This is a genomic window from Glutamicibacter sp. NPDC087344, from assembly GCF_044744225.1.
Classification (GTDB): domain Bacteria; phylum Actinomycetota; class Actinomycetes; order Actinomycetales; family Micrococcaceae; genus Glutamicibacter.
This window is the reverse complement of sequence record NZ_JBIUXY010000005.1, coordinates 22,126-79,796: the sequence shown is the minus strand read 5'-3', so window position 1 is coordinate 79,796 and position 57,671 is coordinate 22,126. Positions and strand designations below refer to the sequence as shown.

Genomic DNA, 57,671 nt, shown 5'->3' with positions numbered 1-57,671 from the left:
CCACCGGAGAGGAAGTTGCATGTGCCGGCGGCCGCGGACTTGTGCAAGGCATCGTCTGATTTGTTGTTCAACGAGCCACCAACCGTAGTTGTGGAGCATGAGGCCACGCAGAAGCGTGTGGAGGATTTGACCGGCCCAGACTTCCATTCTGCTTTGGCGAACGCCGCGGAGACTACCGCCGCGCTCGGTGGTTGCTTCCTCCGCGTCACCTGGGAAATAGGCCTAGAGGATCATCCGTTCCTGACACACGTGGACTACGACGCCGCCTTACCTGAGTTCCTGTTTGGTCGGCTCGTCGCAGTGACGTTCTGGCGCGTAGTAAAGACCGACAATCAACTGGTCTACCGGCATCTTGAACGGCACGAAACCCTGAACGGTGAAGGCGTTATTTTCCACGGCCTCTACCAAGGCACCACAACCAACCTTGGCCGCCCGGTCCCGCTCGCAGAGCACCACTCCACCGCAGGGTTGGAAGTGGACGAGGAAGGGAAGATCAGCACGGGCTCCGAGGGTTTGGCCGTGTTCCACTGGCCCAACATGGGGCCGAATCGGACGTGGCGTAAAGACCCACTAGGTCAGTACCTTGGCCGGTCGGATCTGGACGGTATCGAAAGCCTGTTTGATGCGTTGGATGAGGCGTACACGTCGCTGATGCGTGACGTCCGCTTAGGCAAGGCCATGCTGGTTGTACCTAACTCGCTGTTGAACAACAACGGGCCCGGCGCCGGCGCATCATTCGGACAGGACGAAATTTACTCCGGTGTGAACGCGCCCCCAGGCTCCGCAGCCGACGCGAAACTGTCCATCGAGCAGATCCAGTTCGCGATCCGTGTGCAGGAGCATGAGCAGACGATCATGCTGGTCTGGAATCAGATCATCAAATCTGCTGGCTACTCCGCCCAAACCTTCGGTGACGGCGGGGACGTTGCTGTGACAGCTACTGAGGTGTTCGCGAAGGAACGCCGGTCAGGACTGACACAGGGCCGTAAAGCACGGGCTGTGCGTCCGGTGTTGGAATGTATCGTTCGGAAGCTCATGGCTGTGGACAACATGGTGTTCAACAAGGGCAACGCCCTGAACGCCAAGGTGAGCGTTGAGCTTGCCGACGGTGTGAAGGACGACCCCGAAGCGCTGGCACGCACCGCGCAGTTGCTCAGCACCGCCCTAGCAGCGTCCATCGAGACTCGTGTCCGCATGGTCAACCCTGACAAGGATGACAACTGGATCACCGCTGAAGTGGAACGCATCAAGGCTGAGAACAGTCTCGAAGTGTTGGCTGACCCCGATATGATCGGCAGCGACAGCAACGGTTTGTCTGATCAGTTTGGGGTAGAGAATGGCGATGCGACCGAATGAAGCACGTGACCTAGCGGAGCGTATCCGTGACATTTACGTGGGTGCTGAGTCGCTGATCCTGCAACGACTGGCCCGGGCTGTCGCCAATACTGGTGATGCTCCGGACTGGTTGACTACTCGCCTGATGGAACAACGCAACCTGCTCCGACAGTTGGATAAGATCCTCGCTGATCTTGACCGGCAAGTACCTGGCGCTGTCGAACAGGTCATCGGACTGGCTTACAACCGTGGTGTCGCTTTCGCGGTGCATGACGCGGAGAAGGCCGGTATCGAGACGGACCTTTTCGGCAGGGTCGCGAACACCGGTGCTGAGGCGGTCATTGCGCGCGCTGCTACAGAACCTCTCGGGGCGATGCGGTTGAATGTGCGCCGGTGGGCACTGGACGTGTTCAACCGGGTCACTCAGCAGGCCGCGGCGGTGACTATCTCTGGTGTGGTGACGCGTCGTGAAGCGTCCGCCCGGCTGTTGCAGAAGCTTGCTGGGCAGGGCGTGAAGGGTTTCACGGATCGTTCTGGCCGGCAGTGGGAGATGGCCAGTTACGCTGAGATGGCGACCCGCACGGCAACTTCCCAAGCATTGCGCGAGGGCCACGGCGACCGGCTCCTGCATTACGGTGTGGATACGGTGATCGTGTCCGACAGCCCGGAGGAGTGCAAGCTGTGCCGGCCATTCGAGGGCAAAGTGCTTTCTTTGACCGGTAACACTACGGGGCGACTCAAAGATGGCAAGACCGTTGTTGCGTCACTCCGCGAAGCCAATGGGAAGGGCTTGTTTCACCCGGGGTGCACTCATTCGTACTCGGTGTACCTGCCGGGAATCACGCGTGGTCCTGGGCGAGTCACCGCGAACCCTGAGGGTGACCGACTCCGGCAAACCCAGCGTGCGTATGAACGGCGTGTACGCGAGTTGAAGCGTGAGAAGATCCTCATGCAGGATTTGGACCCGGCAGCTGCGAAGCAGGCTGGGGTGAAGCTTCGCGCCAAGCAGGATGAATTTGCGGCTTGGCGCGAAGCGAACGACCGGAAGAACCTCAGCTACCGGACGAACCTCAAAGCGCGGTAGGGCCGCCTATCCCACTCCAATCTAGTTTGTGTCCTTCTGGGCAAACTGGAAAACCCTGTCTGACCCAGTCCAAATTGCCGTTCTGGCTACCGTCCTCTTCGTAACGCACTCGTTCTTTTAGTGCAACCCCACACTTTGGGCAATTGTCATCGGTATCTCGCATCTGCACTTGTGCCACTACACAGTCTCCTTGCCACTTAACCGACTGCGAGTCAGCCGGTAACTGAACCATATCCAAGAACCAGACAATCTGAACCCACGAAAGGGGTTATTTGTCATGCCTCGACGCACTATTCACGGTATCGATCCCTACGCACCAGGCGGTATCGAAGAACTCCTGAACTTCCACCGCCAGCGCTGGGGCGACGCACAGATGAACGCCAACGCCGGAGACGGTGGAGAAGGCAGCGAAGATGGGGTCGAGCAGGGGAACCAGCAGACCGGTGAACAGCCCGGATCGCAAGGACAGCCATCACCCAAGCCTGCCGAGGCCCAGAAGGGCGACGAATGGGACGGCAAAGTAGAATCCCTCCCACAGGGCGCGCAGAAGATCATCAACGACCTGCGCAAAGCCGAAGGCGACGAACGCGTATCCAAGAAGGTACTCGACCAGATCGCCAAGGTACTCAACCCCGACGCGAAGGGCGATGAAAAGCCCACCGCTGAACAGCTCACCAAGCAGCTCGCTGAACGCGACACCGCCACCAATCAAGCCCAGACCGAACTCGCGGTCTACCGCCTCGCTGGCAAGGCAGGCGCCGACGCTGACGCGCTCCTAGACTCCCGCGCCTTCCTGGCGAAGCTCGCGGACATCGATCACACCGACACTGCCAAGGTAACCAAGGCAATCACGGATGCGATCACTGAAAACCCCAAGCTCAAGTCCGGCCGGGTGCCGGGATCGAGTGCAGCTGATGGCGCCGGCGGGTCTGGCGAACAGCGAACCAAGAAAAGCATGAGCCTCACCGAGGCAACCGCTTCACACTACGGCACCAAGTAAAGGACTGAACCCAAATGCCAGTAACCCTCGCACAGGCGTCTCAGAACGCCCAGACCGACCTCGACACCGCCGTCATTGACGAGTTCCGTACGAACTCAATCCTTGACCTGATGACCTTTGACGACGCGGTCAACCCGTCCGGTGGAGGTAACACTCTAACGTACGGTTACCGCCGTCTGATTACCGCACCAACCGCTGCGTTCCGTGCGATCAACTCTGAGTACGTGCCGCAGGAAGTCACTACCCAGCAGTTCACCACCGAGCTGAAGCCCCTGGGTGGTTCGTTCCAGATCGACCGTGTTCTGGCGAATGTTGGTACTGCCGCTTCTGGTGAGGTCGCGTTGCAGACCGCACAGAAGATCAAGGCCGCACAGGCCAAGTTCGGTGAAGCGGTGATCCTTGGCGACTCCGCTGTTGACGAGGACAGCTTCGACGGCCTTTCCAAGGCGCTCACCGGTTCCTCCACGGAGGACTCGACTGCACGCAACTGGTCCGGCCTGATGACTCAGGCTCTCGCGTTCCAGATCCTCACCGACGTGGACGACCTCCTGTCCACCCTGGACGGTGAAGCTGGTGCACTGATCGGTAACCGTCGCACGATCCAGCTGATCAAGGCTGCATCGCGTTTCGCCAACCAGAACGTGCAGATCGTCGGACCGCGTGACACCACCATCGACACCTACGCCGGCGCACGCCTGGTGGACGCTGGTTTCAAGGCTGGTTCGGCTGCTCCGATCATCCCGATCACTGCGAAGAAGTCCGACTTGTACGCTGTCCGGTTCGCGTTGGACGGCTGCCACGGTGTTTCGGTTGCTGGCGGCTCCGTGGTTTCGTACTACGCCCCGGATTTCAGCACTCCTGGTGCTGTCAAGACCGGCGAGGTCGAGCTGGGCCCGGTGGGCGTGGCTTTGAAGAAAACCAAGGCGGCGGGCGTGTTCCGCGGCATTCAGGTTGAGGTCTAACCATGGCTGATCCACGTGATTTCGTGGAGCCAACTCTGATCGGGTCACCGTTGCGTGATGCAGCGGTGACCCCTTCGGATGTTGACTTCTTGGCCCCGTCGAATGCTGGCGCTGAGGGTGAGCTTGGCAATCCTCACGGCCCCAACGTTATCTCTCCGGGCCTGCACGGCGACGAGAGCGTACGCACTATTGCCACTGGTGTTGTCAGTGGTGATAAAGCAACTCAGGACGCTGCTGAACTTGCCAGCCTTGTGGCTTCGCAACCTACGGCCGCTAATCCTGAGCCACCAGAAGAGGAAGGGTAACCAATCATGGCTTCAATTATCGAAGCGCCTGTGAAGGACTTCAACGGCAGTGTTGGCGGTGTGCAGTTCGCCAATGGCAAGGCTGAAACTGACAATCCTGCGGTGATCGCGTATTGCCGGGCTGCAGGGTACGAGGTTAGCGAGTCTGAGAAGGTTCCGGTCGAGTACAAGCAGGGTGACGAGCCGCCTGCTGGCAACGCGTCTACTGACGAGTGGAAAGCCTGGGCTGTTGCTCAGGGTAAGACCGACGAGGAGCTGGCTGGGCTGGGACGCGGCGAAATCCGGGCCCTGCTGATTCCAGCAGAGTAAGAGAGGAGGGGCACATGCGTGTTTACGCTACACCCGCAGATTTGCAGGAGTGGACGGGACAAGCGCCACCTGATAACGCTGTGCCCCTTCTCCGCTCGGCCTCCGCTCTTGTGGAGGAAGCGACGATGTTGGTTGTTTATGCGGTGGATTCCGACGGGATGCCGCGACACGCCGACCGCGCCGCGGCCTTCAAAGAGGCGACTTGCGAGCAGGCTGCGTTCTGGGCCGCCAACGGGCTGGACCCGTCCGCCGGGGAACTGGTGGAGGTCGGCAAGCGTGTGGCTTCTTCCAAGAGCATCAAGGGCGCTACGGTGTCCTATGATGCGGCGGACGCTGCATCGGCCAAGCAAGCCCGAGTGAACGCGTTGCGGGTGTTGTGTACTTCGGCGTTTCAGATCCTCCGGAATGCTGGTCTGATCAGCGCGGTGGTGAACCGATGAACTGCGTATTCTGCGAAATCCTGTACGGCTCTGAACCTGCCACCGTTGTCTATGACGGTATCGGGGTACTCGGTATTGTCCCTTTGAACCCTGTGGTTGAAGGACACGTAATCTTCATGCCTCGTAAGCACGTGCGCGACGCGTCCGAAGAACCACGCGTGACCGGCTACGTCATGGAAGCAGCTTCCGAGTACATCAAGCAGCTGCACCGGCGCGACCCTGAGGACAAGCCGCAGGCGTTCAACATCATCACCAGTATCGGGGCTGAAGCGACTCAGAGCGTGTTCCACTTGCACGTGCATGTTGTGCCAAGGGCTGCCAATGATGGGCTGGCATTGCCTTGGTACAGCGGAAAGAAGGGGAAGCATTGAGCGACTGGGAAAAACTGCTGACCGTCATCGCGGATGTATTCACGGTGCCATTCCAAGAGCAGCCAGAACGGAAATCTGACTACGCGCTCGTTGGGCCCGGTGGCTCAGAATGACCGCGGCCGATGAACTAGAGGACTTCTACGACAAGACAGTCACCGTCCGGACCCTCACTGGCACCGACTCATGGGGCGATCAATGGGAAACCCACGAGGATGTCAGATGTTTTGCGGATGAAACCCGTACCTTGGTGCGTGACGGACAAGGAGCCGAGGTTATCTCGGAGACCACACTGACCGCGCCGCACGAGTACGCCGGGATCTTCACACCCGGTTCCGAAGTGGTCCTGCCATCCCGGACCGCGATCGTTATCAAAGCCGCGGTCGCTGATCCCGGCCTGCTGGATCTGCCGGCACACGTCGAAGTGAACCTGACCTAGGAGGCGTTTGTGGCCACGTCGTCATTCAAGTTCAAGCCACCCACACGCAACCCGCTGGCCATACTCGGCGGTGGGTTGGAGCGCGGCTTGGTGCTTGCTGCTGAACACGTGCTCGGCGAAGCAAACAAACGGGTGCCGCATGAAGAAGGCACATTGGAGAACTCTGGCAGTGTTTCCTACGACGGAGGCAAGCTACGCGCCGCTATCTCTTACGACACCCCATATGCCGCGGTCCAGCACGAGGACATGACACTTCGGCATAACGGTGGCCGGGAAGCGAAGTTTCTTGAGAACGCGCTCAACGCCGAAAAGGACGCAATCCTTGAAATCGTCGCGCAAGTGACACGAGGTGAACTCTGATGGGTTTCCAAACCGACTTCATGACAGGTCTCGCAGAACTGCTAGATACTCTCAGCATCGGCAAGTACCTACCCACTGGCAAGTACTCCACCACTGATACCGCAGTCACTATGGACCAAGCGCCCATAGGATCTGAGGGGCAATCACCAGGACCTGACAGGGCAATCACAATCAACCTGTACCCCGTCTCTGATGATGGCACCACGGACAGTGTGCAAGGCATTCAGTTCCGTATCCGAGGCCCCCGCAATGACCGACGATTCGTTAAAGATACCAGCGACGCGTTGTTCGACCAGCTGCACGACCTGCAACGCGTCACCATTGGCGGAACCCCCATAGTCCGTATGTGGCGCAACAGCGGGGCCAACCTCCCCAACGACAGTAATAACCGTCAAGAATCCACGCAGAACTACTACGCCCAGATCACACGGTCTGGCGCTCACCGAAAGGACTAACCATGACGATCACTCCCGGCGTGCTTGGTGACTGGGCCATGGAAGTGGCTGCCTACACCGACGGCACCGCACCCACCATTTGGACGCGCGTCTACGGCATTACCGAGTTCACCCCACCACAGACTGAGAAGAACCTCGAAGATGACAGCGAGTTCGACGGCACCCACTGGGGTTCGCAGATCGCCACCGGCATCAGCTGGACCGGCGAAGCAACCCTGAAAACCCCGCGCGCCGGCATGGCTGCCGATCCTGGACAGGAAATCCTCAAGAGCGCATCACGCGAAGTGCTCGAAGGTGGTCTTGTGCATACCCGGTTCTGGCAAGAAGGCGCCACCACCGGCGACCAGGGCATCGCTGACGTTACGTTCGTGGCCAACGGCGGACCCAAAACCGACCTCACCACCGCCGCACTCACCCTCACCGGCCGCGGCGCACTGAACGATTTCACCGTCCCAACCGGCGGCTAACCACAAATCTCCGGTAGGCGTGTCGCGTCGAGGTGCACGCCTACCGGTCAACCTCGACAAGGAGCAAACCATGGGCAAGCTCAAAGACCTCTCCCAAATCATCAAGCCCGGCCACGACCTGCCAATCAACGGCAAGACCTACCATGTGCCGGCAGTGACCGCCGAAGTCGGTCTAGCATTCAATAGCTTCGTATCCGTGGCATTCCGTGCACAGCAAGCGAAGCAGAAGGAACAAGAATTCGTCCCCGACGATGACGACATGCAGATCCTCAACGACCAGCAGGAACACGACATGGTTCGTGACGTTCTCACGGGCGGACTGTGGGAAGAAATGGTTGAGGATGGTCTCACGTTCGAGCACATGCGCATCGCGTCCATGTATGCGCTCCTGCACGCCACCCAGGGCGAGGAAATCGCGGACAGGTTCTGGACTTCCGGGGGAAAAGCACAAGCGCCGAACAGGTCGGCGCGCCGAACGGCGACCCGGACCCGTACGGCCGCGGCCGGTACAACCCGGAAACGGGCCTAAGCGAACGATACGAGTACCCGGACGGCAAGCCACCAAACTCCGGGTTGCAATGGGTTGACCTGTTCACGCATTGGGCTCTGATCGAGTCGGATCTGCACCAGTTCTACAGCATCGACATTGAGTCAGGCATACTCCGGCAACGCTCATACCGATGGTTGATCGTTCGCGTTGCTGGCCTGTTCATGATCGAGCATTCAAGACTCAGGGTGAAAATCTACCCTCCGGAGAAGAACAAACAGCCAGGTAGGTCTCGCGGCCGATAGAGTCTAGGAGGCCAAATGGCACTGTCGATTGGTGAACTTGTCGGATACGTCGGTTTGGACACCGGGCCAGCCGACAAAGCGTTGGACGGCCTGCAAAACAAGATGAAGTCACCGAAGCTTGCCAAAGCGGCCATGGCAGGCGGTGCGATCGTTGGTGCCGCATTGGCCGCTGGCATGGCAAACGCGATCAGTGAAGATACTGCGGTGCGCGCCGTCCGCGCTACCCTAGACCCGGCGTCGGAAGAAGCTCAGAAGGCCGGAAACGTGGCCGGGGCACTATTCGCCAAGGGCTACGGAGAAAGCGCGGCAGACACGGGCGCCGCGGCTGCTGGTGTCATCACCTCCATCAAGGGGATGCGCACTGCCACCGAGGACGAGATAGCGAAAATGACCGGCACTGTCATGGACATGGCCAGCGTTTTTGAACTTGAATCAGACCGCGTCTCACAGGTCATCGGTCAGATGATCACCACCGGGCTGGCCAAGGACGGCGCCGAAGCTGCCGACCTTCTGACTGCGACTCTGCAAAAAGTGCCAAAGAACGTCCGCGAAGAAATCATTGATGCCACGGACGAATACGGGCCGTTTTTCCAGCAGCTCGGTATCAGCGGCGAGACAGCAATGACGATGCTGGCCGACGCGTCAGCTAAGGGCATGTACGGCATCGACAAGACCGGTGACGCCTTGAAAGAATTCACGATCCGGTCAACCGACATGTCGAAGTCATCCGGCGAAGCGTACAAGGCTTTGGGGCTGAGTCAAGAGCAGATGACTAAAGACCTGCTTGCTGGCGGGGATCAGGCAGAGCAAGCCTTTGCGAAGATCATTCTTGGATTGCAGGACATGAAAGACCCGGCCGCACAGTCACAAGCCGCCCTGGCATTATTTGGCACCCCACTGGAAGATCTGTCCACCGGTGAAATCCCGGGGTTCATCGATCAGCTGGCAAACCTTGACGGAGGCCTTGGCGACGTGGCCGGTGCCGCGCAGCGAGTCACTGACGAAATCCACTCCGGGCCGGGTGCTGCACTGACTGAGTTCAAAAACAGCATCATGACCGAGTTGGGCGATTCGCTGGCTCAGGTCTTACCGTATATTCAGCCAGTCCTTGATTTGCTGATCCAATTCGCACCTGTACTGATACCCCTTGTGGGTATCATTGGCCTACTTGCCGGTTCGATCATGCTGTGGGCGGGTGTGCAGTGGCTCTTGAACGCTGCCCTACTCGCTAATCCGATCACGTGGATTATTCTGGGCATCGTCGCGCTCATCGCTGCAATCGTTTTGCTGGTCGCCAACTGGGATTCAGTGGTTGCTTGGATCACCCAAATTTGGGGTGGATTCATCAACTGGTGCACTGGTGTGATCAACGGTTTCATGGGCTGGTGGAACGGTGTCTGGCAAGGTTTCCTCGACTTCCTTTCAGGGATCTGGACTTCGGCATCCGAAGGAATCTCAAGCTTCATTGACGGCGCCTTGCAGTGGTTCCGTGACCTGCCCGGGAACATCATGACCGCCCTAGGCGACATGGGTAGCCTGCTGCTTGACGCTGGTAAGCAAATCCTTCGGGGATTCCTTGACGGACTGACTGCAGGTTTTGAGAGCGTCAAGGATTTCGTTGGCGGTATCGGTTCGTGGATCGCGGATCACAAGGGACCGAAACAGTACGACCTTGGCCTGTTGGTTCCTGCTGGCGGATGGATCATGGACGGACTTGAATCCGGTATCGAAGCGTCCATGCCGTCACTCGGTACCACTTTGGGTGATGTGTCGTGGATGATCGCGAACGGCATTGACCCGCAAGTTGGTGTTCCTACTGGGGCCGGCGCAACTGTGCCTATGGAATCTGGTGGGTATACGTTCAACGTGACGATCGAGGGCCAAGAAGATCCCGAAACAACATGGCAGATCTTCAAATCCCGGGCCAACGACCAGCTGCGCGCGCAAGGCTCCGACATTCTGTTCGACTAAGGAGAACATGTGAGCAAGTCAGTAACCCTGGACGGGCAGATCCTCCACGGCCGGGACCGCTACGGTTCGTGGCGGATCAACTCGATGGAAGGCTGGTCTGAAACACCGGAACCCAAAACGAATGGGGAGCCCCGGCCATCGGCCAACGGCGACTACGACGCCGAGGTCTATTACGGGCCTCGGCTGGTCACCATCAACGGCCGGCTCATTGCCAAGACACCGGGCGACGCGTTCATGGCCCGGCAACATTTGACCTCGCTCCTGCGCAAGCCGGGCAAGTTCTCAGTTGACCAGTTCAACCAGATCCAGCATGCTGTGGCCCGCCGAGGACGGATTCAGCCCGGGAACATCGTAGGCCGTTGGCTGACCTTCCAGATGGAAATTCGGTTCATCGGGCCACAGAAGTTCGGCGAAGAGCGCATCTTCGTAGCAAAACCGAATGAATCTGTTGCGGCATTCCATCAGGGTAATCATCCAGCCAGTCCAGTAGCGACGGTCGCAGGGTCTTTCCCGGGCGGGTACACGCTGACATTGGCCGGTCTGAGTGTGGTCGTCACTGAACCGCTGACTTCCAGCGCCCCACACACCGTGGACTTCGCCAAAGGCCGGCTGTATAAGAACGGTGCCGTTGTCCGAGGTGGGATGTCCACCGCCATGCTTGGCAAGGTGGAACCATTTCAGCGGGATGCGTTCAGCATCTCACCGAACACCACCGGAAATGGTACAGCTACCCTGAGCATTTTCGACACTTTCATGTAGGAGGCCACGTGTATAAGGTCTGGTCAGTTTCTACGAAAACCTGGGGTGACCGGGTCTTGCTCCCAGTCAACGATGCGGGTTGGGGAGGGTCGATGAACGGTGGAACGTCAGCCCAAGCGACTCTGAAGCTTTCAGATCCGACAGTGGCGGAAGTCGCCGGCCTGAATGACTTGTACCCCGGCACCCGAGCGGTGCTGATCGAGTACGACGGTGTGATCGTGGACGATGGGATCATCTGGGATGCGGATTACAGTGAAGATTCTAAGACGCTCACGCTCTCCTACGAGTCGGCGGTTTGGTCGCTCATCGCCTTGCGCCTAATTAGCGAGACCCGAAACGAGACCATTGCGAAGTGGAAAAAAACTTATTCCAGCGTTGGATACACAACTCTGATCAAACGTCTTGTGCAGTTGGCTACTACTGGATCTGCCCGAGACATTCCGATCGTGTTCCCCGCGGACGCTTCGGGCACAAAGTCTCGCACCTACTACGGGTACAACCTTGACACGGCCATGGAGGCAATTCAGGAACTAACTGACCTGTCCGATGGACCCGACCTCGACTTCAGGCCTCGATGGACCAGCAACGGCACAGTCGAATGGGTCATGCGATGTGGCGACCTGACAGCTTCCACCGTGGAGATCAACTACTCAGCAGATGACTCCGGAGCCCGCGGGCTGGGAATCAAGACATCGGCCCGCGACATGGCCACTCAGGTTTTCGCCGTCGGCGAGGGGTCCGGTGTGGACATGCTGGTGCGCGAGTCCCAATCATCTGTCATTTCGGAGTATCCGCAGATGGAACGGATCGAGCAGTTCAAGAACATCAAGGCCGGCTCGCAACTGTATGACGCTGCAGCGTCCGAACTTGTCCAGCGCAATGGGACGACCAGGGCATTGAGGTGTCAGCTCGATCTGTCGTCAGATGCCATGTCCGTTTCGCAGTTGCGACCTGGCATGGTCTTGCGCTGGTACATCCGCAATAGCCCATATTTTGTTGCGGGCTGGCGCGAATGGGTGGTTTTGAAATACTCGGGAAGTATTGCTGGTCCGTGGGTGACGCTGGAATTCTTTGAGAAGGGCGGGTAGCTGTGGCACGTCGGGATTACTTGACTCGTAACAGGGTTGCTCGGGAGAAGTCGCAGAAGGCCACCTACGGGACTCAGACGCCACTATCGTCCGCAGCTGTGGAGCGTGGTCGTACACGGTGGCTTGACGGCTCTCAGGTCGTTATCGAGGGGCTGCTGAGTGTCTCTGGAACGGCCAGTATCTCGGGCACGTTGAATGCTTCAGGGACGATCAACTTGAGCGGGTCAACCGGCATCACAGGTCCACTGGTGGTCACCGGAACCACAACGATCAGCGGAAACACGTCGATCACGGGGGAGCTGGTCGTGACTGGCCCCACCACTCTCGATGGCGAAACTGAAATTGGTGGAGACACAACGATCACCGGAACCCTTGATATTGAAGGAAACACCACAGTGTCTGGGAAGCTTGACGTCACTGGCGCCATGTCAACGAAAGGAACCCTTTCGGTTGAGGGTGTGACAACGATCAAGAACGACTTGAACATCACTAGCGGTGGAAAGATCAAAGCTGGAAACTTGGAAATTGAGCCAGCAAACGGTGGCCAGATCAATTTCTCCAATGGATCAATCGCCGCGTCGAACACGTTCGGGCTGCTCATAACGCACAGCGAAGGGATTCAGCTCAACGGAGCTAGCGTCACTATTGCCGCGGCCACGAAGGCAGGCGCAACCGCCAACGTGCACATCGACAGCGCCGGCCGGTTGTGGCGGATTTAGTTATCTGACTCAAGGCAAAGAATCTTGAGCGCATAGGCACATATTAATTCAAGGAACCGACACATGGCAGACCTAGAAGAAGTCGCGGATCTTCGACGGCAAAATTTCATCCTCATGCATCAACTCAAAGAGTTCCGACAAGCGTTAGCTGACAGTCAATTCGCGCTCTCCCAGGCGAATGCAGAGCTCGCATTAGCAACCCAACCCACCGAATAACCCGGTGGGTTTTTTCATGCCTAAATAGATGGGGGCAGAATGCCACTAGTAACTGGTCGTCTCAGTGACCTCACGTCTTTGTCTCTGGCTCACAAGGAGCCCGAGCTGATTTTCACGCTCAACGCGGCGAACACCTCCGGTGGCGGGCTATATCCGTCTTACCCAACCGTGATTACGCCTGATGCTACGGGGTACTTTCAAGCGAACCTGGCTGCAACCGAGGACATGGTGGACGCTGGATGGTACACATTGCAGATCCGCATGCTTGGGCCATCTTCAGACGCACGCACAATCGTTGATTTTCCAAACTGGCGGGTATCTGTTCCGCGAGGTGGCGGGATCATTTCCAAGCTGATTGCCAACCGAGGAACTAACCCTTCACTGGTCTGGCAGTCCACCGAACCACCGCTGATGCCTCATGTTGGAATGAAGTGGTTGGACACAAACACTGGCCGTCTTTACGCGTTCCGTGCAGGATCGTGGAACGCCGCCACCGCCAACAGTGACTGGGTTCTTGTTCAGGATCTAACGGGCCCCTCAGGATACAACGCATTAGGCACTGAGCCACAACAGCAGACCATCGCAGACTGGCTATTGGGCACCGCAGGTGGAAACCCTCTCAAGGACGCGTTTGATGAAGCGGTAACCAAAGCTTCGGTGAATTCCGAAACGTTCATGCCTACCGCCAACATCACCTATAAGTACGATGCGGCGAAGAACAGCCGATACGAGGTAATCCGCGTACGCTGCAACGGCCGATTCCGCCCGGGGATTCTGCACAAAGAATATGCGAAAGATTTCCATCTCACTTCACCCGGCGGCGACAACTTCAAAGCTGGCCCTGATGTGGCGGAAGCACCCCAGGTTTTCGCAGCTAAACATGGCGCTGACATTCTCTTCAACGCGTCTGGCTGGGACACACTAGACCGGCCAACGAAGTACATGCTGCGTGGGCTGCAGATCAAAGACGGCGTCATGTACCGGGACTTTGAGCTGACCCAACGAGGCATGCACGCCTTAGGTGTGCGATCAGACGGAACCATGGCCGGGTACAAGGTCGAGGAAGGATGGACCGGCGCAAGCGTCCTGGCTGACGGAGTCGTGGAAACCTTCGGGTTTGGGCCACTGCTCGTCCACAACGGCATCGCCCAAGACATCGAGTCACTAAACGGGACCAACGGCAAGGTGGATTTCACCTCCTTAGTTTCAGCCTCGGCTAAGTCTGGGCGTCAGATCCTCGGACATACTGCGACTGGGGACATCTTGCTGATCAGCACCGTGGGCGTTTCTGCGGACAACGTGGGAATCGGCGGCAACGACATTAGTGCGTTGGCTGCAAGTGAGGGATGCTACAACGCCATCATGCTGGATGGCGGTGGGTCAGTTCAGACCATCTACGACGGTTACACCACGCATCCTTCCTCTGATTCGGCTGCATTGCGTACAGCCGGTGACATGGGAACTATTTTCGCCCGCTGCACCCAAGCCCCGGATTCGTCACGGACACAGGGAATTGAACCGTTGAAGTTGGACACCACTGTGACAGGGCCAAACCTGGGTGTCTACATGCCCGGCGCTGTTGTGCGGTCAGGAACGGTGAGCTTGTCCGGATCGCTTGTCCCCGCAGGTGGAGGGAATTGGCCTGCTAACACATGGATCATCGTCGGATCAGTCCCTGACAAGGCGCGACCCAAGAAGGACGTTGGTTCCGGGTCCTTCCTCACAGTACCACTCGGATCGGTTTCTGGAACTGCCAAGCTACAGATTCGAGCCTACGGACAGATGAGTATCAATCTTTCCGCTTCGGCGCCGTCAGTTGATCTTGACGGCGCTACTTACGCCGCTTTCTAAGGAGGCTGTTTTGGATTTTCCATCGAACATCACCACTGTCCCGATAACTGCCAGGCTACTGGTCGGCACCGTGGACGGACCAAACCCGGTGGTTGATCGTGAAGCGGTGCCAGGTCGGTTCGCAGTGGAGTTCGTTCCCGAGGTTGTCAAGGTTCCGGCCCCTGCAGCTACGGGTGGGCCGACGACGTTCTATCGTGGTGTTTCTTTGCCTGAGGTGGTGCGTGGAGTGGTGGACTCACGTGGCATTCTATGCACCGCAGACCCTGACGACCACCTGCGCCCGTCGCATGAGGGCGTGCGTCTGATGGCGACTGACGACGACATCATTTCTGTGAAGGACTGGACTTGGCGAGTCACTGTCAAATCATTGGATGGGAAGCTGATCGAGTCGTACAGTATTGCCGTACCGAAGAGCGCAGCCGAAAACGGACTAGACCTGACCAACCTTGCTCCTGTTCCGTCCACACCGGGGTATGGCATTCCGCAGGCAGAAGCCGCAGCTGCCGCCGCGGCGCAGGATGCACAGGCCGCGCGGGATGCAGCCGATGAGACGGTATCAGAGGGCGAGGTTGTGGGGAATGAGCTGATTCTCAAAAAGCGCAATGGTGAATCATTTTCGGCTGGGAACGTCCGTGGAGCGAAAGGAGACAAGGGAGACAGCGGAGAACGTGGGCCGCAAGGATTACCCGGCAGCCCGGGTGAAATTACTTTCGCCAGCGGAGATGCTCGATATCCAAAGCGCGGAGAATTAACTGTCAATGTCATGGACTATGGGGCTGTCGGTGGCCTGGGCAACACTGATGACCGCGAAGCTGTCATGGCCGCGCTTGACGTCATCGCAGATAACGGGGGCGGCACACTGCTCTTCCCAGCTGGAAATACGTTTTGGTGGTCCCAAATCGTCCCACTGGAACCTCGTCATTCTAATTTGAAGGTCAGTGGATATGGAGCCCGTATTGGAAAGAAAAACGTTGGTGATGCTAACTACGCAATTTTTTCCGGAAAAAGTATGGGAGCCCGCGGTTATGGTTCCGGGGTTAGGAATGTAGTCTTCGAAGGAATTACATTCTTCGGAGACTTAGCAATCAACCGAGACGCGTGTGCTTTTGCCGGAAATCATGCGGAAAACGTTACGTTCAAGCATTGTGTCTTTTACGGCATGCAAGGACAGGGTCACACTGTTGATCTTGGAGGTTGCCGAAACATCAATTTCGAGTGGTGTGATTTCCTGGGTTCAACATTGGGAAGAACTGGTAATAATCTACGCGCCGAATGTATCCAGATGGACATCAGTGCCGCCGGCGCCGCAAGCGCTCCGGACTCTGCTGGCTCATGGTCCGGGCTCCCAACAGTTGGAGTCACAGTCAAGAACTGCAACTTCCTACCACTGACCATCGGAGCAACGAAGTACCCCGCACCGAAACCACTAGGTTCTCATGCACGACGCGAGGGTGCATACTTCGAAAATGTGCGGTTCATGTACAACAATATTGTGGACCCACTATTTGATGTAACAAGCGAACTGCCAGGGGACATACATTTCACGGGAGCCCGAAACGTGAAAATTATGTACAACACGTGGACACTGACAACCCCAGCTGCGCATATCGCAATCGGCTTCTATTCCTATGACCGGGGAACGCTGTCAAACGCGAACAATGAACCGAGCGAAACAGCCAATCCGGTCGTGCAAATTTCGGCTCAACCATATAGGGACATCGAAGTTTCACACAATGAATTCTATGGATTCAGCGGAGCAGCTTTGGATCGTGGTTATGTGCAGTTCAAAAACTTCGGCAACAACTTCACAACAGTTGTTGGTGAACACGTCAAAGTTAGTCACAACTTCTACGAATGTGTTTCCACAACAGCCGGCATGAACGCGCTCCTCGTAGAGGATACAAAGAACGTAAAGCTACTTGGCGACACCGTAAAGGGGCGTGTGAGGGCTTTGCAGGCTCGACGCGTAAACACACTGTCTGTGACTGCTGTTGACACAAACGACACAGGTACGCAGTCGATCAACCTAACAGACTGCAACGGATTCAGCGTGAACGGTAACACGCTTGTTGCAGGTGGTTCACTGCCCGGAATCCTAGTCAATTCGGGTTCTTCAAATGGCACGGTGATGGGCAATAGTGTCGGCGGTGGAAGCTCTAGCCCAACTCAAATTGCAGGAAGCAACGTTATTGCGACCGGTAACGTAGTTAGCTAACCACAAGCGCCCCAGACCTGGGGCGCTTGTTGGGTATACTCTTCAACATGACTCGAATCCTAATTAGAGCCGGTAAATCGCCATTCGATGCGTACTCAGCTCATGAAACTTTCGACACAAACTTGATCGGAAGTAACAACGGTAATCTGATCTTTGCGTCAGCCACACACAAGCTTCTATCTGCTGAGGGCGTTTCCATTGGAACACGCATGTTCGGATGGAGCGAAGCGCTCGCTGCGAAAGCTAGCGACGAATACGACATGTTCGTCCTTCCTCTTGCAAATGCTTTCCGTCCGACCTTCGAAGGTCAACTGAAAAAGATAACTCAGTTCATTGACAAGCTCACCATTCCAACGGTGATGCTTTCGGGTGGGGCTCAGTCTCACAACGGATCATTCGACCACCTGAAGCCGATGGAACCTACCATCAAAGCATTCTGCAAAGCTGTACTGCGCAAGTCATCGCACATCACTGTGCGTGGGGAGCGAAGTGCAGAGTACATTCGTAGCCTTGGATTCACAGACGTAATGGTGATCGGCTGCCCTTCCCTGACCACCAACGGACCTGGTCATACTGTTCCGCAGCTGGCTGAAAAGGACAGCTACAGGATTGCTTACAACATTGAAACGTCCAAAGACCTTTTGGGAGAATTGATCTCCGAGGTTGAGCGCAATCACGACGCAACTTACTTCCCGCAGGATCTAGCAACCATGGAAATGATGCTTTGGGGTCTGGACAAGCAAAAGCCTAAGCGTGATCAGAGGTTGCCACTCTATTCATCGCACAATCAGTTCGCTTCGGATAAGGCAGAGTTCTTCCTGGATGCCTCCACATGGATTCGGCGCATGAAGGATTTCGATTTCAGTTTCGGTCCTCGCATCCACGGGAACATCGTGCCAATTCTGGCGGGCACTCCATCTGTAGTGTTTGCTCATGATTCCCGCACACAGGAACTTGTTGAGTACCACGAGATTCCTCATTTCAAACCATCTGAAGTGAAGAACGTCAAGAGTCTTGATGAGGTTGTTGAGCGTGCTGATTTTACCAAGTTCAACGCTGGGCATTCTGCTCGCGTTAACAAGGTTAAGTGGTTCTTGAACGAAAACGGTATCAAGACGATCTTTGACGAAGGCGAAGAAAAAGCTCGTGCATCCTACGAAGCTTCTTTGACTGAGGTCGCTCTTCCACCTGCACAGGGAACTGACTGGGCTAGCATGAGCGTCAACGAACGCTACCGACTTTCACATCAGCGCACTCAAGCTATTGAGGTACGGAAGCTGAAGGCCGAAAACCAGAAGCTGCGCGACGCTTTGTCTAAGGCTAGTTCGTCCCTGGCCACGGTCTAGGTTTGATCGAGATGGCCTCCGCTATTCGTGGGGGCCATCTTGTATGTCAGGACAGACTCAACGTTTGGGTACAAGGTTTAAATCTCACATAGGGGGTAAGTTGAGCTCGACTAACGCTCGGCAGAAGTTCAAGCTTGGTAAACAAGCGGAGAAGCAGCATGACTTCGAAGCGGCGAAAGCGTTCTACAGTGAAGGACTTGACTTAGACCCAGACGCTTCAGTAGCTGACTGGGAAATGCTCAATAAGACACCCAGGGCGTTTCCTGAACGTCGAGCGATACGAGCAATGCTTCGCATCAGGTTGGCTGATTTCACTAGAAATGCTTACAACGAGTCAAGCAAATTTGGTGAAGATTTCCAGAACCCCAAGGTCTTCATGTACTGGGGTCAAGGGTTTGATGCCGCTCCGCCTATTGTCCAGTCTGCTCTACGATCCACGATTGCGCACCACGGGCGTGAAAATGTAGTTCTTATAGATGACTCGAACGCTCACGAATGGGTCAATTTTCCAGACAGGATATGGGAAATCGGAAAAAAATACAGGACTGCTTTCTCCGATCTGTTGCGTGTTGAATTACTTGCTGAGCATGGCGGTATATGGTCGGATGCGACATGCTTTTCGACAGAGAGCGCACTAGGAAAGTTTGAATCCATGACTAACGAAAGTGGCTTCTTCGCTTTCGGCAAGGGGAGTCCTGGTGTGATTTCTAGTTGGTTCATGGCTAGTCGTCCGCATAGCTACATAGCCTGCATGATGCGAGATGCTATGCGCTTATATTGGAGTGTTTATGACCGCCCGATAACTTACTACTATATGCATCAGATCTGGTTGCAGTTGTACCGGATGGATGATCGGTTTAGGGCGTATGCGGATCGTATTCCGAATCTTGGGGTTGATCCTCGGGCGGTAAATCGAGCTATGTTGCGTCAGCGATCAGAAGTCGATGTTTCATCGTTGCTTGACGGTAGCTTTGTTCATAAGCTCACTTATAAGAATCCTCCGGAGCTAGTTACGAAGGATACGGTCGCGCACTATATGACCACTATCTAAATTGTAGATATTTGGCTAGGCCCTCACCAATGGTGGGGGCCTTAGTCGTATCCGGAAGAAACTACTTGGTGGACAACAGGAAGGATAAACCATTGAAATTTGTAGAGATTAGCGATTCATCCGAGTTAGAAGCTATCCCTGTCGGGTCTGATGTACTCGACCAGGAGCGAGCAGTATTCACCAAGACCGAAAACGGGAAGTGGCAAGATCAAATGGACAGGGCCTGGCAAAAGAAACCGAAGCTCCCGGCGTACCTAATCCTTGAGTGATACATCGTGATCTCTATTGGAGTAAAAAATGACTAAAAAAACCGTACGTCGCATCTGTCGTCAAGACAGTATCTGTCTGGCTGAACGTGCCTGGTCCAATATAGGCACGGTGACAATCTACGTTGCGCTGATGTTGCAGGTCTGGTGCTTCCTTCGAGGCTTTGACTCAATCCTTGCCATCACGCTGTGGGCCGTCGGGCTTGCATGCAGGTGGGCTGGGGAAAGAGCTGGGCGACTTGCTGACGCTCAACAGGTTCTTACTTGGGCTGATGAGATGGATGAGAAACTTGCTGATGCTCTGGACCCGTGGAGGTTGAAAGCCTGATGGATCAGATCTCTTGGCCCGCGATAGATGAGCCCTTGCCTTGTAATCGTGCCGACCCCGAAGGAACCTATGCCTGTAATACCTGAATTTTTTGGTGGTCCGAATGGTTGGATGGGGACCATCGCAGTGTTGCTTGTGCTTACGGCATTCTTCTGGAAACCGGTGAAAGTGATCTGGGCGCGACTCAAGGAGCTCGCTGCTTTTCTGGACCAGTGGAATGGGAAGCCTGAGAAGAAAGACCGCTCAGGGCAGATTGTTCAGCACGCAGAGCCAGGGATGGCAGCAAGAATTTTGACGCTGGAGGAGAAGACTGAACGAATCCACCATGAGGTCACCCCGAACCATGGAGGGTCTCTGAAAGACGCAGTTAGCCGTATCGAGAACAACTTGAAGGAGACTGCCTACAAGCTTGCTGAAACGACCGAGAAGTTGGATGAACACATCGTGGTCGCCAAGGAGTCGGATAAAGCACAGGAGCAGCTTGTTAAGGACGTCGGCAAGCTGACTAATCAGTACATCAAGGACTAGCTGCTCGCTGGTCCATTATTTTTTGCCCTGCCACGGTGTGTGGCGGGGCTTTCGTATACCTAGGAGGAATTATGGGCACGATGATTAGCCCGGTCGCTGGGCGTGTGTCGTCTGAGTGGTCGAAGAACCGTAAGCACCCGGTGACTGGCCGGGTTACGTCGCATGCTGGCATTGATATTGCTGCACCGGTTGGCACTGATGTTGTGGCTGCGTTTGGTGGCAGGGTCATTTCGGTGCGTAAGGATAGCTTCAACGGCGACACTCGGTTGTGGAAGGGCGTGAAGTCCGGCAATCACATTCTGATCAAGAACACCGATGACGCGTGCCAGTACTACGGGCACCTATCCGAGGTAGACGTCAGCGTCGGCGACACTGTTGTGCAGGGGCAGAAGATCGGCGAAGTCGGCCAAACAGGTGTCGTCACCGGACCACACCTGCACCTTGAAACGTGGTCTAACGACAACCTGACCTCGCATTTCAACCCGCGCATCCTATTCCAACGTTACAGCCTCACCCCAGGTAGCGCGCCGGCCAAAGTAACCATCAAACCAGCCGGCAACACCAGCAAGCCCAGCGCGCCGAAATACACCACCGTCCGCAAAGGATCACGCAACAGCACCGTCGGCGAAGTGCAGGCCGCTCTACGCAAGCAGGGGTACACCAAACAGATCGTAGACAACGACTTCGGCGCGCAGACTCAAGCGAACGTCAAAGACTTCCAGAAGCGTACCGGCCTCGTGCAAGACGGCATCGCCGGACCCATCACCCAGAAACGACTAGGACTCTAGGAGAAACCACCATGGGCAAGTACGAAGCAAAAGGGACAGGCCTTAGCGCCTGGACCAACCGTAAGACCATCTACACCGTGGCGATTGTGGTGCTGGCCGTAGCGCTGGCCGGCTTAATCACTTTCGGTGTCATTACCCGGGAGCAGATCACCGAGTTTGTCGATACGCTCGGCTGGCTCGTCGGCATCCTAATGGGTGTTGTCGGACTTGTCGCAGCCACGCTGGCACGTAACAACGTCGAACCCCCAGCAGAATAAACGGGACCGCCCCACCCTCGGTTGAGGGTGGGGCGGATTTCTTTCGTTAAGTCATCCAAACGCTGCGTCAGCTATCGACGCGCCTCGGGCGTGTGCGCCCTCAACCAGATGGCTGTACCTGTCCACCGTTGTTTTCACTGATTCGTGACCTAGACGCCGAGACAGCTCATACATGTCCATGCCGGCGGCTAACATCATTGACGCGTGCGTATGCCTGATGTCATGGGGCCGCGGTCGGCGTTCTTTCGGCACCCCGAGGTCTGTCCATGCTTGCCCCCAGATCTTGTGATAGGCGGAGGAGCGAATCTGACGGCCGAACACGGTCTTGAACACCAATTCATCATCCCCGCGGTTCGCGAGCAATGGAAGCATGATTTTGTCTGCCTGGCGCGACAATGAGACTGACCGTTTGCCCTTCCGGGTCTTAGGCGCTCCGAGATAGAACTTGTAATTATCATCTTCCTTCCACGCTTTGGTGATGCGCAGGACGGACGTGGCGCCAACGTGTCCGAAGTCTGGTTTCTGCACGGCGGTGAGTTCTCCGAACCGGGCCCCAGAGTAGAGGAGCATCCGAGAGAACGGGACGTAGTGCTCGTGCATGACGCCCATGAGGTCGTTCCATTGGTCGATTGGGATGATCTGCATCTGTTCGGTGGGTCTGTTGTCTTTGGGGAGGCGTACTCCGGCGCAGGGGTTGTGGTCGATGATGCGGAGTCTGATCCCGGTGGAGAAGGCGGCGGATAGCAGGCCGCGGTGGTTTGCAATGGTTTTTGCTTGCAGGCTTTTGCTGGCCATATAGCGTTGCCAGTCCACAATGTGCTCGGAGGTGACGCGGCGGATCTTCATGGCACCGAAGTCGCCGGCGAAGTGCTGGCTGAGGGATTTGCGGTACCGGCTCAGTTGGTAGTCGCCAACGTCGGTGAGTTGGTCGATGTGCCGTATCAGGAGTTCAGTGACCGTGGGGCCGTGCTCGATTTGGTTCTCGATGGATTCGACGGCGCGGGCAGTGTCACCGCCCGCGGCTTCAATGATTGCTTTCCATTGAAGCGCGTCTTTTTCGGTGTTGAACGATTGGGATTCGCGGGTGCCGTTGGTGATCCATCGGACGCGGTGTTTGGTGTCTCCGGAGGGGGTTTGGTATTTGTCGAGGCTTGCCATGTGAATAGTGTGAATTACTCAGCCGACAGTTCATGACCAAAATAGTTAATTCCATGACCACCACAAAAAGAAAACCCCTACCTGAGTAGGGGTTTCTCGGCGGACACGGGGGGATTTGAACCCCCGGTCGAGTTTAACCCCGACCCTTCATTAGCAGTGAAGTCCATTCGGCCGCTCTGGCACGTGTCCATCCGCTGTTTCCAGCAGAATTAAGCCTACCCGAAGATAGCCGTCTGTTCCAAAACGAGAGATCTATCTGACCTGACGCCACAGAAATTCGTAACTTGTTGCCAACATTTTTGCGGTCGACTCGTTATCTGTTGAACCGGCGTGGCCTCCTCCGTCGGGCTCGTGATACCTCACATTGGCAATACCCAGCTCCATCATCTTGGCGGCCATCACCCGAGCCTGCGAGGGCCCCACCCGGTCATCTGAGGTAGTTGTCCAGATGAGCCAGGCCGGATAGTCATCCTGGGGATGCGGCTGATCCGTCAGCCGGTGGACCGGCGAAAAGGTTTTGAGGAACTTCCAGTCCGCTTCAATATCCGGGTCGCCATACTCTGCAATCCACGAGTGGCCGGCTGCCAAGTGCGTATAACGCTGCATATCCAGCAACGGCACACCACAAGAGATTGCCCCGAACAGTGTTGGGTAGCCGGTGATCATGTTTCCCATGAGAAGCCCGCCATTTGAACGTCCCGTAGCGGCAAGGTGGGATCGCTGGGTCACCCCACGGGCAACAAGGTCTTTTGCGATAGCCGCGAAATCTTCGTAGGCACGGTGGCGTTTCTCCCGTAGCGCGGCACGGTGCCAGTCAGGACCGTATTCTCCACCTCCTCGAATGTTGGTCATGACATAGACCGGACGACGCCCATCCGTGTTCTTCCGGCTGAGCCAGCCCGTACCCATGGCCGGCGCGTAACCTGGCGTCATGCTGTGCTGGAAACCACCGTAGCCGTCCATGAGCACCGGGTTCTTGCCATCCAGAGGCAGGTCACGTGCCGCGACCTGGAAATACGGTACGCGGGTTCCGTCGACCGAGCGGGCGAAATGCTGGGTTACTTCAAAATCAGTGGCCTCGAACCGTTCGGGAGATTTTTTGACGAGCTGGTTTGCCCCGCCCACGGTGCCTCGCAGCAACGTGGTGGGTGTGGTGAATCCGGTAACCGTCATCCAGTAGTCATTTGGATGTTCGAGGTCTTCATCGTCCACCGCGGCGACCGAAACACTGAGCATCGGGTCTTCGAGCGGCAGAGTGGTTTGATCAAAATTTTTGGTCAGCTCAATGACGCGTACTTCCGCAGCAACATCCTTTAGCACCGTGAGCAGCAGGAAGTCTGCCGTGAAACTCAGCGACTGAAGCGAGGTGCTTGCATCCGGGGTGAACAAGAGGCGTTCGATGGAACCGTCGTTCACAAACGAATCCAGTTTCGCCAACGCCAGGGAACCTGCAGGAATCAGTTGCCCCTGATGGCTCCAACTGGTTTGCGGAGCCAATAGCAGCCACTGGCGGTGCAGGCTGACCTCCACATCGGTAGGCACATCGATGATGTGGTGCTGTCCGTCGCGCAGCACTCCGGTACGCGAATTGTAAAAATCGATGGCATCGGTGGTGACGATTCGTTGGAAACCCGGGGTGGAATCGAAGTAGCCGAACGCCGCTACATGCTCACGGTCGACCTCATAGATGGTGGGTGCTGTTTCCAGCGTTGCGCCACGTTCAAGCCTGCGCAGGGTGCTGGCGTAGGTGGATCTGGTGGTGTTTTCTTTGGTTGTTGCCGATCCGACCAGCAAGGTATCCGCATCGATCCAAGAAACATTGGTTTTCGCCACCGCCAGGTCGAATCCGTCTTCTGGAAAGGTGAGGCCGTCCAAATCGAACTCCCGGACCCGCACCTGATCCCCTCCATCTGGGCTCAGCCGGATCAGCGCACGGCGATGCGGCTGGCCGTCAGCGGGGCGCAGGAGTTGGGACCCGGCGAAATGCCAGTCGCCGCCCTCAGCCACGGCATAGGCGTCGAGATCAAGGAGGGTTTCCCACACCGGTGACGTAGCGAGGTACGAATCCCAGGTAGTGCGACGCCACACACCCAAACGATGCTCGGCATCCCGCCAGAAATTGTAGTAATACTCCCCGCGTTTGGTGACCATGGGAATGCGGTCCACGGAATCCAACACGGTCTTGAGCCGCTGAACCGTGCTGGCGAAATCCTGGTCGTAGAGTTCGGCTTCGGTTCGCTCGGTTTGTTCACGGACCCAATCCAGGGCGGTTTCGTCGTGAATTCCCTCGAGCCAGGTGTAGTCATCAGGGCGGTGGTCAGCAGTAGCGGCACGGTCAGTCATGCTCACAGTCTAAGGCCCGGTGAGGCACCACCGCCGGAGGGGTAATACCCTAGGAGTGTGAGCACCTTGACGCAGAAACCCCGAGACGAGTTCAGCCTTGCAATCGTCGGCGCCGGACCGCGTGGCACCAGCGTCCTCGAACGACTGGCCGCCTTGGCCCAGCGCCTACCCGAAGGGTCGGCACGTGTGCGGGTGAGCGTTTTTGATCCCTACCGTCCTGGTTCAGGGCACGTCTGGAATCCGTTGCAACCGGATCATTTTCTGATGAATACCCCTGCCTCCTTTCCCACGGTGGCACCGGAGCGCCGGGAGAACGAACCAGGGCTGAGCTTCGCTCAGTTTGTAGCGGCCCGGGGTGACGGCAAAAAGATGAGTGAAGCCCACCTGGCTTTGCTTCACGAGATCACGGACGGAAGTTATCCTGCCCGCTCCCTGTATGGGGAATACCTGGAACATGTGTATGACCGTAGCGTCGCGGTTTTGGAGGCGCACCCGAGTTTTGAGATCTCCTATGTGCAGGGGGAAGTACTGGCGGTACGCCCAGAGGCCAACGGGTACCGTGTGCAGTTCAACCGCACCGCAACCCCGCAAACCGCACCCGAAGACCTTGAGGCTGATGGTGTGGTGCTCGCCCTTGGGCACCAGAGCGCCGAATTGAATCCCTGGCAGAAGCAACTTCAACGTTCGGCCGTTCAGGCAGGGGCCACCTATATACCGCCGAACGTTCCAGCCGACCTGGACTATTCGCAATTCGTTGCGGGGCAGCCGGTACTAATCCGTGGACTCGGGCTGAACTTCTTCGACGGCATGGTGGAACTGACCGTGGGCCGTGGCGGAATTTTCCGTGACATCAGCGACGAACCGGGTGCTCGAATCGAGTACATTGCCTCCGGGCGCGAACCCCATCTCATTGTGGCATCACGCCGCGGGGCCCCGTACTGGGGCAAACCTGTCGTTGACCAATTTATCCCGGATGAGATCAACCTCCGCTACTTTGACGCCGAGCAACTCATCGGCCAACTGGCCGAGGCTCGCGCCGCCAATCCCGACGCAACGCTGATTTTCTCCCGCCATATCTGGCCGAATCTTCATCGCGACATCATGTTTGCCTACTACCGCCAATGTGCGGTGGCCTGCGAGCATCGGTGGGAGATACCCGCCGCCGAATTCATCCTCCGCCTCGAAAACATCTTGGAGTCCGAACACCACGAAGGCAATCAGGTGTGGTTGGGGGAGCTACGCGAATTTATTGCCGGGTTCCCGGATCTCGAATGGCTGGATGTGCCGTCACTAGCTAAACCCTTCGACCAGATGGGATTCGGCTCCGCTGCGGAATACCAGCAGGCAGTGCGCAACTACATGCAGGACAACGCTCGGCATAGCGCAAAGGGGCTGGACGATCCGCTATCTCGGGCCATCATGACCATGAACCTGGGACGGATGGTCATCAAGGATCTGGTGGTGAAGGGAATTCTTGATCAGCAATCACGCATCGAAGAAGTCCAAGCGCATTTTGAACCGCTCGTCGAAGGCCTGTCCTCAGGCCCGCCGCTGCAACGTATCGAACAGTTGCTTGCGCTCTCGCGAGCCGGTTTGGTCAGCTTTGTGGGTCCGGAACCCGACTTCGGTTTTAATGAGGTCGACGGGCTGTTCACCGCATCCTCGCCGTGGGTTGATGCCGAAGTTTATACGGCTCGTACCCTCTGTGAGGCGATGATGCCCGCGAACCGGGTATTGCAAAATGACACTCCGCTGATCAGCCAGCTGCTCACCGAACACGTTGCGCGGGTGCACACCTGGAACAACGCCGAGGGCGAAGTCCTGCCGGGTAGCGGCTTCGACGTGGTGGGAGAACCTTACCGGCTGGTCAACGGGGAGGGACTGGCACATCGGGGCATCTTCGTCTTGGGCCTTCAGCTGTCCTCCGCGCAGTGGGGAACTGCCATCGCGGCTCAGGCCGGCCCGGTGGAGAATCCCGCTGCCAGAACCCTGCAAGATGCCCAATATGTCGCCAATGAGGTTGCCCGACTGATAGGACTGCCCTACAACGAACTGCAGCTGCAACCCACCACGGATGAGGCAGGCCTGTAGCTGCGGCCGTAGTGCCCTTGGGCGGACAAGGGCCTTGCCGAAACACAAAAAAACCTCCGGGACTCGGAGAACCGAGAACCGGAGGTTTTTATCACCGCGGATGGTAAGAGATTCGAACTCTTGGTACGGGGTTACCGCACACTGGTTTTCAAGACCAGCTCCTTCGGCCGCTCGGACAACCATCCAACCCCAAAAACTATACGGCATGAACAGCCAAGGAAAGGAATCGACACCCATGAACGACGTTATGAACGCCTACATTTACCGTGAGGCCGGTGGCCCGGAAGTGATCGAAAGGCAGCAACGCCAAATCCCTGCGGTCGAACCAGGGCAAGTGCTGATCAAAACCGCGGCCTTCGGACTCAACCGGGCCGACGTGCAACAGCGCAGAGGTGTATATCCGCCACCACCAGGCGCCAGCGACATCCCCGGGCTGGAAGTCGCCGGAACCATTGCCTCCGTGGGCGATGGAGTAACCGGTTGGCAGGTAGGGGACCGGGTTGCGGCCCTGTTAGCTGGTGGCGGTTATGCGCAGTACGTCAACGTTGATGCCCAGCTGCTGATTCGGATCCCGGAGAACCTCGCCTTCACCGACGCGGCGGCTCTTCCAGAAGTCGCCGCAACAGTGGTTTCCAACCTGTTTGTGGAAGGCGAGCTGCGTGAAGGTCAGAGCCTGCTCATCCACGGTGGCGCCGGGGGGATTGGTTCCATGGCGATCCAGCTGGCCAAAGCCGCCGGGGCGACCGTTTACGTCACCGCGTCCTCACCCGAGAAACTGGACTACTGCACCGAACTAGGTGCCGACGCAGGAATCAACTACGAAGACGAGGACATTGCTGAACGTGTCCGAGAGCTGACCTCAGGCCGAGGTGTCGACCTGATCCTGGATGTTGTGGGTGCGAAGTATCTGCAACTTAACCTCAAAGCGCTCGCCGTCGGGGGACGACTGGTGGTGATCGGGTTGCAACAAGGTGCTAAAGCGGAGCTCAACCTCGGACTGCTGCTGGCTAAACGCGCCAGGGTTATCGGGACAACCCTGCGCGCCCGTCCGTTGGCCGAAAAATCCGAAATCATTGCGCAAACAGTGAAGCATGTGCTCCCGCTGCTGAGGGCGGGCAAACTTGAACTGAATGTTAGTAAGACTTTTAGTTTTTCCGAGCTGGCTAGTGCCCATGAATATTTCGACTCGGGAGTTCATATCGGAAAAATTGTCGTAGAAGTTTGATTTTTCCCCATCGGGTGGGCGTAGAGTGGCAGGCGTAACGCCAAAACCGTGACCTGCGCCATGGCGACAGGTTGCGATCATCACTTGTCCCATCTGAGGAGGTTGCTCCGAGTGAGTACCCAAAACACCCTGCCCCCAGCCGGTGTTGATCCGGAAGTTGCTGAAAAAGAAGAACGGAAATGGACCCCGCTGCGTATTGCACTATGGGTTGCCATCGCCGTGATCGGCGGCGTCGCCTGGTCCATCCTGGCCTTCTCCCGCGGGGAGACCATCAACGCCATTTGGTTTGTCTTCGCCGCGGTGGCGACGTATCTGATCGCGTACCGCTTTTACTCGAAATTCATCGAGCGCAAAATTGCCAAACCCGATGATTTCCGCGCCACCCCGGCCGAGAGTATCAACAACGGCCGGGATTATGTGCCCACCGACCGGCGGGTGCTGTTTGGCCATCACTTCGCGGCGATTGCCGGAGCCGGTCCGCTGGTCGGTCCGATTCTGGCCGCGCAGATGGGTTACCTGCCGGGGACCATCTGGATCATCGTAGGCGTGGTGCTGGCCGGAGCGGTCCAGGACTACCTGGTGATGTTCTTCTCGATGCGCCGCGGCGGTCGTTCACTGGGTCAGATGGCGCGCGAGGAATTGGGTTTGATCGGCGGCACCGCGGCCCTGATCGCCACCCTGGCAATCATGATTATCATTACCGCGATTTTGGCACTTGTGGTTGTCAACGCCTTGGGCGAATCGGCCTGGGGTGTCTACTCGGTTGGCTTGACGATTCCAATTGCACTGTTCATGGGTATCTACCTGCGCTTTATCCGCCCGGGTAAGGTGCTGGAAGTCTCGATCATCGGATTTGTCCTGCTGATGTTCGCCATCATTTCCGGACGCTGGATCGCCGAGTCGCCGTGGGGCGCCGAGTTTTTCCACCTTGATCGAACCACCATTGCGTGGGCCATCATTGTCTACGGTTTTATCGCTGCGGTACTGCCGGTGTGGTTGCTGCTGGCCCCACGCGACTACCTGTCGACCTTCATGAAGATCGGTGTGATCCTGCTGCTGGCCGTGGCAATTCTGGTGGTTCAGCCGGATATCAGTGTTCCTGCCGTCTCCGAGTTCGCTTCGCGTAGTGATGGGCCGGTGGTCTCGGGGCATCTGTTCCCGTTCCTTTTTGTGACGATTGCCTGCGGAGCGCTCTCCGGGTTCCACGCGTTGATTGCTTCCGGAACAACCCCGAAGCTGGTTGAGAAGGAAAAGCAGACCCGTTTCTTGGGTTACGGCGGAATGCTGATGGAGTCCATGGTGGCAATCATGGCGTTGGTTGCCGCGATTTCAATTGATCGTGGTGTGTACTTCGCCATGAACGCTTCCTCGGCGGCCACCGGAGGCACCGTGGAAACAGCAGTGGCTTTCGTGAACTCCCTAGGGCTAGCCGGGGTGAGCCTGGAACCAAGCACGCTGACCGAACTGGCGAACAACGTGGGCGAAAACAATGTGGTCTCCCGCACCGGTGGCGCCCCAACCTTGGCAGTGGGTATCGCCCACATCATGCACCAGTGGTTTGGCGGCACGGCGATGATGGGATTCTGGTACCACTTCGCCATCATGTTTGAGGCGCTGTTCATCCTGACCGCTGTTGACGCCGGGACCCGTGTTGCCCGCTTCATGCTGCAGGACACCATTGGCAACTTCATCCCGAAGTTCAAGGACAATTCATGGCGTCCGGGTGTGTGGGTGTGTACGGCGATCATGGTTGCTGGCTGGGGATACATTTTGATCCTTGGTGTGACCGACCCGTTGGGCGGTATCAATACGTTCTTCCCGCTATTCGGTATCTCCAACCAGCTGCTGGCAGCTATTGCCCTGGCGGTGGTCATGGCCATCATGGCCAAACGCAACCAATTCAAGTATCTGTGGGTGGTGGCGCTTCCGTTGGCCTTCGCGGTTGTCGTGACCTTCGTGGCCAGCTGGCAGAAGATCTTCTCGACGGATGTGAAGGTAGGTTACTTCGCCAACCACAATGCCTACAAGGAAGCATTGGCGGCCGGCGAAACCTCGCTGGGCTCAGCCAAGAGCGTTGAGGCCATGGAAGCCGTTGTCCGTAATACCGGTGTGCAGGGCTGGCTGTCGGTGATCTTCTTGGTGCTTGCCGCGATCGTGATTGCCGCCGCGATTATCGTCACTATCAAGGCAAAGATTAACGGCGGTGGAGAAAACACCGAAGATCCGGTGATCGAGTCCAAAATCTATGCACCGTCGGGCCTGATTTCCAGCCCTGCTGAGAAAGAGTTGGCTGCAGCATGGAAAAACGTTGCCCCCGAGCATCAAATTCACCGAGGCGGACACTAGTTGTGGCTGGCCTACGTGAACAATTGAGTCGGGCGAAGCGATTCGTCGACGGAGTGCTGGGGGCAGACAAGTACCAGCACTACCTCGAACATCACGCACGGACTCATCCGGGTCAGGTGCCGATGACAGAGCGTGCTTTCTGGAAGGATTACGCGGCTTGGCAGGATAACAATCCGCAGGGTCGCTGCTGCTGAGACCGACTGCCAGCACAGTGAATGGGCGTCCGCTTTTGCGGGCGCCCATACGCACCTGCCTGATGCGGCCAGGAGGTGTAACTTGTGAATTCCACCTCTAGCTAAACCGCCCGGTAGGCTGGTAGCAACTTGAAACGACAACCTGCAAAGTAGAACCATGGCATTCTTCTCGCGTTTGCGGGCCCAGCGTGCGGCAAACCGCGAATTGGGCGAAGGCGTGTGGCGTCGCGCCCACGACCGGTTCACTCGATCCTTGGACCGTGTTTTCCAAGTGCTCGAGGGTGTCGGTGACGTTGAGATCTACAACCAGCTGGTGAAGCCCGCCAACGACATGGCTGAACTGCTACCACTTGTCCGTCAGCTGTGTGCGGATGCTCAGCGATTGACACCTAGCGAGGACGAAGTCATCCCGCAGGCTACCGCCAGCGTGCATCGCTCGTTGACAAAATCGGCTAATGATTTAGCCACCACGGCCCAGGTGATTGCCATGATGCGGATGCAGGCCGAAGCTGGTGCCCCGATCAATATCCTTTCGGTGGAGCACCGCGCCCAGATCGTCAAAGAGGACGTCAACAAGGCGGCCCAGTTGCTTAGAACTCTTGAGTAACGAAACTTTACGAAATCGTTCGATACGTCTGAAGCGGTTGTTGAAATGAATTAGATTGGGTGTATGACCCAAACTGTCCCAGAACTGACATTCCACGACGGAAACAACATCGACCAGCTTGGCTATGGCGTGTGGCAGGTGCCCGACGCTGAGGCTGAAATCGTGGTTGGCAAGGCCATCGATGCGGGCTACCGCCACATCGATACCGCCCGAATCTACGGCAACGAAGAAGGTGTGGGCCGCGCTATTGCCGCGACGAGTGTTCCACGCGACGAACTGTTCATCACCACCAAGGTCTGGAACTCGGACCAGGGTTACGAAAGCACCCTGGCGGCGGCCGATGCTTCGCTGGAGCGCCTCGGCTTGGACCAGGTGGACCTGTACCTGATTCACTGGCTGCAGCCTAAACGTGGCACCTACGTTGATACGTGGAAGGCCTTGATCCAGCTGCAGAAAGACGGCAAGGCCAAGTCCATCGGTGTTTGCAACTTCACCGTTGAGGCGCTGGAAGAGCTGTACACCGAAACCGGTGTGCGCCCGGTGATCAACCAGGTTGAAACCCACCCGTACTTCCCGCAGGCAGAACTGCGTGCCTACGAAGCGCAGCACGGCATCCTGCATGAGTCCTGGTCCCCGCTGGGGCAGGGCGGTGAGGTACTCACCGATCCGGTGCTCGTCGAGATTGCCAAGAAGCATGATGCCAGCGTGGCGCAGGTAGTTATTGCCTGGCACCTGGCCCTGGGCAACGTGGTCATTCCGAAGTCCGTGACAGATTCGCGAATCATCGAGAACTTCGAGTCGTTGAACGTCACCCTGGATGACGAGGATTTGGCGGCGATTGCCACTCTGGACCGCGGGTCCGAAGGCCGCATTGCTTCAGATCCGGCAACCGCTGACTTCGCCTGATATCTGGGTATAACTGCGAAAAGGTCCTTGGTTTCATACGAAACCAAGGACCTTTTCTTCACATGGAGCCCCCTGCCGGATTTGAACCGGCGACCTGCTCTTATCGTTAGAGGTTATCAAGTAGCCTCAGAATCCCTGAAATCATAAGATAAAATTCGATGCTGACTTCCCGGAACATGGGTTTACCGTGGCTATGAGTGAAACTGAATGAAACGGGTAACAAAGGGTAGGTTAGCCAAAAGTGCAAGTTTCGTGAGACCAAATGTGCGGGTATCGTGCGAGCAATCGTGCGAATGGAACTGGCTGAAACAGGGCCCGTGAACCAGAATGATTCTCTCCTACATATATATGTATGAACAATTCGAGTGAGCACATTCTTTCCACGGGCGACGGTCGTCCCTACACCCTCGTACCACTGCGCGATACAGCAGTCATCCTAGGGATGACTGTTCAAGGCTTAGGCATTTGGCGGCACACCGGCTACGGCCCGGCAAGTGTTCTCATCGGTCGCAAGCGATTTTATCGCAGTTGCGACCTAGATAATTTTCTCAATGAGCTTTTTGAGGAAGCTCAGGTGGCTGCATAGTGGCACGACCAAAGTTAGAGCTCGGCGCGCTCGGCGAAATCTCAACACGACTGAACGAAAAGAGTAGAAAGAAGTACTGGACTGCAGAAAGCTCGATGCGGGTCGCCACCGGTAAGAAACGTCTGTCAGCTCGTGGCGCCACCAGAGCCGCTGCACTAGCTGCACTGCACAAGAAAGCCGAGAGGCTCCGCAACGACGAAGCGCCGCTCAAATCTAGTGTTCCAACTGTTCGCGATGCCTTAAACTTCTATCTGGATACTTTGTCCGTACTTGATCCACAAGACGAGGACATCCGCGATGTGAACGCGGTGCGTCAGCAGACCTATAAGCAGTACAAAAATGATGCAGCGAATCTGAGCAGAATCATGGGCAATATCAAGCTGAAGGACCTGACTGTGCCACTGGTACAGAAGCAGCTGGAGTCACTCATGGACAGGACTACTGGACAGGGTGCAACTCGGGCACATCAAGCAAAGGGGACTCTCGGTCGGGCACTGGGTGAGGCCGTCCGCATGGGGGAAATGAGCACCAATCCTGTCCTATCCGTGAAACTGCCGCGCAAGGGCGTACGTGTTGTTGAAGCTCTGGATCAAGAAGATCTTAAGGTTTTGCGCGAAATCCTGGAAGCACGCTTTGTCGAGAAGAAGCCAGGGCCTAAGCCAAGTCGGCGAGTATTGCACACTATCGAACTGATGCTTTCGACAGGATGCCGAATTGGCGAAGTATTGGCCATCCGGTGGCAAGACGTCGATCTTGACGCCAAGACTGTCGTGATTGCTGGAACAGTCATCGATCGTGCCACTATCTACCGTCAGGGTTACACCAAGACCGACCGTTTTCATAGCCGAATGACCCTGACCGACCGTGCCGTGGATGCCTTGAAGGAAGCTCGATCACTGATCAAAACGCCAATCACTCCGAAATCGCCGGTTTTTCCCACGCGTTCTGGACGATTTTCTGCTCCTTCCACCGTCCGCGGGTCGCTCCGAAGGATTCTCGATTCGAGCACCGTGAAGCTTCCTGGTCACGTCACTCCTCACGCATTCCGTCGCGCCGTAGCAACGGCACTAGCAGACTCTGTTGGTGTAGAAGCTGCAGCGGAGCAATTGCGGCATAAGAGCACGCGAACGACTCTGGAGCACTACATTCGTCGCTCAGAAATGGCTAAGGATCGCACCAGCATCCTTGGCGAGCTATGAGGACTTCACAGGAGTTCACGAACAGATGCGACTTGCCTAGAATACGTGTACAAAAAGTGGTGTCCTCCGTATTTTGGATATGGCACGATGTTGGGGTCTCGCCAACGCACGCCCCTGTTTTTGATTGACCTTCATAGCCAATCCAGTCTTGAGAATGTTTTTATGCGGCTTAAGTGTAAGGCAAGATACCGACAGTAAGTTTCCTGCAATGCCGCAGGTATCTCTTCAGTTCGCCGTTTTACCTCCTGGAATGTCGGTTCTCTCTGGCAAAATTGGAGAACATCGACAAGAAATGGGGCGCTGGTGACCACGGAATCTATAAAGTTCATGCTGCAGGATATTGAGACAAAGTATGAGGAGCGAGCCGACTCTCCAGAGTTCGTGCGTCTCTATAAAGCCTCCCGACAGGAGCATATGTTTGCCGTGCTTCATGAGGAGCTCAATCAGCATTTTGACGCGATCAACGGTCGCGCTGAAACAACCGGTCATTACTGGGCTGATAACAGCAGAGCCATGCTCGATTTACTGAAAGACCTAAAGAATGACCTCTATGCCCTAAAGCGCGCAGGAGAAGACATCACTCTGCATGCCGCATATCAGAACGCCATTGAACGGTGCAGGCCATGGCTCTCCTACAGCGGCGGCAGTGCTGTCCCGGAAGATTTCGAACCGATCGAAATCATCAAGTATGAACCAGTATTCACGGAAAACGCAGTGGTCGAACTTAAAAAACAGCACGAACCCATCGAGCCTAAGATGATCGGCAAAGGTTCCTACGCCCATGTTTACTCCTACATCGATCCTGATTACGGCATCAAATTTGCCATTAAAAGGGCCAACCGAGACGCGGAAGAAAGGGATCTGCTCCGTTTCCGCAAGGAATTCGACGTGATGAAGAACCTTAGCTTCCCGTACATTCTGGAGGTCTACAAGTACGACGAATCACGCAACGAATACCGAATGGAACACTGCGATGCAACGTTGCGTCAGTACATCTCCCAACGCAACAACAACTTGCACTTTTTAACCCGGAAACGGATAGCCCTGCAGTTCCTTTACGGTATGAGCTACATCCATAGTCAAAAACTATTGCATCGCGATATTAGCCTGCAGAACGTTCTGATGAAGGTGTACGAAAGCGGTGCCGTTTTGGTCAAGCTCTCGGACTTCGGACTGGTCAAAGAGCAAGAATCCACCTTTACCCGTGCTCATACGGAAATGCGTGGGACCATCCTTGACCCGACGCTGGATAACTTTCGAGACTACAGTGTTCTGAACGAGATCTACGCGGTAGGCCATGTTCTCTCCTTCATCTTCACTGGTCGTCAATCGATAGCTACTGGTAATAACGACGTGGACCGTATTGTTCAAAAATGTGTGTCGCACAATCTATCAGAACGCTATCAGTCGGTATCCGAACTGATTGCGGAAGTAGAGAATCTGGATGTTCCAGCCCATTCAATTTCCGGTTCTGGAGACGAAGCCTAACTAAGCCAGCTATTAGCCACGAGGATAGGAGTGACCGTTAATTCCATCTTTCGCTTTCCGGCTGGCGATAATTGGAGGTATGACTGCTCAGACCTTTGCCGATGTCTTCGACGACCTCTACTTTTCAGCAACGAGCCAGAGGGACAAAGGCACCAAGTTTGAACGGCTGCTCAAACGGTATCTGCAGGTGGAGCCGAAGTACGCCGACCAGTTCTCCCAGGTGTGGTTGTGGCAGGAATGGCCTGACCGCAACGGGCTCGTTGATACTGGCATCGATCTGGTGGCCGAAGACAGGTACACCGGCGAGTTGGTGGCGATCCAGGCGAAGTTCTACGACCCGGCTCGCCCGCTGCCCAAGCAGTCGATCGATTCTTTCTTCACCGAGCTGGGCAAGTCCCCGTTCACCGGCGGCATGATTGTCTCCACGACTGATAACTGGTCCAAGCACGCCGAAGCTGCTCTGCTTAACCAGTCCAAGCCGATCCAACGGATCCGGTTGAAGGATTTCGAGGAATCGACCATTGACTGGTCCCAGTTCAGCCTCGAAGAACCTGAAGTCCTGGTCCAGCTGCCGGGCAAGCAGCCACGCAAGTACCAGCAAGAAGCCATCGACGCGGTGACGAAGGGTTTCGAACTGCATGACCGGGGCAAGCTCATCATGGCTTGCGGCACGGGCAAGACCTTCACCTCGCTAAAGCTCGTCGAGGAACAGGTGCCGGTCGGTGGATCGGTGTTGTTCTTGGTTCCGTCGATTGCACTGCTGCAGCAGACGCTCAATGAATGGACGGCCCAGGCGGATGTTCCGTTGCGGCCGTTCGCGGTCTGCTCCGATGCGTCGGTCGGTCGAGCTCAGAACGAGGATGTCGCGGTCCACGATTTGGGGTTCCCTGCCTCGACGGACCCGGTGAAGCTGGTGAACCGGTACAAGATCTCCACCGGCCAGGAGACTTTGACGGTGGTGTTCTCCACGTACCAGTCGATCGATGTGATCCATCAGGCCCAAGAACTGGGGTTGCCGGAGTTTGATTTGATCGTGTGCGATGAAGCGCACCGCACTACGGGCATTTCACAGTCCGGTGCTGATGACTCGGCATTCGTACGGGTCCATAACACCGAGTACCTGAAGGCCGCTAAGCGGCTATATATGACGGCAACTCCGCGGATTTATGTGGAGGATTCAAAGAACAAGGCTGCCAAGGACGGAGTGGCAGTCTACTCCATGGATGACGAGGCCACCTATGGCCCGGAGTTCCACCATCTCGGGTTCGGCCGGGCCGTGGAAATGGGGCATCTGGCGGACTACAAGGTGCTGATTCTCGCGGTCGATGAAGAATCGGTAGCAACCAGTTTCCAGGATCTGCTGGCCAACGACGGGGACATGAACCTGGATGATGTGGCCCGGATCGTGGGCTGTTGGAACGGGCTGTCCAAACGCGGGGTGAACGGGGAACGCCTGTCGATCACCGACACCACCCCGATGCACCGAGCGGTCGCGTTCGCCCGGAATATCAAGGAATCCAAGGCGCTGGCCGACCAGTTTGAGCGGGTCGGCCGCGAACTTTTGGTGAACCGCTCCGAGGGCGCGTCGAAGCTGAAGCTGGAAGCCGAGCACGTGGATGGCACGTTCAATGTGCTGGCCCGCTCGCAGCGCTTGGACTGGCTGCAGCAGGACGCCGGCGAGGAGGTTTGTCGGATCCTGACCAACGCCAAGTGCCTCTCCGAAGGCGTGGATGTCCCGTCCCTGGACGCGGTGCTGTTTTTGAACCCGCGTAATTCACAGGTGGACGTGGTGCAGTCCGTGGGCCGGGTGATGCGCAAGTCCACCGCGACGAACAAGGAATACGGGTACATCATCCTGCCGATCGCGGTGCCGGCCTCCCAGGACCCGACGACCGCGTTGAACGACAACAAGAAGTACAAGGTGGTCTGGGACGTGTTGCAAGCGCTGCGCGCCCATGATGACCGGTTCGAAGCGATGATCAACAAGATCGACTTGGACAAGAAAGCCAACAAGACCATCGACGTCATCGGCGTCGGCGGCGACGGCACCGAGAGCGGCACGCAGGGCAAGAACGATCCAGAGGCGACCGAGGCGCTGTTCACGATGGCGAATGCCGCCGAGTGGGAGAACGCGATCTTCGCCCGCATGGTCAAGAAGGTCGGGGACCGCCGCTACTGGGAAGACTGGGCCAAGGACGTCAAGGACATTGCCGACCGGCAAGTCACCCGCATCAACACCATCCTTGACAGCGAAGACCCTCGCCCAGCGCAGGAGTTTGAGGTGTTCCTCGACGGGCTGCGAGGAAACCTGAACGACGGGATCACCCGGGCAGACGCCGTGGACATGCTGGTGCAGCACCTGATCACCAAGCCGGTGTTCAACGCACTCTTCGAGGACTATGACTTCGCCGGGCACAACCCGGTCTCCAAGGTCATGGACTCCATGCTTGAGCTGCTGGACTCCTACAACTTGGATTCGGAAACCGCGCACCTGGAAGAGTTCTACCGTTCGGTGCGCGTGCGCGCCGAGGGCATCACCGATGCAGCAGGGAAGCAGAAGATCATCACCGAGCTCTATGAGCGGTTTTTCAAGCTCGCCTTCCCCCGGGTGGCGGAGTCCTTGGGGATTGTGTATACCCCGATGGAGGTGGTGGACTTCATTCTGCGCGCGGTCAACGACGCGCTGGTCGAGCATTTCGGTGCCTCGATCACCGACGAGGGCGTGCACGTGTTGGACCCGTTCACCGGCACCGGCACGTTCATCGTCAGGCTCTTGCAGTCCGGGCTGATCAGTCCGGAGAACTTGTTACGGAAGTACACGCAGGAGCTGCACGCGAACGAGATCCTGCTGATGGCCTACTACATCGCGGCGATCAACATCGAAGCGACCTTCCACGCCCTGCAGCAAGAGCACGCTGCCGCTTCTGGACAGGCACCAGCAGCGATCGACTATGAACCGTTCGACGGAATCGTGCTGACCGATACGTTCCAGATGACCGAGGACGGCGACGTGCTGGACACGAAGGTATTCACCAGCAACAGCGACCGCGTCACCGAGCAGAATGCCTTGGATATCCGGGTGATCATCGGCAACCCGCCCTACTCGGTGGGGCAGAGCAGCGGTAACGACAACAACGCAAACCAGAAGTACCCGACACTGGACGAGTCAATCCGGGCCACGTATGCGGCGCGGTCAACAGCGACGAACAAGAACTCTCTGTACGACTCCTACATCCGCGCCATCCGCTGGGCCTCCAACCGCATACTGACCTCAGAGAACGGTGGCGTGGTCTGCTATGTCTCCAACGGTGGTTACATCGATGGCAACACCGCCGACGGGCTACGCAAAACCCTTACCACCGAATTCCACGACATCTATGTCTATAACCTGCGGGGGAACGCGCGTTCGGCGGGGGAGATGCGCCGCAAGGAGAAAGACAATATCTTCGGTGAAGGCTCGAAGACAACCGTGGCAGTCCTTCTGCTGATTAAACGTCCTGGGACAGTAGCTGAGCCGGCGCTGCATTACAAGGACATCGGGGACTACCACGACCGGAAGCAGAAGCTCGAACTGGTCAACCACGCAACCCTGCACAACTTGGACTGGGAGACGATCACCCCGAACCCGGAGGGCGATTGGATCAACCAGCGCGACCCCAACTACGACACCTACCCACCCATCGCCGAAAAGGGGAACCCGAAAACGATCTTCGCCATCCAGTCTGGCGGGCTGAAGACCAACCGTGATGCTTGGGTTTACAACTCCTCGGAAACCACGCTGCAGGGGAATGTCGAACGTATGATCGGTTTCTACAACAGTGAAGTGGACCGCTATGCGGCCGAGGGCCAGGGCCGTGCGGTAGACGACGTGATCAATACCGACCCGAGGAACATTAGCTGGAACCGCGCCGACAAGACCCAGTTGGCCCGCGGCAATAAATACGAGGTTGATCCCAGAAGTTACCGGGTCGGTCAGTATCGGCCCTTCCAGAAACAACACGTCTATTTCAACCGCCAAGCAAACGACATGGTTTACCGGCTTGGCGAGCTGTTTCCAAACGTGGACTCTGGCAATGTGGGGTTCTATCTGACATCCCCATCGACTCACTACCCAACCTTCGAAATCTTGGCTACTAATTCCCTACCTGACCTTCATACCCTCGATACTGGACAGTTCTTCGCGCGTTACTCCTACACCGAAGCGGCGTCTGGGACGCTCTTTGACGAGCCTGAGCAGCGGGACAACATCACAAACTGGGCTCTGGCAGAGTATCAGTCGGCCTACGGCGATCAGGTCACCAAGGACGACATTTTCCACTATGTCTACGGTCTGCTGCATTCCACGGAGTACAGGGAGCGCTACGCAGCTGACCTGAAGAAGCAGCTGCCTCGTATCCCACAGGTCGCAGGAGTGGAACGGTTCACCAAGTTTGCACAGGCCGGACGGGGACTAGCTGACCTACACATCAACTATGAGGACCTCACCCCATATCCGCTGAGTGAGAGAGTCTTACCGGGGGCACCGGAGAACGAGTATGAGCGGTTCGCAGTGACCAAGATGAAGTACGGTGGCAAAGCCGGGGCTTGGGACAAGACCAAGATTCGTTACAACCCGTTCATCGACATCGAAGGCATCCCGCTGTCAGCTCAGGAGTACATGCTCGGATCCCGCTCGGGGCTGGACTGGATCTTGGAACGCTATCAGGTGAAAACAGATAAGGCATCGGGGATCGTCAATGATCCTAACGTCTGGTCCCGGGAGCAGGGACAGCCACGGTACATTATTGACCTCATCGGACGGATTGTGGCATTGAGTTTGGAAACCAACCGCATCGTTAAAGAACTGCCGAATTTGGAGATCGACTAAACTTCATCTGCAACATTTTGGAGAATGCTATTTCGGCCGAAAACGATCGCTTTTGGTGTCCGTATAAGGCACCTTCACCGGGCATTTTTGCGGGAGCTATATACAGGACACCCTCAAAGTACGTGCTTTCAAAGATCTTAGTCAGAGTGGGGTCCTCTCTGTAAGCGGGCTGTCTTGCGGGCGGACACTTACTACGCGAGGAGGTAGCGTAGGTGCCATGGGAATTTTCAGCATTTGGAAGGAACTTGGTTTCGAAGCCAATCCGTATAGCCAGACCACTTTGCGGGCCGACGCCTTAGGCGATCGATTGCTGGCTGGCAGAGACAAAGAAATTGAGCTCCTCATCAGAGAGCTTGGAGATTCCGGAGCCCACCCTTCAGTAGAAGGACCGATCGGTGCCGGGAAGACAAGCATGATCAATGTCGCCATCTACCGGATGCATCAGCTAAGCATTGAAGCCAATGCACAGGAGCTCTATCTACCTGCGGTGGGCGACTTCCAGCCCCTCGAGAGTGCGGCGCAGTTTGAACGTGATCTTTACTATGTCCTGGCACAGACACTTATCAAACACCAGGAGGATTTTGGAAGGGTCGGCCTGCCTACGCCTGATGTTCGGCTGATGGACCGATGGCTTAACGATTACCAGTACACGAGCAAGGGTGGCGGTGCTTCGACACCTCTTGGCGGTGCACAGGCGAATTGGGGTTCGGAGCCCAATCCCGTTGTAACCGAGTCAGGATTCCAGAGGAATGTTCGTCAGTTGTTGGATGAATGTTTCCCGGAAGAGAGCTCCGGCGGCATCGTCTGTGTGCTGGACAACCTCGAAATTCTTCAAACCGGAGGTAAGGCTAGAGAAACCCTAGACGAACTCCGAGACAAGGTATTCAATCTTCCCCAAGTACGGTGGGTGATTTCTGGATCACGAGGTATCGTCTCCCGAGCAAAAACCGAGAAATTGAGTGGCGTGATGCTCGATCCAATGATCCTCAAGCCCATCGGAGACACCGCAGCTGCTGATGCAATCACGCGCAGAATTCAAGAATATGGAACAGAATCTGCGGTCGCACCGGTTTCTCCGGACGCTTTCGACTTTCTTTATCAGACGTTCAATCGCAACCTGCGCGAGGCATTAGCGCGAGCTGGCGTCTTCTCTCGATGGTTTCATGACCACTACGTTGAGAACCTGGACGAAGCAATCCCAGACGTCCCAGACCGAGATGCTTTGGTGGAAAGCTGGCTGATGGACATAGCCGAGCTAGGTAATGAGAATGCTAAGTCTGTCCGTCCTCGCCATTGGACTTTCTTCGAGCAAATCTGCGCTAACGGAGGAAGAGCGGGTAGTAGTGAATTCGAAACCTATGGCTTCAACGCACCCAACCTGTCCACAGCGGTCACGGAGTTGGTGAATGCAAATCTCATGGTTCGGGAGTTGGATCCGGACAATGCTCAAAAGTCGATTAACTCAGTGACGCCTGCGGGATGGCTAGTCTACTTCTTTCGCAAAAACTTTCCGACACCCGAAGAAACCGACCCAGAGACTGAGGATGACGTCCTTGCCGATGGGAGCGGTGTCAATCAGCAGTAAATAAGCAGTATCCACGAGTGATCTCGTCCGTGGGTCGTGGTTCTCAGGAGCAGACTAGATCTGGTGAGATCCCTCTTGCGCATTGATCCAATCTCTTTGCCTACGACCCATGGGACGAGGTCTGGTTCGAGGATAGTGTCCATGGAATTTTGCATTTGGTTTCGCTCGGTCATAGTCGGGTCCATCAACCGATTCTGCAGGTTCGCAGGAGTGATGACTGGCGTCCGCGCGTGTATGTGACCGAACGCATCGTGCGCAGACCTGATGAAAATCCGCTTTTAGGAACTGCGAACTGTCCAGATCACCGCTCTCCTTACGAGACACCACAAACGAATGTTTATGAACGCCTAGCTTGGCGCTGGGCAATAGAAGTGTGAAACCGATCGTTGAACGGCGGGAAAGGCAGCAGATCCCGCTCCATCTAGTGCTCATTATCGCGGGAGCTGCGCGGTTCAAGCCCACGCAAAACGCTCGACTGGATAATGGACTCCAGTCGAGCGTTTGCACGGAATTCAATCAACGTCCCGCACCGTCGCTGTTGTACCGGAGATCTGGAGAGCTGGCGCTTTCCATCAGCATGGATTTTCCACGATTTCTCCGGAATCTGCCGAGCCTGCCGGCACCAGACGGAAGTTGAGCAAGCGTCGCGGACTGGTTGCTAGTGCCCGCCGCCCAGCTTCCCGCCCAGGCGTTCGCGAATCTTCAGGCTCGCGGTATTCAGTCCTTCGACCTCCACGGTCTTGCCATATTTCTCGTATTTGCCGGTGATCGCGTCCAGGGCCGCGATGGTCGAGGCGTCCCACAGGTGCGAGTCGTGCATGTCGATGACGATATTCTGCGGGTCTTCGGCGTATTTGAACTGCGTGTACAGGTCGTTAGAGGAGGCGAAGAACAATTCCCCGTTGACCACGTACTTGGCGATCTTCTCGCCGAAGTGCTCCTCGACGCTGCGGGTGACGGTGACCAGGTGCGCCACGCGGTTGGCGAAGAGCACCATGGCCGTGAGTACTCCAGCGGCGACGCCGATAGCCAGATTGTGGGTGACCACCGTGAAAACCACAGTTATCAGCATGACTGTGGTTTCGCTTTTGGGCATCATCCGCAGCGTCGAGGGCCGGATGCTGTGCCAGTCGAAGGTCGCAATGGAAACGAAGATCATGACTGCCACCAGTGCGGCCATCGGGATCAAGGCCACCACATCGCCGAGAACCACCACGAGGATCAACAGGAATACCCCGGCCAGGAACGTCGAGATGCGGGTGCGCGCCCCGGACGCCTTCACATTGATCATGGTCTGCCCGATCATCGCGCAGCCGCCCATGCCGCCGAAGAATCCGGTAATGATGTTCGCCGCACCCTGGCCCCAGGATTCGCGGGTCTTGTTCGAATGGGTATCGGTGACATCGTCGACCAGCTTGGCGGTCATCAGCGATTCGAGCAAGCCCACGAAGGCCATGGCCAGCGCATAGGGGAAGAGCACCTGCAGAGTTTCGAGGTTCAGCGGGATATCAGGGATGAACAGGGCCGGCAGGGATTCGGGCAGCTGGCCCTTGTCGCCCACGGTGGGGACGGCGAGCGAGGCGATGACCGTGATCGCGGTCAGCACCACGATGGCCACCAGCGGGGCCGGGATCGCAGTGGTCAGCTTGGGCAGGCCGAAGACGATCAACAGGCCCAACGCCACCAGCGGATAGACCAGCCAGGTCACGCCGAGCAGCTCGGGGACCTGGGACAGGAAAATCAGAATGGCCAGCGCGTTGACGAAACCGACCATTACCTGACGCGGGATGAAGCGCATCAGCTTGGCCACGCCCAGCAGTGCCAGCACCACTTGGAAGATCCCGGCCATGATGACCGCGGCGATGAAGTAGTCGGTTCCATGGCTGGCTACCAAAGGCGCGATGACTAGCGCGATGGCGCCGGTGGCGGCGGAGATCATGGCAGGACGGCCTCCGAAGAAGGAGATGGATACCGCCATGGTGAAGGAGGCGAACAGCCCGATGCGCGGGTCCACTCCGGCGATGATGGAGAAGGCGATGGCCTCGGGGATCAAGGCCAGCGCTACTACCAGGCCGGCGAGGACCTCGGTCTTAAGCAACCTCGGGGATTTCAGGGTGCGCAACACCGATTGGCGCTCGGCCGGACTCAGTGCGGAAGGATCCGCTGTGGTGCTGGTGCTCATAGGTGAGCTCCCTTCTTTTCAAGCCAGTAAGCGTGGGGCACGTGCAGTGCGTAGAATTCATGGGATGGGCATCATTGCGCCGCAGACGAGGCAAGAGCAGCCGGAGCGGTCGTAGACCAGATGCCATCGAATGCAACTCTAACCTAACGTAAGGGTAGGGTTGTAATTGGAGGAAACGGAGGACTTCATGGATCAAGCGAAGACCGAAGGTGCAGGCGGTTCGATGCATATCGGTGACATGGTCGAGGCCACCGGCCTGTCGCATCGCACCATCCGCCACTACGACGAGGTGGGGTTGCTGCCGGCGAGCACCCGCAGCGAAGGTGGTTTCCGGATCTATACCGACTCGGATCTGGCCCGCATGCTGGTGATCCGCTCGATGAAGCCGCTGGGCTTCTCGCTCGAGGAAATGGGGGAGCTGCTTGACGCGGTGGACGCGCTCGCGGCAGATCCGCAGGACACCGTCGCCCGGGCCAAGCTCGACGACTATACCCAGCGTGCCAGCGCCAAGCGCGACAAGCTCGCGCTGAACTTGCAGCGCGCCGAGTCCTTCATCGCAGATCTTCGCACCAAGTAGGCCGGAAGCATGGAGACCCGCTTAGCCGCGATGGAAGAGAGCCACTGGGCGGATATCGCCCGCATCTATGCCAGCGGCATCGAGACCGGCCTAGCCACCTTCGAATCCGAGGTGCCGGCACGCCAGAAGTTCTTCGCGGCGAAAATTCCTGCATTGTCGCTGGTGGCCATTGCGCCCGATGCCAAGGTTCTCGGCTGGGCGGCGGCCAGCCCGGTTTCAGCCCGCCCGGCCTACCGCGGCGTGGTGGAGCACTCGGTGTACATTGATCCGGATTATGTCGGATGCGGCATTGGCGCCCGGCTGCTGGCCGAGCTGATCGCCCGGGCCAGGAAAGAAGATTACTGGATGGTGCAGTCGGCCGTCATCGCCGGCAACGAAGCCAGCAGGGCGCTGCATGCCAAGGCAGGGTTCCGCGAGGTTGGCCGGCGCGAGCGGATTGCCCAGGGTGCCCGAGGGGCAGTGGCGGGGCAGTGGATGGATACTTTCCTGTACGAACTGCGGCTTTGAGCAAGCTGCCTGCCCAAGGCAGAAGCGGCGCGGCGGGCAGCAATCCCGGCGCGCCGCTTCTCAGCAGCTGATACCGGCCTACAGGTATTCTGCGAAGTCCTTCTCGATGACAGCCTTCGGCTTGGCACCGATGGAAGTAGCGACGTGCTCGCCGCCCTTGAAGACGTATACGGCTGGGATGCTGGTGATGCCGTACTTCGCGGCGATGGTCTGGTTCTCATCGACGTTGACCTTCACGACGTCGACCTTCGCAGCGTGCTCTTCTGCGATCTGATCCAGAACTGGACCTAGCTGGCGGCAAGGGCCGCACCACTCTGCCCAGAAATCAACGATGACTGGCTTGTCGGCATCCAGAACTTCGCTCTGGAAGGTTGCTTCAGTTACTGCTTTTGCGTTGCTCATAAGAGACAACCCCTTTCTGAAAAAACTTGATTAGACGGTAGCGAGGGTTTCGGACACGTTGGCCAGGTAGTGCTCCACGTCCTGTGCAGCGGCGCAACCGGAAGCAGCTGCGGTGATTGCCTGGCGGTAGGTGGAATCGATGACGTCGCCGGCAGCAAAAACTCCTGGCAGCGAGGTCTTGGAAGAACGGCCGTCAACGGCGATGGTGCCTTCGGAAGTCAGCTCAAGCTGGTCCTTGACCAGATCCACGCGCGGGTCATTGCCGATGGCCACGAAGATGCCGGTGACATTTACAGTGGTTTCCTCGCCGCTGTTGCGGTTCTTCACGACCAGGCCGTCGACCTTGTCGGCGCCGTTGATGCCGATAACTTCGGAGTCCCAGATGAACTCGATCTTCTCGTGGGCCAAGGCGCGGTCGGCCATGATCTTCGAGGCGCGCAGCTCATTGCGGCGGTGCACCACGATGACCTTGGAAGCGAACTTGGTCAGGAACAGTGCTTCTTCCATGGCGGAGTCGCCGCCACCGATTACGGCGATGGTCTGTTCGCGGAAGAAGAAGCCGTCGCAGGTAGCGCACCAGGATACGCCATGGCCGGAGAGGCGCTTTTCGTCTTCCAGACCCAGCTCGCGGTAGGCGGAACCCGTGGAGACGATGACAGCACGAGCACGGTAGACGGTGCCGTCGGCCAAGGACAGCGTCTTGATTTCGCCTTCGAGGTTCATTTCGGTGACGTCGTCGAAGAGGATCTCAGCGCCGAAGCGTTCGGCCTGCTTCTGCATATTGTCCATCAAGTCTGGGCCCATGATGCCTTCGGGGAAGCCTGGGAAGTTTTCCACGTCGGTGGTGTTCATCAGTTCGCCGCCGGCGGTGACTGAGCCGGCGATGACTAGTGGGTTCAGATTCGCTCGGGCGGTGTAGACCGCGGCGGTGTAACCGGCCGGACCGGAGCCGACAATGATGACTTCACGGATGTCTTCAGGGGTCATAAGAATTCTTTCTCCAGTGGTGTAATGGCGTATTCGCTGCTCAGGACAGCAGCCGGGTGGCCAGGTCTGCGACGCGGCTGCTGATCTCGTCGCGCACGAGCAGCATCCGTTCGCGTCCTTCGATGCCGCGGGAGCTTGGCTCATCGAGTTCCCAGATTTCGATATCCACCCCGTCCGCTTGCGGGACCTGGGCTTCGCGTCCGAGGACGACGACCAGTCCGGCTTGGCGCATCTGCGCTTCGGTGAGGTGTTTTGGATGCTCTGCGGTGATGTCGATGCCCTGTTCCAGCAGCACTTCGGCTGACAGGGCGTTGATCTTCGATCCCGGATGCGTCCCCGCGGAGGAGACCTCGATCCGCGCGCCTGCGCGGGCGTTCATGAGGCCAGCGGCCATCTGCGATTTGCCGCCGTTCTTGACGCAGACGAAGAGCACGGCTGGCTTGGCTGCTGCGCTCATTTCTTGGCCACCAAGCTGGCACCCAGGGATTCCAAGGCGCCGGGGATCACCGAGAAGTAGGCCCACACCCCGCGCTTCTCGCGGTGCAGGATTCCGGCATCAACCAGGATCTTCAGGTGGTGCGAGACGGTGGGCTGCTTGAGCTCCAGGGGCTCGGACAGGTCGCAAACGCAGGTTTCGGCTGCTTCGCTCGCGGAGACGATGGAAAGGATGCGCAAGCGGTTCGGGTCGCTCAGGGCCTTGAAGCGCAATGCCAACAGCTCGGCTTCTTCGAGCTGGAGGATCTCTTCGCCCTGCGAGGGGACGCAGCATAATTCGGCTGCCGCGACTGGGTGTTCGCCAGCGGGGTTCAGGGTGGAGGTGCTCATCGGCCTCGGCTCATTTCTTGGCTCTCAATAGAAATTGACAAACATCGATATAGGCAAGCATACTCGAAACATCGACGCTCGTCGATGTCTAAACTTGGAGTGATGATTGCATGACACCTGCGACCGTGCCCGATACCGCCCCCGTGGCGGCGAAACTATCTTTCCTGGACCGGTACCTGGCCCTGTGGATCCTGCTCGCCATGGCCGTGGGCTTGGGGCTGGGCCGCATCTTCCCGAAGCTGGGAGAATTGCTGGACCGCTTCACCGTGGCAGGGGTCTCGGTGCCCATCGCCATTGGCTTGCTGGTCATGATGTATCCGGTGCTGGCCAAGGTTCGCTACAACGAAACCGGCAAGGTGCTCTCGGACAAGAAGCTGATGGTCACCTCGCTGGTGATCAACTGGATTCTCGCACCGGCATTCATGTTCGTGCTGGCCTGGATCTTCCTTGCTGACCTGCCCGAATACCGCACCGGCCTGATCATCGTGGGCCTGGCCCGATGCATCGCCATGGTGTTCATCTGGAATGACCTGGCCTGCGGCGACCGCGAAGCGGCTGCCGTGCTGGTGGCTATCAACTCGGTCTTCCAGGTCATCGCCTTCGGCGCCCTGGGCTGGTTCTACCTGCAGCTGCTGCCATCCTGGCTGGGATTGGAAACCACCAGCGCCGAGTTCTCCATTGCCGCGATTACCGCCTCGGTGCTGGTCTTCCTGGGCATCCCGCTGCTGGCCGGATACCTGACCCGCACCCTGGGCGAGAAGGCCAAGGGCCGGGACTGGTACGAGAACAAGTTCCTGCCGAAGATCGGCCCGTGGGCGCTGTACGGATTGCTGTTCACCATCGTGCTGCTCTTCGCCCTGCAGGGAGACAACATCATCTCCCAGCCGCTGGATGTGCTGCGCATGGCCGTCCCGCTGCTGGTTTACTTCGTGGTGGTCTTCGGCGCCGGCATGCTCATCGGCCACTGGCTGAAGCTGGGCTACCCGCGCACCACCACCCTGGCCTTCACCGCGGCCGGCAACAACTTCGAGCTGGCCATCGCGGTAGCTATCGCCACCTTCGGTGCCACCAGCGGCCAGGCCTTGGCCGGGGTGGTGGGTCCGCTGATCGAGGTGCCGGTCCTCGTCGCCCTGGTCTACGTGGCCCTGTGGTCGCGCAAATTCTTCCCCGCTGCCAAGCCAACTACCACTTCTGTCTAAGGAAACAATCATGGCTGAAAACAACACCAAGCCCTCGGTCCTCTTTGTCTGCGTGCACAACGCCGGGCGCTCGCAAATGGCCGCCGCCTACCTCTCCCACCTGTCCAAAGGACGCATCGAAGTGCGATCGGCCGGATCCGCCCCGGCCGATTCGGTGAACCCGGCCGCCGTCCAGGCAATGCTGGAGGAAGGCATCGACATGTCCGCCGAAGTGCCCAAGGTGCTGAGCACCGAAGCGGTCAAGGACTCGGACGTCGTGATCACCATGGGCTGCGGAGATGCCTGCCCATTCTTCCCCGGCAAGCGCTACGAAGACTGGAAGCTGGAAGATCCGGCAGGCCAGGGCGTTGAGGCTGTCCGGCCGATCCGCGACGAGATCCGCACACGCATCGAAGCACTGATCGCAGAACTGCTTCCCACCGGCTAAATCCGCTTCTCAGGATTCACGACGGTTCACCAAAATTCAAGGAGTCATGATGGACACAACCCATCCCGTAGTGGTCATTGGTGCCGGACCGACCGGCCTGGCCGCCGCCGCACACCTCATCGAACAAAACCAAGATGTTCTGGTGCTCGAAGCCGGCACGAGCGTGGGCGCCGCCATTGAACAGTGGAAACACATCAAACTGTTCTCCCCGTGGCGCTTTGATATCGATGCTGCGGCGCAGCGTTTGCTGGAGACCCCAAGCGAAAGTTACGCAGGTGACTGGGTCACCCCACGCGAAACCAAGCTCCCGACCGGCGCAGAACTGATCAACGAATACCTCGAACCACTGGCAAACCACCCGCGATTGGCCTCGCAGATCAAGTACGGCCACCGCGTGACCAAGATCAGCCGGCTGCACCAAGATGGTCGGGGCATCGACAAGACACGTACTGCTGGCCGTGATGAGTCTCTGTTCCTGGTTCGCACCACAACTGCGCTGGGCGATGTGGATGTGCTGGCGCGTGCTGTCATCGACGCTACCGGTACCTGGAGCCAGCCAAACCCTGTGGGCCGGTCGGGCATCGAAGCAATCGGCGAAGCCGAGGCCCGCACGCAAGGCTTCATCACGTCCCCGTTGCCCGACCCTCTAGGCACCGACAGAGAAGACTTCGCAGGCAAGACGATTCTGGTGCTCGGCGCAGGGCATTCGGCGGCGAACACCATCATCTCGCTGGGACGCTTGCAGAAGGAACAGCCGGACACCAGAATACTGTGGGGTCTACGTGGCCAGGCGAATCCGATCCGGCTTTATGGCGGCGGGGCCGCAGACCAGCTGCCCGCACGCGGGCAGCTGGGCACTTCTCTTCGCCGACTGGTAGAAAACAACCACGTCAGCTTGCTGGAAAACGTGTCAATCAGCTCCCTGGCGATTGGCGGCAAGCTGAGCGTGAACTTGGCCGACGGGCGAGTGCTGAAAGTGGACCGGATTGTTCCGGCTACCGGATTCCGCCCGGATTTGGGCATGCTCTCCGAGCTGCGCTTGAATCTCGACCAGATAGTCGAGGCTCCCAGCGCACTGGGTCCATTGATTGATCCGGAATTCCATAGCTGCGGCACGGTCAGCGCGCACGGTGAAAAGGAACTGGCTCACCCGGAGGCGAACTTCTACATCGTAGGTATGAAGAGCTATGGCCGTGCCCCTACGTTCCTGATGGCCACCGGTTATGAGCAGGTCCGCTCCATTGCGGCGCACCTGTCCGGGGACCATGAAGCTGCACGCCGGGTTGAGCTTGACCTGCCCGAAACAGGGGTCTGCTCCACCGACCTTGGCGGATCGTGCGATGCTCCGGCAGCTGAGGACAGCTCCTGCGGAAGCGCGCCGGCGGCAGTCGATGCCTGCTGCGGAACATCGGCCGAGGGAGCTGTACCGGCTACCGGCTGCGGTGAAGCAGAAATGCCGAACGAGCAGAGCGATGAGCCAGCGCAGTCGTGCTGTGGCACGAAGCAACCGGTCACAATCGGTTTTGCCACCGGCACCTTGCACGGCAACGCCGAATTAGCAGATAAGTAATATCAAGTGATTACTTGGTGAAGCGGTGTCTGGCAACAGGCACCGCCTCACCACCACTCTCATCTTCGATCCTCGTTTCTTCGAGTACTTCAGGAGCCATAATGCGCCCCGCTCAGCCACCCCGAAATTTTTTCCTTCGATCCCCTCATGCTCTTGCCGCGTTCAGTCTTGCATCCATCATGCTTCTGGCAGGGTGCGGTTCCGATTACCCGTTAGGTGAAGCTCAGAAGAAGGCCGCCGAAGCCAACACCTCGAATTTGCGCGGCACACTAACTGGTGGCGGATCAACCGCGCAGAATGCAGCGATGAACGCCTGGACCACAGGATTCTCGGTGCTCCATCCCAAAGTCCAGGTGCAGTATGCCTCGGTCGGTTCGGGCGCAGGACGCGAAGGACTACTCGCCGCAGCAACCGAATTCGCCGGCTCCGACGCTTTCCTCAAAGACGAAGAAGTCCAGCGTTCCCAACAGACCTGCGGCCCAGGCGGTGCCATCAACATCCCCGCCTATATTTCCCCGATCGCCGTCACATTCAATATTCCCGGTGTCAGCGAACTGAATCTTGATGCGGATACCATTGCCCGAATCTTCAACAGGGACATCCGCAGCTGGCAAGATCCTGCCATCGCAGCGCTAAATCCCGGCGTAGAACTGCCCGACATTCCTATGACAGTGGTGGCACGATCCGATGATTCGGGAACCACCGAAAACTTCACCGAATATTTGCACAGCGCCGCACCAAAAGCGTGGAGGTACGAGCCTGATGGTAGTTGGCCTAACGATATCTCCCTGGAAAAGGCTCAGGGAAATGCCGGCGTCGTCACCACGGTGTCCCGCACACCTGGCACCATTGCGTACGCCGATGATTCGCTCGTTGATCAAAGCCTCGGCAAGGCGAAGCTTAGGGTGGGCGACGAATTTGTTGAGGTCAGCGGAGAAGCCGCAGCCCTTGCCGTGGCAGAATCCGAACGCGTCGAAGGCCGCGGCGCCCACGATATTGCCCTTGAGCTGGACCGCAATACCACCGCACCCGGAGCCTACCCGTTGGTACTGGTCTCCTATTTACTGTTCTGTAGCTCATACTCGGATGCCCAAACCGTTGATCTGGTGAAAACCTTCGGACATTACGTGGTCAGCGAAGAAGGGCAAAAGATCGCAGCTGACTCTGCGAAGAGCGCGCCGATGCCAGAACGTTTGGCCAAAGATGCGAGCGATGCGATCGACTCAATCACGGTTCGACCGGTAAATTAGAGGGTTTCGTAAGGGCATTGAGGGCGGTAGAATCTGATTCTTCTGTCCTTTCTGCATTTTCCACGCAATGCGGTGGTCAGATCCTGAAGCGCGAGATGATGCGCTTTCATGGGATGAACCGGAATCCCTTTTAGCGTGATCTCACGTGTTAGAAATAGGAGATGACAATCCAAACCGCGATGTCACTGCCAAACGAAATTAACAGTCGCATCGCTCGAATGGCGGTTTTCTTTGTCCCGTAAATGATGGTTTTACAAAGACCCAACCCGAAAATAGCCGATTGGTGGGTAGCTTCCTTGAAGAATTCGAGGCTGCTACCCATTCTTTATGCTCTGCGTTGCCGTGTGCTTGTTCCTGAAGATATTGCCCTGGCAATACTGGTGCAGTTCTATACGCCATTCCAACTGTGAAAACCCGCCAAATGAAACTAACAGTCACATGTCGCCGGGGTTCGCTGTGCGTTTCAAAAACGACCGATTTTGGGCGGTGCCACTAGTACATCAAGTGCTGTACAGTACATCGTATGATGAACATTGAATCACGGATCGATGCGATGAACCGGCTTGGCCGCGCCATGGCCGACCCCACCCGGTCACGCATCCTCCTGTCCTTGCTGCACGAACCCGGATACCCAGCGGAACTTGCCCAGGCCCTAGGACTGAGCCGCGCCAACGTTTCCAACCATTTGACCTGCCTGCGCGGCTGCGGAATTGTCGTGGCGAAAATGGAAGGCCGCAAAACCCGGTACGAAATCACCGATCCTCACCTCACCACCGCCCTGAGCGCCCTGGTTGACGTGACGTTGGCCGTCGATGATCAAGTACCTTGCCTGGACTCTTCCTGCCCTGACTGCGCCACCAGCGCCGATCGAGAACACGAGGAGCAAGCATGAGTTCCGCCTGCGGTTGCGATTCACCGGAACCCACCGAAGAATTCGAAGAGGAACTGCCCTGGTGGCGGGATTGGCACGTGCTCGTCCCCATAGCCTCAGGCGTTTTCTTCCTCGCTGGGCTCGTCCTTGAATGGAGCACCCACGGCGAAAGCGCCGCCATCGTGGCCTTGGTGCTGTTTTGGATCGGCCTACTGCTGGGCGCTTTTACCTTTGTGCCCGGCGCCCTTCAAAAACTGTTCACGAAACGGAAACTCGGCATTGGGCTGCTGATGGCCATCAGCGCCACCGGCGCGGTCATCCTCGGATATATCGAAGAAGCCGCAGCCCTGGCATTCCTGTATTCCATTGCCGAAGCCCTGGAAGACAAAGCCATGGACAGGGCACGCTCGGGCCTGCGCTCTTTGTTGAAGCTCGTCCCGGAAACGGCCACCGTCATCCGTGACGGCATACCGGTCACAGTCAGTGCAGCAGAGATCAAGATTGGCGATGCCCTGCGCGTGAAGCCTGGTGAACGCTTGGCAACCGATGGCGTGGTCAGCCAAGGATCAAGCAGCTTGGACACCTCCGCTATCACGGGGGAATCAATTCCCGTGGAAGTAACCGTAGGCGACCAGGTTGCTGCTGGTTCCATCAATTCATCCGGCGCGCTAGTAGTCACTGCAACGGCAAACGGCACGGACAACTCCCTGACCACGTTGGTGAGCCTGGTCGAGCAAGCCCAGTCGGAACGTGGCGAACGGGCACGGCTCGCTGACCGCATTGCCCGCCCGCTGGTTCCCGGTGTCATCGTCCTGGCCGTACTGGTTGCTGTGCTTGGAGCGATCTTCGGCGATCCCGAAACCTGGATCACCCGCGCACTGATCGTGCTGGTCGCAGCCTCGCCTTGCGCGATGGCCATCGCCGTTCCTGTCACCGTTGTTTCCGCCATCGGAGCTGCCAGCAAGTTCGGTGTCATCATCAAAAGCGGAGCAGCCTTCGAACGGCTTGGTTCCCTGCGCCGCATCGCGGTAGATAAAACTGGAACACTCACACGCAATCAGCCAGTGGTCACGCAAGTCCAGACCGTTGATGATGCGACTCGCGAAGAGGTGCTCGCCGTTGCTGCCGCCCTGGAACAGCACAGCACCCACCCTCTAGCTACGGCCATCACCGCAGCAGTACCCGCGATCCCGGAGGCAGCGGCGGTTAACGAAGAGCCAGGACACGGCATTACCGGCGTCCTGGATGGTGTTCAGGTCGGGGTCGGCAGTCCTCGATGGATTGCCCCAGGATCGCTTGCTTCCGCTGTTGAATCCATGGAGGCCTCCGGGCAAACCTGCGTCATGGTCACCCGTGCAGAGCAGGTCATTGGCGTGATCGGCGTGCGCGATGAACTACGCCCTGAAGCGGCCGAGGCAATTCGAGACCTGCATAACCAGGGAATCGACGTGGTGATGCTCACCGGCGATAACTCCCGTACTGCCCACGCGCTGGCTTCAATCGCCGGTATAGACACCGTTCATGCCGAACTGCGACCTGAAGACAAGGCCCGTGAAATCGCTTCGTCGGTGCAGCAGGTTCCTACAGGGATGATCGGTGACGGGATCAACGATGCCCCTGCCTTGGCTAGCGCTACCGTGGGGATTGCGATGGGCGCTACCGGTGCCGATGCCGCCATAGAATCAGCCGACGTAGCCTTCACCGGCCATGACTTGAGACTGATCCCGCAAGCCTTGTCCCATGCCCGACGGGGCCGAGCGATCATGAATCAGAACATCGTCCTGTCAATGGCGATCATCGTTGTCCTGCTGCCCTTGGCTATTACCGGAGTGCTTGGATTAGCCGCGGTAGTGCTGGTTCACGAGGTCGCAGAAGTCATCGTGATTGCCAACGGCCTTCGTGCTGCCCGTATCCACCGCAAGCAGCTCACCCAGCAGCCGGGCAACGTCCTGCATTAGCGCTGGTTTCGTTGCCGTTGAAGGCGGGGCACTATTTCCACCGGGAAATTAGCGCCCCGCCTTCAACCATCTAAAACCAAAGTGGGTGGTGCTGTGCGATGCGCCATTTTTAACGGTGATAAACCGCCAATTGAAACTAACAGTCATACGCCGGGGATTCCTGGTTCTTGGTTGTCTGGTCAAAAACGACCGTTTGTGACTCTTGATCCAACGTGCCCGCTCGAATATGTGGCAACGCTTCAGGCTCCCGTGAACTGCGTAGAGCAGATCGTACACATATGAGGTGATAACGCACTGAAACCCTATAACTGAGGAATCAAAGCATGAACACCGTCACCTCCACCAAGTTTTCCGTCGTCCTTGATGACGCCGGTGCTGAGATAGCCCGCCGAGCCCAGACTCCAAAGCGCCGATACACCCACGCGCTGATACGAAAGGCGGAGAGCACGAGCCGGGTACAGCAGCGCCACACAACTCGCCTGGCCGCCGATACCCCGTTGGCTGAAATACTCTCCGCCGAGCTCGAAGCAGCACCAACCGTCCGTCGGGCCGGCGCCGTTGAAGCCGCCAAAATTATGGTCCAGCCACCGGTACCGCTACGTCCATTGATTGATGCCGTATACGCCAGCCGTGATGATGAGGACTCAGCAGTTGCGAAATACCGCGAGCAGATGTGCGAAGCCTTAGCTGCAGCTGAAGCCCGCATCATTGAGAGCCGTCAGGTGCTTGCCGCCCTCGTTGGTGGAACCTATGAGCCGGCCCCGGCCGAGGTGCTCAAATTCGTGGGATCTCGCGCAGTTGCCCAGCAATATCTGAACGCGGTCTCGGGGTCCGAGTCGTCTGAGCTCCTGGGTTTGGCGATCGTCCATACCGTGGAGATGGACGCGTGAACCAGCAGGGAATTGGCGCACACACATAAACGCACGGGCCGGCACCTTCTTGGGGGAGGAGTCGACCTGTTGCCATGTAAAGCAAAGGATCCGCCTCTGCGCGATTCGAGACATCAACTCCACACAGTCTTGCAGCTGCGAAATCCGGGCAGCATCACTCAGCGGGGTCGCCAGTACGGCCTCGATCAATTCATCCTCGGTCATCATCAGCCACCTCCACATCCAGTTCCGTGATTCGCTGCGACAACGTGTCATAGCAAACCAGGTTCCCGGGCGCTCCATCGGCGCCCAGGCACTCCAACAACTCGGTGTGGTCGCTCTGCCCATCCCAAAGGCTCATCCGCTTATGGTGGTGGCCGAAGAAATGCGCCACAGGCATCAGGCGCCGGCGGGCCATGGAAATCTCAATCGCATCCCCCTCTGCGGACGGCTGGTAGAAAGGGTCACGGCTCTCACGGAAACCCAGTTTCCCCTCGCGGTACGCCTCGATCGGACCATCATGCGACAAGAAGATATCGAAACGCCGAGGGGTGTCTTTTTCCAGGAAGCACCTCACGGTAAAGCGCGAGACAACCTCCTCCGGCCAAAACAAGGTCCGCGGCACGTGATTCGCCTTCTCGATGCGGGTCCGCTGCAGCCGGTCCGAAGAGGATGCACCGCCAAGGCCAGCCAGGGTAATTGACTCACCCCCATCGGTGAGCCGCATCCATCCTTCAAGCATCCGGACATGACCGGACAAGATGCGGCACCCGTCGTCATCGCGCGGAAGCAAATGCACAGCGTCATGGCTGTCATGATTCCCCCGCACGAAGTACAGCATCATCCCCCGCTCTGCCAGGCGGGCTTCAAGCTCTTGCTCATAGGGGCGGCGATTAGGCATCCCCACACCCAGATCGCCAGTGTGCAGCAGCACACGGCAGCCGGCCTCATGTGCGGCGTCAATCGCGGCCAGGGCCCATACATTGTTCCCACGCCAATCACCTGCAACTGCAGCTCTCATTCCTGTTCCCCCTTTTGCCTTGTCAGCTCTCGTTCATCCGCCCATCGTGAAGCTGTCTCAGCAGCCTCAGCCACCACCTGCCGCCTCTCACCCAGGTCCAAAAGCTGTAAATGGGTTCTGCCCAGCCTGTCGCCGCAGCACGCGGTTACTAGCCACAGCGCAGCCGTTTCATGCTCACCCGCCAAAGAGAGCAAGAAAGCGGCTTCAAGAACGTCTTCGCGCGGCTCCGCACCATCGAGCTGGAAGGACGGATACAGCTTGCGATCACCCACCTGCAGCGCCAGCATGCTGAGCCGCTCCGCCCGCCTTGCAGCCTCCTGCTCGCTGCAATCCCACAGCGTAGCTAGTGCCGCCAGGGAGTAGACCGGACCGATCAATTTGCCGTATGAATCATCAAGCATAATCACCCTGTCTTTTGCCGCTTCGAAGGCAGAGCATATCCGAAAAAATGGATAGCGGAAAGCCGATCAAAGAAGCAAAAACTAATCTGCAAAAAAGTATTCAAGCAAGAAGCAATCTGCAAAAAAGTATTCAGGTAAGAAGTATTCAGAACTTATGTTTCGTGCCCGGGGCAGTAAGAAGTATTCAGGCAAGAAGTAATCTGCAAAGAAGCAATCTGCAAAAAAGTATTCAGTTAAGAAGTATTCAGAACTTATGTTTCGTGCCCGGGGCAGTAAGAAGTATTCAGGCAAGAAGTAATCTGCAAAGAAGCAATCTGCAAAAAAGTATTCA

Annotated in this window: 56 protein-coding genes and 2 tRNA genes (1 of these 58 running past the window's edge); 47 read left to right on the top strand and 11 right to left on the bottom strand. The window is 57.4% G+C overall.

What is annotated here, in order from left to right; genetic code table 11:
• From ACIOWL_RS10290 to ACIOWL_RS10165, 26 genes are all read left to right on the top strand, one after another.
• Positions 1–1,356, top strand: the 3' portion of a protein-coding gene (locus ACIOWL_RS10290) for a hypothetical protein (RefSeq protein WP_400384437.1). Its footprint begins 207 nt before the window's first position; only the last 1,356 of its 1,563 coding nucleotides appear in the window; the start codon falls outside the window, past its left edge; its stop codon occupies positions 1,354–1,356.
• Positions 1,343–2,419 carry a phage minor capsid protein gene (locus ACIOWL_RS10285; protein WP_400384434.1) on the top strand — a complete coding sequence of 359 codons (1,077 nt, stop codon included), beginning with the start codon at positions 1,343–1,345 and terminating at the stop codon, positions 2,417–2,419. The genes ACIOWL_RS10290 and ACIOWL_RS10285 overlap by 14 nt, the downstream gene beginning before the upstream one ends.
• 277 nt (positions 2,420–2,696) lie before the next feature.
• The gene (locus ACIOWL_RS10280) at positions 2,697–3,419 is read left to right on the top strand and encodes a hypothetical protein (protein ID WP_400384432.1); all 723 of its coding nucleotides are present in this window, start codon (positions 2,697–2,699) and stop codon (positions 3,417–3,419) included.
• A 14-nt stretch (positions 3,420–3,433) separates the two neighbouring features.
• On the top strand, positions 3,434–4,381 hold the full coding sequence (locus tag ACIOWL_RS10275) for a major capsid protein (RefSeq protein WP_400384429.1): 948 nt from the start codon (positions 3,434–3,436) through the stop codon (positions 4,379–4,381).
• 2 nt (positions 4,382–4,383) lie between these two features.
• Positions 4,384–4,686: a hypothetical protein gene (locus tag ACIOWL_RS10270; protein ID WP_400384426.1), complete on the top strand. Its 303-nt coding sequence runs from the start codon at positions 4,384–4,386 to the stop codon at positions 4,684–4,686.
• A gap of 6 nt (positions 4,687–4,692) precedes the next feature.
• Positions 4,693–4,995 carry a hypothetical protein gene (locus ACIOWL_RS10265; protein WP_400384423.1) on the top strand — a complete coding sequence of 101 codons (303 nt, stop codon included), beginning with the start codon at positions 4,693–4,695 and terminating at the stop codon, positions 4,993–4,995.
• A 125-nt stretch (positions 4,996–5,120) separates the two neighbouring features.
• Positions 5,121–5,435: a hypothetical protein gene (locus ACIOWL_RS10260; RefSeq protein WP_400384420.1), complete on the top strand. Its 315-nt coding sequence runs from the start codon at positions 5,121–5,123 to the stop codon at positions 5,433–5,435.
• Entirely contained in the window at positions 5,432–5,806 is a 375-nt protein-coding gene (locus ACIOWL_RS10255; protein WP_400384417.1) for an HIT family protein, read from the top strand. The genes ACIOWL_RS10260 and ACIOWL_RS10255 overlap by 4 nt, the downstream gene beginning before the upstream one ends.
• A 109-nt stretch (positions 5,807–5,915) precedes the next feature.
• The gene (locus tag ACIOWL_RS10250) at positions 5,916–6,242 is read left to right on the top strand and encodes a hypothetical protein (protein WP_400384415.1); all 327 of its coding nucleotides are present in this window, start codon (positions 5,916–5,918) and stop codon (positions 6,240–6,242) included.
• A 9-nt stretch (positions 6,243–6,251) separates the two neighbouring features.
• A complete protein-coding gene (locus ACIOWL_RS10245) occupies positions 6,252–6,602 on the top strand; it encodes a minor capsid protein (RefSeq protein ID WP_400384413.1) in 351 nt (116 codons plus the stop codon).
• Complete coding sequence (locus tag ACIOWL_RS10240) at positions 6,602–7,057, top strand: minor capsid protein (protein WP_400384410.1); 456 nt, start codon at positions 6,602–6,604, stop codon at positions 7,055–7,057. The genes ACIOWL_RS10245 and ACIOWL_RS10240 overlap by 1 nt, the downstream gene beginning before the upstream one ends.
• 2 nt (positions 7,058–7,059) lie before the next feature.
• Positions 7,060–7,524 carry a phage tail tube protein gene (locus tag ACIOWL_RS10235; protein WP_400384408.1) on the top strand — a complete coding sequence of 155 codons (465 nt, stop codon included), beginning with the start codon at positions 7,060–7,062 and terminating at the stop codon, positions 7,522–7,524.
• Positions 7,525–7,594: 70 nt separating this feature from the next.
• Positions 7,595–8,053, top strand: coding sequence for a hypothetical protein (locus ACIOWL_RS10230; protein WP_400384406.1), 459 nt, complete (start codon positions 7,595–7,597; stop codon positions 8,051–8,053).
• Between the two features lie 278 nt (positions 8,054–8,331).
• A complete protein-coding gene (locus ACIOWL_RS10225) occupies positions 8,332–10,287 on the top strand; it encodes a phage tail tape measure protein (protein WP_400384404.1) in 1,956 nt (651 codons plus the stop codon).
• A gap of 9 nt (positions 10,288–10,296) precedes the next feature.
• Positions 10,297–11,046 (top strand): hypothetical protein, encoded by a 750-nt coding sequence (locus ACIOWL_RS10220; RefSeq protein ID WP_400384401.1) that lies wholly within the window; start codon positions 10,297–10,299, stop codon positions 11,044–11,046.
• Positions 11,047–11,138: 92 nt separating this feature from the next.
• Positions 11,139–12,134 (top strand): hypothetical protein, encoded by a 996-nt coding sequence (locus ACIOWL_RS10215; RefSeq protein WP_400384399.1) that lies wholly within the window; start codon positions 11,139–11,141, stop codon positions 12,132–12,134.
• Between the two features lie 248 nt (positions 12,135–12,382).
• On the top strand, positions 12,383–12,853 hold the full coding sequence (locus tag ACIOWL_RS10210) for a hypothetical protein (protein WP_400384396.1): 471 nt from the start codon (positions 12,383–12,385) through the stop codon (positions 12,851–12,853).
• A 63-nt stretch (positions 12,854–12,916) separates the two neighbouring features.
• Positions 12,917–13,069: a hypothetical protein gene (locus ACIOWL_RS10205; RefSeq protein WP_400384393.1), complete on the top strand. Its 153-nt coding sequence runs from the start codon at positions 12,917–12,919 to the stop codon at positions 13,067–13,069.
• Positions 13,070–13,108: 39 nt separating this feature from the next.
• Positions 13,109–14,920 (top strand): phosphodiester glycosidase family protein, encoded by a 1,812-nt coding sequence (locus tag ACIOWL_RS10200; protein WP_400384390.1) that lies wholly within the window; start codon positions 13,109–13,111, stop codon positions 14,918–14,920.
• Positions 14,921–14,930: 10 nt separating this feature from the next.
• Positions 14,931–17,135, top strand: a complete 2,205-nt coding sequence (locus ACIOWL_RS10195; RefSeq protein ID WP_400384387.1) for a hypothetical protein — start codon at positions 14,931–14,933, stop codon at positions 17,133–17,135.
• 47 nt (positions 17,136–17,182) lie between these two features.
• Positions 17,183–18,481: a polysaccharide pyruvyl transferase family protein gene (locus tag ACIOWL_RS10190; RefSeq protein WP_400384384.1), complete on the top strand. Its 1,299-nt coding sequence runs from the start codon at positions 17,183–17,185 to the stop codon at positions 18,479–18,481.
• 100 nt (positions 18,482–18,581) lie between these two features.
• A complete protein-coding gene (locus ACIOWL_RS10185) occupies positions 18,582–19,532 on the top strand; it encodes a capsular polysaccharide synthesis protein (RefSeq protein ID WP_400384382.1) in 951 nt (316 codons plus the stop codon).
• Between the two features lie 297 nt (positions 19,533–19,829).
• Positions 19,830–20,126: a hypothetical protein gene (locus ACIOWL_RS10180; RefSeq protein WP_400384379.1), complete on the top strand. Its 297-nt coding sequence runs from the start codon at positions 19,830–19,832 to the stop codon at positions 20,124–20,126.
• Positions 20,127–20,195: 69 nt separating this feature from the next.
• Positions 20,196–20,654 carry a hypothetical protein gene (locus ACIOWL_RS10175; RefSeq protein WP_400384377.1) on the top strand — a complete coding sequence of 153 codons (459 nt, stop codon included), beginning with the start codon at positions 20,196–20,198 and terminating at the stop codon, positions 20,652–20,654.
• Positions 20,655–20,725: 71 nt separating this feature from the next.
• The gene (locus tag ACIOWL_RS10170) at positions 20,726–21,442 is read left to right on the top strand and encodes a peptidoglycan DD-metalloendopeptidase family protein (protein ID WP_400384374.1); all 717 of its coding nucleotides are present in this window, start codon (positions 20,726–20,728) and stop codon (positions 21,440–21,442) included.
• Between the two features lie 11 nt (positions 21,443–21,453).
• The gene (locus ACIOWL_RS10165) at positions 21,454–21,699 is read left to right on the top strand and encodes a hypothetical protein (RefSeq protein WP_400384373.1); all 246 of its coding nucleotides are present in this window, start codon (positions 21,454–21,456) and stop codon (positions 21,697–21,699) included.
• A gap of 51 nt (positions 21,700–21,750) precedes the next feature.
• On the opposite strand, the gene ACIOWL_RS10160 is transcribed toward ACIOWL_RS10165, so the two are convergent.
• The 3 genes from ACIOWL_RS10160 to ACIOWL_RS10150 all read right to left on the bottom strand — a co-directional run bounded on the left by ACIOWL_RS10160 (position 21,751) and on the right by ACIOWL_RS10150 (position 25,200).
• Complete coding sequence (locus ACIOWL_RS10160; RefSeq protein WP_400384370.1) at positions 21,751–22,857, bottom strand: tyrosine-type recombinase/integrase; 1,107 nt, start codon at positions 22,855–22,857, stop codon at positions 21,751–21,753.
• 100 nt (positions 22,858–22,957) lie between these two features.
• Positions 22,958–23,046: transfer RNA gene (locus ACIOWL_RS10155), tRNA-Ser, on the bottom strand.
• 63 nt (positions 23,047–23,109) lie between these two features.
• Complete coding sequence (locus ACIOWL_RS10150) at positions 23,110–25,200, bottom strand: prolyl oligopeptidase family protein (RefSeq protein ID WP_400384368.1); 2,091 nt, start codon at positions 25,198–25,200, stop codon at positions 23,110–23,112.
• Between the two features lie 57 nt (positions 25,201–25,257).
• Between ACIOWL_RS10150 and ACIOWL_RS10145 the strand changes: the two genes are divergently transcribed.
• Positions 25,258–27,291: an FAD/NAD(P)-binding protein gene (locus tag ACIOWL_RS10145; RefSeq protein WP_400384366.1), complete on the top strand. Its 2,034-nt coding sequence runs from the start codon at positions 25,258–25,260 to the stop codon at positions 27,289–27,291.
• A gap of 97 nt (positions 27,292–27,388) precedes the next feature.
• Here ACIOWL_RS10145 and ACIOWL_RS10140 read toward each other — a convergent pair.
• Positions 27,389–27,476: transfer RNA gene (locus ACIOWL_RS10140), tRNA-Ser, on the bottom strand.
• Positions 27,477–27,538: 62 nt separating this feature from the next.
• Here ACIOWL_RS10140 and ACIOWL_RS10135 point away from each other — a divergent pair.
• The 10 genes from ACIOWL_RS10135 (at position 27,539) to ACIOWL_RS10090 (ending at position 42,294) form a co-directional block, all read left to right on the top strand.
• Complete coding sequence (locus ACIOWL_RS10135) at positions 27,539–28,516, top strand: NAD(P)H-quinone oxidoreductase (protein WP_400385090.1); 978 nt, start codon at positions 27,539–27,541, stop codon at positions 28,514–28,516.
• Positions 28,517–28,576: 60 nt separating this feature from the next.
• On the top strand, positions 28,577–30,862 hold the full coding sequence (locus ACIOWL_RS10130) for a carbon starvation CstA family protein (protein ID WP_400384363.1): 2,286 nt from the start codon (positions 28,577–28,579) through the stop codon (positions 30,860–30,862).
• Complete coding sequence (locus tag ACIOWL_RS10125) at positions 30,814–31,056, top strand: YbdD/YjiX family protein (protein ID WP_400384360.1); 243 nt, start codon at positions 30,814–30,816, stop codon at positions 31,054–31,056. Before ACIOWL_RS10130 ends, ACIOWL_RS10125 begins: the two co-directional genes overlap by 49 nt.
• A gap of 157 nt (positions 31,057–31,213) precedes the next feature.
• On the top strand, positions 31,214–31,663 hold the full coding sequence (locus ACIOWL_RS10120; RefSeq protein ID WP_400384358.1) for a hypothetical protein: 450 nt from the start codon (positions 31,214–31,216) through the stop codon (positions 31,661–31,663).
• Positions 31,664–31,726: 63 nt separating this feature from the next.
• Positions 31,727–32,569 carry an aldo/keto reductase gene (locus tag ACIOWL_RS10115; protein ID WP_400384355.1) on the top strand — a complete coding sequence of 281 codons (843 nt, stop codon included), beginning with the start codon at positions 31,727–31,729 and terminating at the stop codon, positions 32,567–32,569.
• 352 nt (positions 32,570–32,921) lie between these two features.
• On the top strand, positions 32,922–33,155 hold the full coding sequence (locus tag ACIOWL_RS10110; RefSeq protein WP_400384352.1) for a hypothetical protein: 234 nt from the start codon (positions 32,922–32,924) through the stop codon (positions 33,153–33,155).
• Positions 33,155–34,354, top strand: a complete 1,200-nt coding sequence (gene xerC, locus ACIOWL_RS10105; RefSeq protein WP_400384349.1) for a tyrosine recombinase XerC — start codon at positions 33,155–33,157, stop codon at positions 34,352–34,354. The genes ACIOWL_RS10110 and xerC overlap by 1 nt, the downstream gene beginning before the upstream one ends.
• A gap of 327 nt (positions 34,355–34,681) precedes the next feature.
• Positions 34,682–35,842, top strand: a complete 1,161-nt coding sequence (locus ACIOWL_RS10100) for a protein kinase family protein (protein WP_400384346.1) — start codon at positions 34,682–34,684, stop codon at positions 35,840–35,842.
• 79 nt (positions 35,843–35,921) lie between these two features.
• On the top strand, positions 35,922–40,709 hold the full coding sequence (locus ACIOWL_RS10095) for a DEAD/DEAH box helicase (protein WP_400384343.1): 4,788 nt from the start codon (positions 35,922–35,924) through the stop codon (positions 40,707–40,709).
• Positions 40,710–40,926: 217 nt separating this feature from the next.
• Positions 40,927–42,294 carry a hypothetical protein gene (locus ACIOWL_RS10090; RefSeq protein ID WP_400384341.1) on the top strand — a complete coding sequence of 456 codons (1,368 nt, stop codon included), beginning with the start codon at positions 40,927–40,929 and terminating at the stop codon, positions 42,292–42,294.
• Positions 42,295–42,952: 658 nt separating this feature from the next.
• Here the strand turns inward: ACIOWL_RS10090 and ACIOWL_RS10085 are convergent.
• The gene (locus tag ACIOWL_RS10085; RefSeq protein WP_400384338.1) at positions 42,953–44,476 is read right to left on the bottom strand and encodes a SulP family inorganic anion transporter; all 1,524 of its coding nucleotides are present in this window, start codon (positions 44,474–44,476) and stop codon (positions 42,953–42,955) included.
• A 187-nt stretch (positions 44,477–44,663) separates the two neighbouring features.
• Here ACIOWL_RS10085 and ACIOWL_RS10080 point away from each other — a divergent pair, with 187 nt between their 5' ends.
• Both ACIOWL_RS10080 and ACIOWL_RS10075 read left to right on the top strand, forming a co-directional pair.
• The gene (locus tag ACIOWL_RS10080) at positions 44,664–45,053 is read left to right on the top strand and encodes a MerR family transcriptional regulator (RefSeq protein ID WP_038992406.1); all 390 of its coding nucleotides are present in this window, start codon (positions 44,664–44,666) and stop codon (positions 45,051–45,053) included.
• Positions 45,054–45,062: 9 nt separating this feature from the next.
• Positions 45,063–45,560: a GNAT family N-acetyltransferase gene (locus ACIOWL_RS10075; RefSeq protein WP_400384335.1), complete on the top strand. Its 498-nt coding sequence runs from the start codon at positions 45,063–45,065 to the stop codon at positions 45,558–45,560.
• A 78-nt stretch (positions 45,561–45,638) separates the two neighbouring features.
• Here the strand turns inward: ACIOWL_RS10075 and trxA are convergent, their stop codons facing one another.
• From trxA to ACIOWL_RS10055, 4 genes are read right to left on the bottom strand one after another with little or no spacing between them, the layout of a single operon-like run.
• Positions 45,639–45,962, bottom strand: coding sequence for a thioredoxin (trxA, locus tag ACIOWL_RS10070; protein WP_400384332.1), 324 nt, complete (start codon positions 45,960–45,962; stop codon positions 45,639–45,641).
• Positions 45,963–45,992: 30 nt separating this feature from the next.
• Positions 45,993–46,949, bottom strand: a complete 957-nt coding sequence (gene trxB, locus ACIOWL_RS10065) for a thioredoxin-disulfide reductase (protein WP_400384330.1) — start codon at positions 46,947–46,949, stop codon at positions 45,993–45,995.
• 40 nt (positions 46,950–46,989) lie between these two features.
• Positions 46,990–47,406: a low molecular weight phosphatase family protein gene (locus ACIOWL_RS10060; RefSeq protein ID WP_400384328.1), complete on the bottom strand. Its 417-nt coding sequence runs from the start codon at positions 47,404–47,406 to the stop codon at positions 46,990–46,992.
• Positions 47,403–47,774 carry an ArsR/SmtB family transcription factor gene (locus ACIOWL_RS10055; protein WP_400384325.1) on the bottom strand — a complete coding sequence of 124 codons (372 nt, stop codon included), beginning with the start codon at positions 47,772–47,774 and terminating at the stop codon, positions 47,403–47,405. The genes ACIOWL_RS10060 and ACIOWL_RS10055 overlap by 4 nt, the downstream gene beginning before the upstream one ends.
• 110 nt (positions 47,775–47,884) lie before the next feature.
• On the opposite strand from ACIOWL_RS10055, the gene arsB reads away from it, so the two are divergent.
• The 7 genes from arsB to ACIOWL_RS10020 all read left to right on the top strand — a co-directional run bounded on the left by arsB (position 47,885) and on the right by ACIOWL_RS10020 (position 55,939).
• Positions 47,885–48,973: an ACR3 family arsenite efflux transporter gene (gene arsB / locus ACIOWL_RS10050; protein WP_400384323.1), complete on the top strand. Its 1,089-nt coding sequence runs from the start codon at positions 47,885–47,887 to the stop codon at positions 48,971–48,973.
• Between the two features lie 10 nt (positions 48,974–48,983).
• The gene (locus ACIOWL_RS10045; protein WP_038992396.1) at positions 48,984–49,400 is read left to right on the top strand and encodes an arsenate reductase ArsC; all 417 of its coding nucleotides are present in this window, start codon (positions 48,984–48,986) and stop codon (positions 49,398–49,400) included.
• Positions 49,401–49,449: 49 nt separating this feature from the next.
• On the top strand, positions 49,450–50,970 hold the full coding sequence (locus ACIOWL_RS10040; protein WP_400385087.1) for an NAD(P)-binding domain-containing protein: 1,521 nt from the start codon (positions 49,450–49,452) through the stop codon (positions 50,968–50,970).
• Between the two features lie 179 nt (positions 50,971–51,149).
• A complete protein-coding gene (pstS, locus tag ACIOWL_RS10035) occupies positions 51,150–52,220 on the top strand; it encodes a phosphate ABC transporter substrate-binding protein PstS (protein ID WP_400384319.1) in 1,071 nt (356 codons plus the stop codon).
• A gap of 523 nt (positions 52,221–52,743) precedes the next feature.
• Positions 52,744–53,112 (top strand): helix-turn-helix transcriptional regulator, encoded by a 369-nt coding sequence (locus ACIOWL_RS10030; protein WP_013350243.1) that lies wholly within the window; start codon positions 52,744–52,746, stop codon positions 53,110–53,112.
• Positions 53,109–55,049, top strand: a complete 1,941-nt coding sequence (locus ACIOWL_RS10025) for a heavy metal translocating P-type ATPase (protein ID WP_400384316.1) — start codon at positions 53,109–53,111, stop codon at positions 55,047–55,049. The genes ACIOWL_RS10030 and ACIOWL_RS10025 overlap by 4 nt, the downstream gene beginning before the upstream one ends.
• A gap of 323 nt (positions 55,050–55,372) precedes the next feature.
• On the top strand, positions 55,373–55,939 hold the full coding sequence (locus ACIOWL_RS10020) for a hypothetical protein (protein ID WP_400384315.1): 567 nt from the start codon (positions 55,373–55,375) through the stop codon (positions 55,937–55,939).
• A gap of 190 nt (positions 55,940–56,129) precedes the next feature.
• On the opposite strand, the gene ACIOWL_RS10015 is transcribed toward ACIOWL_RS10020, so the two are convergent.
• Together ACIOWL_RS10015 and ACIOWL_RS10010 are read right to left on the bottom strand one after the other, a co-directional pair.
• A complete protein-coding gene (locus ACIOWL_RS10015; RefSeq protein ID WP_400384312.1) occupies positions 56,130–56,939 on the bottom strand; it encodes a metallophosphoesterase in 810 nt (269 codons plus the stop codon).
• On the bottom strand, positions 56,936–57,340 hold the full coding sequence (locus tag ACIOWL_RS10010) for a hypothetical protein (RefSeq protein WP_400384310.1): 405 nt from the start codon (positions 57,338–57,340) through the stop codon (positions 56,936–56,938). The genes ACIOWL_RS10015 and ACIOWL_RS10010 overlap by 4 nt, the downstream gene beginning before the upstream one ends.
• A gap of 47 nt (positions 57,341–57,387) precedes the next feature.
• Here ACIOWL_RS10010 and ACIOWL_RS10005 point away from each other — a divergent pair.
• On the top strand, positions 57,388–57,671 hold a 284-nt coding region (locus ACIOWL_RS10005), incomplete at its 3' end, for a hypothetical protein (RefSeq protein ID WP_400384307.1).

Coding starts and splice junctions, on each gene's coding strand:
- ACIOWL_RS10255 (WP_400384417.1), top strand. CDS start 5,432: ATGAACTGCGTATTCTGCGAAATCCTGTACGGCTCTGAACCTGCCACC.
- trxA (WP_400384332.1), bottom strand. CDS start 45,962: ATGAGCAACGCAAAAGCAGTAACTGAAGCAACCTTCCAGAGCGAAGTT.
- ACIOWL_RS10030 (WP_013350243.1), top strand. CDS start 52,744: ATGATGAACATTGAATCACGGATCGATGCGATGAACCGGCTTGGCCGC.
- ACIOWL_RS10025 (WP_400384316.1), top strand. CDS start 53,109: ATGAGTTCCGCCTGCGGTTGCGATTCACCGGAACCCACCGAAGAATTC.
- ACIOWL_RS10135 (WP_400385090.1), top strand. CDS start 27,539: ATGAACGCCTACATTTACCGTGAGGCCGGTGGCCCGGAAGTGATCGAA.
- ACIOWL_RS10190 (WP_400384384.1), top strand. CDS start 17,183: ATGACTCGAATCCTAATTAGAGCCGGTAAATCGCCATTCGATGCGTAC.
- ACIOWL_RS10015 (WP_400384312.1), bottom strand. CDS start 56,939: ATGAGAGCTGCAGTTGCAGGTGATTGGCGTGGGAACAATGTATGGGCC.
- ACIOWL_RS10040 (WP_400385087.1), top strand. CDS start 49,450: ATGGACACAACCCATCCCGTAGTGGTCATTGGTGCCGGACCGACCGGC.
- ACIOWL_RS10265 (WP_400384423.1), top strand. CDS start 4,693: ATGGCTTCAATTATCGAAGCGCCTGTGAAGGACTTCAACGGCAGTGTT.
- ACIOWL_RS10060 (WP_400384328.1), bottom strand. CDS start 47,406: ATGAGCGCAGCAGCCAAGCCAGCCGTGCTCTTCGTCTGCGTCAAGAAC.
- ACIOWL_RS10175 (WP_400384377.1), top strand. CDS start 20,196: ATGCCTGTAATACCTGAATTTTTTGGTGGTCCGAATGGTTGGATGGGG.
- ACIOWL_RS10120 (WP_400384358.1), top strand. CDS start 31,214: ATGGCATTCTTCTCGCGTTTGCGGGCCCAGCGTGCGGCAAACCGCGAA.
- ACIOWL_RS10095 (WP_400384343.1), top strand. CDS start 35,922: ATGACTGCTCAGACCTTTGCCGATGTCTTCGACGACCTCTACTTTTCA.
- ACIOWL_RS10100 (WP_400384346.1), top strand. CDS start 34,682: ATGCTGCAGGATATTGAGACAAAGTATGAGGAGCGAGCCGACTCTCCA.
- ACIOWL_RS10275 (WP_400384429.1), top strand. CDS start 3,434: ATGCCAGTAACCCTCGCACAGGCGTCTCAGAACGCCCAGACCGACCTC.
- ACIOWL_RS10200 (WP_400384390.1), top strand. CDS start 13,109: ATGCCACTAGTAACTGGTCGTCTCAGTGACCTCACGTCTTTGTCTCTG.
- ACIOWL_RS10270 (WP_400384426.1), top strand. CDS start 4,384: ATGGCTGATCCACGTGATTTCGTGGAGCCAACTCTGATCGGGTCACCG.
- ACIOWL_RS10235 (WP_400384408.1), top strand. CDS start 7,060: ATGACGATCACTCCCGGCGTGCTTGGTGACTGGGCCATGGAAGTGGCT.
- ACIOWL_RS10180 (WP_400384379.1), top strand. CDS start 19,830: ATGACTAAAAAAACCGTACGTCGCATCTGTCGTCAAGACAGTATCTGT.
- ACIOWL_RS10110 (WP_400384352.1), top strand. CDS start 32,922: ATGAACAATTCGAGTGAGCACATTCTTTCCACGGGCGACGGTCGTCCC.
- ACIOWL_RS10045 (WP_038992396.1), top strand. CDS start 48,984: ATGGCTGAAAACAACACCAAGCCCTCGGTCCTCTTTGTCTGCGTGCAC.
- ACIOWL_RS10215 (WP_400384399.1), top strand. CDS start 11,139: ATGAACGGTGGAACGTCAGCCCAAGCGACTCTGAAGCTTTCAGATCCG.
- trxB (WP_400384330.1), bottom strand. CDS start 46,949: ATGACCCCTGAAGACATCCGTGAAGTCATCATTGTCGGCTCCGGTCCG.
- ACIOWL_RS10115 (WP_400384355.1), top strand. CDS start 31,727: ATGACCCAAACTGTCCCAGAACTGACATTCCACGACGGAAACAACATC.
- ACIOWL_RS10240 (WP_400384410.1), top strand. CDS start 6,602: ATGGGTTTCCAAACCGACTTCATGACAGGTCTCGCAGAACTGCTAGAT.
- ACIOWL_RS10230 (WP_400384406.1), top strand. CDS start 7,595: ATGGGCAAGCTCAAAGACCTCTCCCAAATCATCAAGCCCGGCCACGAC.
- ACIOWL_RS10160 (WP_400384370.1), bottom strand. CDS start 22,857: ATGGCAAGCCTCGACAAATACCAAACCCCCTCCGGAGACACCAAACAC.
- ACIOWL_RS10130 (WP_400384363.1), top strand. CDS start 28,577: ATGGCGACAGGTTGCGATCATCACTTGTCCCATCTGAGGAGGTTGCTC.
- ACIOWL_RS10250 (WP_400384415.1), top strand. CDS start 5,916: ATGACCGCGGCCGATGAACTAGAGGACTTCTACGACAAGACAGTCACC.
- ACIOWL_RS10225 (WP_400384404.1), top strand. CDS start 8,332: ATGGCACTGTCGATTGGTGAACTTGTCGGATACGTCGGTTTGGACACC.
- ACIOWL_RS10280 (WP_400384432.1), top strand. CDS start 2,697: ATGCCTCGACGCACTATTCACGGTATCGATCCCTACGCACCAGGCGGT.
- pstS (WP_400384319.1), top strand. CDS start 51,150: ATGCTTCTGGCAGGGTGCGGTTCCGATTACCCGTTAGGTGAAGCTCAG.
- ACIOWL_RS10285 (WP_400384434.1), top strand. CDS start 1,343: ATGCGACCGAATGAAGCACGTGACCTAGCGGAGCGTATCCGTGACATT.
- ACIOWL_RS10020 (WP_400384315.1), top strand. CDS start 55,373: ATGAACACCGTCACCTCCACCAAGTTTTCCGTCGTCCTTGATGACGCC.
- ACIOWL_RS10090 (WP_400384341.1), top strand. CDS start 40,927: ATGGGAATTTTCAGCATTTGGAAGGAACTTGGTTTCGAAGCCAATCCG.
- ACIOWL_RS10055 (WP_400384325.1), bottom strand. CDS start 47,774: ATGAGCACCTCCACCCTGAACCCCGCTGGCGAACACCCAGTCGCGGCA.
- arsB (WP_400384323.1), top strand. CDS start 47,885: ATGACACCTGCGACCGTGCCCGATACCGCCCCCGTGGCGGCGAAACTA.
- ACIOWL_RS10010 (WP_400384310.1), bottom strand. CDS start 57,340: ATGCTTGATGATTCATACGGCAAATTGATCGGTCCGGTCTACTCCCTG.
- ACIOWL_RS10150 (WP_400384368.1), bottom strand. CDS start 25,200: ATGACTGACCGTGCCGCTACTGCTGACCACCGCCCTGATGACTACACC.
- ACIOWL_RS10085 (WP_400384338.1), bottom strand. CDS start 44,476: ATGAGCACCAGCACCACAGCGGATCCTTCCGCACTGAGTCCGGCCGAG.
- ACIOWL_RS10125 (WP_400384360.1), top strand. CDS start 30,814: ATGGAAAAACGTTGCCCCCGAGCATCAAATTCACCGAGGCGGACACTA.
- ACIOWL_RS10260 (WP_400384420.1), top strand. CDS start 5,121: ATGTTGGTTGTTTATGCGGTGGATTCCGACGGGATGCCGCGACACGCC.
- ACIOWL_RS10080 (WP_038992406.1), top strand. CDS start 44,664: ATGGATCAAGCGAAGACCGAAGGTGCAGGCGGTTCGATGCATATCGGT.
- ACIOWL_RS10075 (WP_400384335.1), top strand. CDS start 45,063: ATGGAGACCCGCTTAGCCGCGATGGAAGAGAGCCACTGGGCGGATATC.
- ACIOWL_RS10170 (WP_400384374.1), top strand. CDS start 20,726: ATGGGCACGATGATTAGCCCGGTCGCTGGGCGTGTGTCGTCTGAGTGG.
- ACIOWL_RS10205 (WP_400384393.1), top strand. CDS start 12,917: ATGGCAGACCTAGAAGAAGTCGCGGATCTTCGACGGCAAAATTTCATC.
- ACIOWL_RS10165 (WP_400384373.1), top strand. CDS start 21,454: ATGGGCAAGTACGAAGCAAAAGGGACAGGCCTTAGCGCCTGGACCAAC.